Origin of the sequence: Candidatus Salinivivens marinus (genome assembly GCF_965655845.1) — a bacterium.
In the GTDB taxonomy this organism is placed as follows: Bacteria; Pseudomonadota; Alphaproteobacteria; order Rhodobacterales; family Rhodobacteraceae; genus Salinivivens; species Salinivivens marinus.
The window spans coordinates 1-43,932 of record NZ_CBFHHX010000013.1 but is presented as its reverse complement, the minus strand read 5'-3'; the positions used below and the strand labels follow the sequence as shown (position 1 = coordinate 43,932).

Sequence of the window (43,932 nt, the reverse complement as noted above, 5' to 3'; positions counted from 1 at the left end):
AAACGCGTGAAATAACTTGCTATAATGATATTAAAAAAAGGAATTATTAGAAGAGCGTTTTTCACATCTGTAGTTGTTGGATCGGTTTTATTACTTATAAATCACGGTGATACGATGAAAACCCAAGAATATCCTGCGTTATGGAAGGTCGGTTTGACTTATCTAGTACCATTCCTCGTCACCATCTGGGGGTCAATTAGTGTAGGAGGTAAATAGGGATATAGTAAAAGCTTAAAAAAGACATATATATATTTTTCGCATAATATATATTATGTTAACAAATATAATTATGGTTAATCCTATTTTAATATTAATAATATATACTTAACAACTAATATTAACCAACAAAGTCGGTTAATAAACTACCAAGTAGCTATCTATCCACTTAACTGTCTTGCAGTTGCTCTAACCCTGAGCGGCCTTTGCAACTTCTGCAGCAAAGTCTTCCTCGACCTTCTCGATGCCTTCGCCGACGGCCATTCGTACATAAGAAACGATTTCAACTCCAGCTTCCTGTGCGGCAGCTTCAACTGTAAGATCTGGATTAATTACAAAATCTTGACCAAGCAGTGTAACTTCCGCCAAAAACTTCTTCATTCGACCTTGTATCATCTTTTCAATTACTTGCTCGGGCTTTCCGGATTCCCTAGCCTGCTCCGTAAGAATATTTTTCTCACGCTCAACAATTGACTGATCAAGTTCTGCAGCGCTCAATGCCTGTGGATTAGCTGCTGCGACGTGCATAGCTACCTGGCGAGCAAACTCTGTATTTTCTCCATTTATTGCAACCAAGACTCCAATTTGTCCCATATCCTGGGTCGCAGAGTTATGAACATACGTAACAACTCGTTCAGCTTCGATACTCTGCATACGTCTGAGGGTCATATTTTCACCGATTTTGGCAATGTTATCAGTGAGCGTGTCGGCTACTGTCTTTCCAGCTATTGAAGTACTCGCCAATTCGTCTGTATTGGATACGTTCAACGCCGCAGTAGCTATTGCTTTTACCATTTCTTGAAAATCAGAATTTTTGGCAACAAAGTCTGTTTCTGAATTTACTTCAACTGCAACACCTTTTCCGTCGCTTGTAGCCACCGCTACAAGTCCCTCTGCTGCTACTCTACTAGATTTTTTTGCCGCTTTAGCCAATCCTTTGGTTCTAAGCCAATCAATTGCAGCCTCAAAATCTCCATCTGTTTCAGTCAGAGCTTTTTTAGCGTCCATCATGCCTGCGCCAGTTGTTTCCCGCAGTTCCTTTACCATAGAAGCCGTTATTGCCATGATACTTCCTATCCTATCTTAATTTCTTTAATTATTAACCACTAGTCAGACGTTTATGGTTGTTATTTTTTAGCAGCTTCCGCCTTTGGTTTCTTTTTGGCTTTTTTAGCGTCTTTATCCTCATTTTCCACCTCTACTGAGGCTTCATCGGAAACTGACTTTTCTTTTTTTGTTTTAGCTGCTGATTTCGACTTAGGTTTAGTATCTTCTTCAGAACTTGTGGATACTTCCTTCTTTGTTGAGGCCTTCTTTATAGTTACTGCCTTTTCTTTTTTAGGCTTCTCTTCTTCAGTCGCTGCAGTATCTGCTGCAATCGCTTCAGCGACCAAAGGTTCATCTAGGATGGGCTCACTCTCAGGTTTTTCTTCTTCAGTCGCTACAGTATCTGCTGCAACCGCTTCAGTAATTTCTTCTTTGACCGTATCATTCCCAAGCTCAGGTTCTAAAGGTACATTTTCCATTTCCCCGAGATCAACGCCAGCTGCACCCATTTGCTCGGTCATTCCGTCTAAGGCGGAACGAGCTATTAAGTCACAATATAATGATATAGCTCTGGCTGCGTCATCATTGCCGGGTATTATATAATCTACTCCAGATGGAGAGCAGTTGGTGTCTACTACTGCTATAACTGGAATACCAAGCTTATTAGCTTCAGCGACGGCAAGCGCCTCTTTTTTAACGTCTATAACAAACAAAAGATCTGGAACTCCGCCCATTTGGGTAATTCCACCAAGAGAAGCCTGCAGTTTGGACTGCTCACGCTCCATACCCAACCGCTCTTTTTTTGTTAAACCCTCAGACCCTGTGGCCATCTTCTCATCTAATGCTTTCAATCTATTAATAGACTGAGAAACGGTTTGCCAATTTGTAAGAGTACCACCTAACCACCTATGGTTCATATAGTACTGGGCACAGTTTTCTGCTGCTTCCGCAATAGCTGTGGAGGCTTGTCGCTTTGTTCCGACGAAAAGAATTCTTCCACCTTTAGCGACGGTTTCTCTTGCAACATTCAATGCGGCATCAAGCATCGGAACAGTTTGAGTTAAATCCATAATGTGAATGCCGTTTCGTTCACCATAAATGAACTCCTCCATTCTTGGATTCCATCTTTGCGTTTGGTGGCCGAAGTGTACGCCAGCTTCAAGCAATTGGCGCAATGTAAACTCTGGTAGAGCCATTTAATTTCCTTTCCCGGTTTGTATCTCAGCAGCAAATCAGAGCAAGGCTCCAACCGGCTGGTTAAATAAAAATTTCTCTTCTATCTAACCGAAAACTGCCTACGAATTTTAATTGGTGGTCATCTAGACTATATTCTTTACGGTAACAACCCCATTTGCTAATTTTTTCTGATTAAATAATGCGTTCAAAAAACCAATAGGATCCGATCAAGCCTACGATACCTGATATTGGTAGGGTTATAAATTTTCGGTACCAATTTTTTTTGTTAAACCAATAACCAATTGCAATGAATAGAATAAAAACAACACTAAGCTGACCCAGTTCCACTCCTAAGTTGAAACCTATTAAGGCTGGAATGAATTGGTGGATATGTAAACCAAATTCTGACAAAACGGATGCAAAGCCTAGTCCATGAAGCAAGCCGAATATGAAAACTACTAATGATCTCCTTAAATTTATGGCTTTTGAATAGAAATTTTCGATCGCAACATAAACAATTGAGGCAGCAATTAATGGCTCAACGAGCGAAGGACTGATATTAACTAGACCTAGAGACGCCATTGCTAACGTAACGCTGTGAGCCAACGTAAAAATTGTAATTTGTAAAAACAAAGAACTCAATTTAATAGATAAGAAAAATATGCCTACTATAAAAAGTATATGGTCTAAGCCTTTTGGAATTATGTGAGTGAATCCCACAGGTATATATTCGAGAAATACTTCTGAAAAATTGGAGGAATCTTTTTCACCAATACTTATCTCAGCGCTTTTTTCCCCTGGTTGAAGATATTGTGTAAAGCTATTATTACCACCCTGCTCTCTTAGCACTATTTCTCCAAACGATTTTGACCATTGAAAGCTAAATGGTCTAAGAGGATCTAACTTTACGGAGCAAATTACTGTTGTGAATCTTGGATACTCAAAATTTTTCTGATCTTCGACCAAAATATTTTGTAGTTTTAGATCCACTAATTCCTTACCTTGTTTTACTTGAATTTCATTTTTAAAATTTGGCCATAGTTCTGAAAAATTTGATTTTAGATCGACTGCAGACATACCTCTATAGAAATCGTATTCGGCAGATTGCGTTGCCTCATCTGTATTGGAAATATCCGACAAATCGATGCCAGAAAGTAACGCCTCTAAGTTAAGCCTAATTTCTAATTGAATGCCGTCTTGTTTATGAAATATATCTCCTATTGCTGGCGTGACCTCATGTGAATGCACACTAGTAGCGAGACTTAAAAATAATATCTTTATTAATAGCAGGACATTAAATATGAAGTTGAATATGTACCGGCAATTATTTTTAAAAATCATATTTCTTTTTTTTCCATTTACATTAATGGGTCACGAGCTCTGGATTGATACATCAGATTTTAAAGTAGAAAAAGGCGCTAAATTAGATTTTGATTTACGAAATGGAGAAAATTTTGACGGATTTTCTCTAGGCTATTTCGATCGATCGGTCGAAAAGCTTTATTGGAGACAGAATGGAGAACGGTTCGATAATGCCTCTCGTCAAGGTGACATTCCTGCTCTTCAAATAGAACCTGATAAAAATGGTTTAATTTCAGCAATTTATGTCTCCAAACCAAGTGTGATCAAGTATAAAGAGTTTAAAAAGTTTCACAGTTTTGCATTAGAAAAAGATGCGAAAGATGCAATTGATCTTCATTTAAGTCAGAGTTTTCCTATGGAAAATTTTTCTGAAATTTATACGCGATATAGTAAAGCGCTTGTGGGCGTAGGTAGCTCAATAGGTTCAGATCAAGCGAATAATCTTGAACTTGAATTAATTGCTAAAGAGAATCCTTATACAGATGACATGTCTGATGGTATAGAAATACTTCTACTCTATAATGGACAGCCTCATGCATTTGCGACCCTGAACGTCTTTGAGCGTTCGACCATTGATTTAGATGTCAATACTTTTGCCGTTCAAACCAATGAAAAAGGAATGGCAACGGTAAAAGTGAAAAATGACAGAACATATTTAATTGATAATGTAATACTGAGACCGGCTAGTGAGAAATTATCTAAAGATAAGGGCGTTATTTGGGAAAGTTTGTGGGCGGCTCTTACATTTGGCGTTATAAAAGCCAATGGATTATGAAATAGATGCCATATGTGTAGGGAGCGTTCTTTGGGATGTAATTGGACGTACTGATAAGCCGATAAGTAGAGGTGATGATGTTGGAGGTTACATTAAACGAATACCGGGTGGTGTTGCTTTCAATATTGCACAAAATCTTGTCAATCTTGAACTAAATCCTTGCCTACTCGGATTTCTGGGAAATGACAGTGAGGGTGACGAGCTTTTTTCCTATTGTCAAAATGAAGGAATAAATGCTGATTACATTTATCGGTCTGACAATTTTAGAACAGACAATTATGTAGCAATAGAGGATCATGGTGGTGTAGTTGCAGCAATAGCTGATGCCCACTCTTTGGAAGCAGTTGGATATGAAATTTTAAAGCCGTTGAAAAACGAACACTTCAAAGGTCATATAAAATCAAGTCAAGTACCGCTGATAGTTGATGGTAATTTAAAGCCAGCTTTACTAAAACATCTTTCCTCAGACCATTATTATGAAAAATTTGATGTTAAGGTTGTTCCAGCGTCACCTGGCAAGGCCAGTCGTCTGGCGCCTTTTTTAAGTAAAGAAAAATTTACTCTTTACTTAAATTTAGTTGAGGCTCAAAATTTATGTGGAATTCAGTTTTCCGATACAGCTATCGCCGCAAATGAATTAATCAGCCAAGGAGTAGGAAAAGTAATTATAACAAACGGCCAAGATAAAGTATCTATGGCTAGCAGCTCTAGTGGAGTGGTGTCCGTGAAACCTCCAAGAATAAAGGTTAAAAGGTTAACTGGTGCCGGTGACGCGTTTTTGGCTGCTCATATAAAGGCTGAGATGCTTAACTATAATCCGGAGCAATGTTTGGAATTTGCAGTTGAGAAGTCAGCAAAATATATTTCTGAGTTAAAATGATAAAAAGACAAATAAATCCTGAGGTTGAAAATGCGTTGCGTAACAACGTTCCAGTCGTGGCGCTTGAAAGTACGATAATCACCCATGGCATGCCCTACCCTGATAATCTTAATATGGTGCATGATGTAGAAAAAATTATTAGAGCAAATAACGCTGTTCCAGCTACTATAGCAATCCTTAACGGTGTGATAAAAATTGGTCTAACTAAAAACGAGGTAAAAAGCCTGTCTGAAACGAAAGATGTGCTTAAAATATCTCGCAGTGATTTAGCTGCTGCCCTTACATGTGGCAAAACTGGAGCAACAACCGTATCTGCAACAATGATTTTGGCAGCAAATGCAAATTTAAAAGTATTTGCTACAGGCGGTGTAGGTGGTGTTCATCTTGATGCAGAAAAGACTTTTGATATTTCCGCGGATTTGCAAGAACTGGCTCAAACTCCAGTTACTGTTATATCAGCAGGCCCTAAAGCAATTCTGGATTTGCCGAAGACATTAGAGGTGCTTGAAACTCTCGGGGTCCCAGTGATTACTTACGATCAAGACGAGTTGCCTGCTTTTTGGTCGCGCTCTAGTGGATTAAAATCACCAATCAGAATGAATAGTGCTCAAGAAATTGCAAGATCACATTTAATTAGAGAAGCATTAGAAATCCCTGGTGGGCAGCTTGTAGCAAACCCAATACCGCGTAATGCCGAAATTTCATTTCAGGAAATATTGCCTATTATCAAAAAAGCTAATTTAGAAGCAAAAAAAGAAATGGTTTCTGATAAAAATTTGACACCATTCCTACTTGATAAGATTTATAACTTAACCAAAGGAGAGTCACTAAAAGCTAACATAGAGTTAGTTAAAAATAATGCAGATCTTGCCTGTAAAATTGCTTCGTGTTTAATTGAAGAGGCCAAAAAGATTTGAAATTTCCCTTTACGTAACTTATTCATTTTATTAGTGTTCTTGCATGTCAGATAAGCAATTTGAAGATCCAGGAAATTTAATTAAACCTCAATCAGGTCTTCTGGCTGGGCTTCGGAATTCTTTTCTTACTGGTCTAGTAGTCATTGCACCGGTTGCATTAACAATTTGGCTTATTTGGAGCGTTATTGGGTGGATAGATGGCTTCGTATTGCCATTTATTCCAAGCCCATACCATCCAGATAACATTTTAAATACGATATTTGGTCAAGATGTAGCCATCAATATAAGAGGTTTAGGTGTAGTTGTTTTCCTACTCTTCACTACCTTTGTTGGCTGGATTGCTAAGGGATTTCTTGGCAGATCTTTAATTCGCATTGGTGAAAACCTTGTTCGCAGGATGCCTGTGGTAAGATCAATATATTCTGGTGTTAAGCAGATTGCCGAAACTGTTTTTGCACAATCGGACCGCTCTTTTGAAAAGGCTTGTTTGATTGAGTATCCAAGAAAAGGCATTTGGGCTATTGGATTTATTTCCACTAATGCAAAAGGTGAAGTTAAACATAAAGTCAAAACTAAAAGTGACGATTTATTATCAGTTTTTGTGCCAACGACACCAAACCCCACTTCTGGATTTATGTTATTTTTCCCTAGGAGCGATGTTATTGAACTAGATATGTCCATAGAAGATGCGGCAAAACTAGTAATATCTGCAGGTTTGGTATACCCACCTTATAAGAATTCTAAATAATTTAGTTAGTAAGGCGTGAAATATTTTGAATACTCAGTCTAAATCTCAAATTCCTGTTATGCCGGATGCTCAGACAGTAACCTCAGTGAAGCACTGGACAGATAGGTTGTTTTCTTTTCGAGTTACTAGGCCAAAATCTTTAAGATTTCGATCTGGAGAATTTGTAATGATCGGGCTTCTTAAAGATGATGGTAAGCCTCTGCTTAGAGCGTATTCTATAGCATCACCGTCATGGGATGATGAATTGGAGTTTTATTCAATAAAAGTTCAGGATGGCCCTCTGACCTCACGCCTTCAGCATTTAAAAGTTAATGACCAAATTATTTTGAGACCCAAACCGGTTGGTACTTTAGTGCATGACGCACTGTTACCTGGTCGCAGACTGTGGTTATTTGCGACAGGTACAGGCATTGCTCCCTTCGCTTCTTTAATTCGTGATCCTCAGACCTTTGAAGATTATGATCAAGTTATTTTAACGCATACATGTAGAGAATTAGCAGAGTTAGAGTATGGCCGTCTGTTGGTAGAAGGTCTTAGCAAAGATGAACTGATGATAGAATTATTAGGAAAAAATAACATAAAGAAATTAAATTACTATCCCACTACTACGCGGGAAAACTCTTCTTGTATGGGACGTATCACCGAAAAATTAAAAAATAATAAATTGTTCAACGATCTGAATATAAATGATTTTTCTCCACTGAGTGACAGAGCAATGGTTTGCGGTTCAATTGGATTAAATTTAGAAATAAAAAGTATCTTAGACGACCTTGGATTTAAAGAGGGCGCTAATTCTGAACCAGCGCAATATGTCGTTGAAAAGGCTTTTGTTGGCTAGATTCAATCTTTAATTTTATTTCGCTTCAATAATTCTATAAAAAGTGCAGAGTGATCTTTCTCTAAATTTTGCGAATTATCAGCTAGTGTCAAATAGCGCTTTGTGACATCATTTAGCATGGGTAAATCTAGATCTAACATTTTTGCTACTTTTTGAATATTATTAAGATCCTTTAATTGCGTCTTTACACTGCCGCCAGGCTCAAAATTACGTTTTGACATTCTCGCGCCATGTTGTTGTAGGATCGTGCTGTCAGCAAACCCTCCAGAGAGCGCATCTCTAACTGCGTCGACGTCTGCTCCCCCTCTTTCTAACAAAAGCACTGCCTCTGCAACCGCACCGATGGTGATGCCCACAATAGCTTGATTAGCTAATTTTGCTAACTGGCCTGTTCCGATTGGACCAACTAGAACTGGTCTACCCAACGGATAAAAAATCTCCTTGGTCTTATGAAATATGTTTTCCTCGCCTCCCACCATAATTGCTAAATTTCCGTTCTTCGCAGCAACCGTTCCACCTGAAACAGGAGAGTCGAGGTATTCGATACTATTTTTTTTTAAGTAAGAGGCCTGATCAATTGCTTCTTGCGGCAACACTGAAGCCATTTCGATCCATGTTTTAACCGAAGACAATGACGTATCGCTTAACCTACTAATGACTTCTTTGGTAGCCGACCCATCGCTCAGCATCGAAATAACAATACCTGCGCCAGAAATCGCCGTATTTAGATCGCTATTTCCCTCTAGTAAAGGAGGCAGATGCTCAAGTTTTGCCGGCGTTCTGTTCCAACAAGTGACCTTGTAACCGGCGTTAGCTAGATTATTGGCCATCGGGAGACCCATTTTACCAATTCCTAAAAATGTGATAAAATTCATCCTCTCATATCCTTAAAACTATTTTTAAAATTTATTCAACTTCACTCAATGCCTGTAATACTATTTCTGGACCAGAACTGTGTGCATTTTCTGATAATACCTTGCGCCAAACTTTTGCACCTGGTCGACCTGAAAACAAACCAAGCATGTGCCTTGTTATTTTACTAACTTTATTTCCATTTTTATATTGATTTTCTATATAGGGGATCATCTGTTTAACTATTTCTTTTTCACTAACTTGTCGGTTAGGTAGGTTATAAATAAGCCTATTTACGTCTAGTAAAACCTCACCAGGTTTTTGATACGCCGCTCTACCTATCATTATACCATCAATCCCATTTTCGAGGTGTAACTGCGCTTGGTTTAATGATTGAATGCCGCCGTTTAAAGAAATATGCAAATTTGGGAATTGTTCCTTCATCTTATAAACTAGTTCATAATTTAAAGGTGGAACATTGCGATTTTGTTTTGGGCTTAATCCCGATAGAATTGCTTTTCTTGCATGAATTATAACACGCGTAACACCTACTTTGGATATGCACTCAAGAAATTTTGGTAATGTTTCATTAGGATCCTGTTGGTCAACCCCAATCCTACATTTGACAGTAACTTCTATGTCAACAGCATCGATCATTTCCTTGCAACAGTTAGCAACAATTTCTGGAGTTTTCATTAATATCGCACCAAAAATACCCGACTGCACTCTATCTGACGGACAGCCAACGTTTAGATTAATTTCATCGTAACCGAGTGAAGCTCCTATGACTGCAGCTCTTGCTAGTTCAGTTGGATCGGAACCACCGAGTTGCAAAGCTAAAGGATTTTCCGATTTGTCAAATTCTAATAGATAAGTTGCATTTCCCTGTACTAAAGCAGGAGAAGTAACCATTTCAGTATATAGCAAGATACTTTTAGAAAATGTGCGATGAAAGTAACGACAGTGTCGATCCGTCCAATCCATCATAGGAGCAATGCTTAGCCTAGCAGAGTTACGTATTTTGGAAAAGTTACTCATTTTATCGTAATAAAAATCTTAAATAATAAATTAAACGGGATAGACTGACAAAAGTGGTTTAACCGCCTTTGAGTTTTTGCATAATATAAATTTCCGCTTCATCTGGTATAGATTCATTTGAATTGGGATTTGATAGCTCTCCATTTATAGCAAAGGAAATACCACTATCCAAGAATGGCTTTAAACCAGGGAAGTCTCTCCTCAAAACACTAATTAATTCACCGATGGTTGTTGCTTCAATCGTCAATATATCTTTATCATTTGTAAATTTTTTGAGGCTTGCCCATAGGTAAACATTAACAGCCATCATTACCAGTCTTTAAGGCTTTCAATACTTTTGTTGGAGACATCGGTAATGATCGTAACCTTATCTTAGTTGCTGCTGCTACAGCATTTGCAAGTGCTGGTAATGGTGGAGCGATACCGGTCTCACCAACACCACGCACGCCAAATGGGTGATCCGGATTGGGGACTTCAACGATAATTGTATCAATATTAGGTAAATCACTAGCAACAGGTATTCTGTAATCAAGAAAGGCTGCATTCTGTAGGCACCCATCTTCCCCGTATACATACTCTTCGTTCAGTGCCCACCCTATTCCCTGAACAGCGCCACCTTGAAATTGACCTTCTACATAAGACGGGTGTACTGCCCGTCCAGCATCCTGCGCCACAAGATATCTTAGTACGGTGACTCTTCCGGTTTCAGGATCAACTTCAACGTCAGCAATATGAACACCAAAGCTGTGACCAACCCCGCGAATTGATGCTTCGTGATGCCCTGCTATTGGTCCCCCGGTTTTATCCATTTCGGAAGCGATTTGTTTTATTGAAATAGGACTAAAATCTCCCGCATTTGGTCCTGCTGGTTTTGCATATCCGTTTTCCCAATAAACAGCTTCAGGATCAATTTGCCACTTTTTTGCTACACGCCTGCACATTTCAGCAATTGTTTGATTAGCTGCTTCGTAAACAGCCTTACCAGACGCAAGCGTAGCCCTACTTCCATGGGTTGGCTCATTAAACCCAAGAGCACCCGTCTCTAATATATTTACACGAACACTATCATACGGAATTCCATAAGTTTCTGCTGTCATTAGAGCTATTGATGCCCTACTCCCACCTATATCTGGAGTACCAACAGAGACATTGACGCTACCATCCTCAGCTAAAGAAACCGAAACAGAGGTTTCTCCTCCATGGTTCATCCAATATCCAGCAGCGACACCCCTACCTTGATTAACCCCTAGTTCGATAGAATAATTCGGGTGCTCTTTAGTAGCTTCTAGTGTTTCGATCAAACCAATCTTTTTAAACTTTGGTCCATAACTTGACTTGCTACCCTCAGCGACAGCATTCTTTAATCTGACATCAATTGGGTCGAGGTTTAAGTCCGTACACATTTCATCTATTAAACTTTCAACTGCAAACGCCGCCATCGGTGATCCTGGGGCACGGTAGGCAGCCGCCCTCGGCCGATTGGCTAGGACATCAAAACCAATATGATGTACAGCTTCCATGTTATAAGATGCAAATGCACATTGAAGTGCCTCACTGACTGGCGAACCGCCGAAAGCACCGCCTTGCATTCTGAACTCAACACAACCTGCAGTTAAATATCCATCTTTTGTCATACCTATTTTCACATCCATTGATGCTGACGCAGTTGGTCCTGTAGCACGCAAAACCTCGGAACGGCTCATAACTATTTTTACAGGACGTCCGCCAGATTTCTTGCTCAATGCTAAAGCTAATGGCTCAATAAAGATCGTTGTTTTCCCGCCAAATCCACCACCTATTTCAGACGGAGTTACGCATAATTTACTAGCCTCTAGGCCCAATACTTCTGAGCACATCTGGCGAATATACCAGTGACCCTGAGTACAAACCCACATCTCCCCCTGCCCGTTGTGGTCTAACTGAGCCATACAAGCATGTGGCTCAATATAACCCTGGTGGGCTGCTTCTGTTTTGAAAAGACCGGACTTGACGATATCTGCCTTATCAAACCCGATAGCTATATCACCGCGGCCAAACTCAATATAGCTTGCTACATTCGGAGAGCTTCCTTCTGGTACGGAAAAATCCCCAGCATTTTCGCGAACTATTGGAGCATTGGGCTTCATAGCATCATCCACATCAATTACATGGGGTAAAACTTCATATTCTACCTCTATCTCTTTTAGGGCTTCCTTTGCTGTAAATACTGATGTCGCAGCGACTGCTGCTATTGCGTGACCATCATAATAAGCAATCTCTCCTGCGATTGTATTTTCTAAAAGTTTTAGAGGTTCTCCCTCCCTGTCTTTTGGAAAGTCATCTCGGGTAATAATAGCTTTTACGCCATCAAGTTTTGCAGCTTTTTCAAAATTAATGCTCTTTATTCGGGCATGGGCATAAGGAGATCGAAGTACTGCTCCGTGAAGCATACCGACTGCTGAAATGTCTGCGCCATATTTTGCTCTACCGGTGACCTTTTCAAACCCATCGGGACGATTAGGTCGGGTTCCAATAAATTTAAAACTTTTCGTTATATCGTCTTTAGCCATTAAGCTGTCTCCCGAATTTCTTTCGCCGTTTCCATAACAGCCTTAATTATTTTATCGTATCCAGTACAACGGCATAAATTACCGGCCAGCCAATATCTAACTTCGGTTTCCGTTGGATTGTTATTCTTCTCAAGTAGCGCTTTTGCAGCAACTAATATGCCCGGCGTGCAAAAGCCACATTGTAGTGCGGCCATCTCAATAAATTTTTTCTGAAGCGGGTGAAGTTCTTCTCGTCCAGCCATACCCTCTATAGTCTCTATCGATTTACCCTCAGCTTCCACACCAAGAACCAAACAAGAGCTGACAAGATCACCATCAAAAATACAGGAACAGGCACCACAATCACCGGTTCCACATCCTTCTTTAGAACCGGTTAATCCAACATGATCCCGCAAGCAGTCCAATAAAGTTTCTCGGGGATCAGCGAGAAATTCCACCTGATCACCATTTATATTCGTCTTCACGTGAATTTTATTCATATCATTTATTTCCTAGCGCTCTATCGTAAGCTTTTTTTGCAGCGCGTTTTGCGATAACGCCGATTACCTCTTTCCGAAACTCCTCCGAGCCCCTTTTATCCGATATTGGCTTTGCAAGTTCACTGCATTTATCGGAAAATATGGATAATATATCTTCGTCTAATTTTTCACCAAGCAGGCACTCTGCAGCAGGAGTAGCTACTTCAACTTTCGGACCTACTGCGCCCAAAACAACCTTTGCAGACCTAATCACTCCATTTTCTAACGATAGATTAACTGCGCAACCTACTACAGCTATATCCATCTCAGTTCTTGGTATAAATCTTAGGTACGCATCTCCTTCATGCTTGTTTCTCTTTGGAAGATTTACAGCCGTTATTATTTCTCCAGTTCCAAGATTTGTTAAGCCCGGGCCAACCGGTATATCCTCAACTCGAATTTCCGCTGTGCCAGAAGAACTTACGACTGAGACAGTTGCTCCAGCAGTTATCATACCCGGAACGCTATCGGCCGCAGGAGAACCATTGCACAAGTTACCTACCAACGTAGCTCTGCTTTGGATCTGGGCAGAACCTACAAGCTCCATTCCTTCTACTAAACCAGGCCATTCCCTTGATAACTTGCTATGATTAGTAAGCTGTACGCCTGAAACTGCTGCGCCGATTGTCCATCCTCCGTCTTCACGCAATGCAATTTCTTTTACACCAGGTATTTTTTTGATATCAATTAAATGGTCTGGAGACTTAGTACCAATTTTCAGCTGCACAAGGACATCTGTACCGCCTGCTAGGTATTTAACTAGTCCATCAGCTGAATTCGAAATATTTACCGCCTCACTGAAGCTAGATGGCGTGTGATACTGCATAATTTTTACCTATCCATTTATTATAAAATAAATCTTTCGTATGAATTTTACATTAGTTTACAAAATCTTCTATTTTTAAAAAGTTGAAAAGATTACTGCACCTAAGTCATCATTTTTAAGCAAAAACTAAATAAAATCAATTTATATATGGACAATAAATAATTAAAATTATTTGATCATCAGTAGCGTAATATAGAGTATTAATTCTTGCCTGGTCCTGCAGTAAAAGCGGCATTATATATGATAGGTGCAATTGCTTCATTTTCTGCAATGGCTATCGCCGGCAGAGAATTAGGTAAAACCATACCAACCTTCGAAATTATGATGTATCGAAGTATTATTGGATTGTTAATAATAGTTGTAATAGGACTATACTATAAAAGCTTAAGTGGCATAAAATTCACAAACATTTCATTTCATTTGGGAAGAAATATAGCCCATTTTACGGGACAGAATTTGTGGTTTTTCGCTATTACTGTAGCTCCCTTAGCTCAAGTTATTGCATTAGAATTTACATTTCCTCTGTGGGTAATAATTCTATCTCCCATGTTTCTTGGGGAAACTCTTACTAAACTGCGTTTAATTACGGGAATAGTTGGTTTTTCCGGGGTTCTTATAATTACTGCACCCTGGTCAAAAGATTTAAGTTTTGGAATCGTTGCTGCAGGGCTCTCTGCAATTGGATTTGCTGGTTCAGTGCTGTTTACAAAGCACTTAACCAAATTGGAGTCTACAATTCATATTCTTTTGTTTATGACTGTAATTCAAACAGTTTTTGGCTTTGTTTGTAGCGTTTATGACGGAAAAATTACTGTATTTTCACTATCAGAAATTCCGTTAGTTGCCATAATTGGTATTTCAGGACTATTTGCTCATTACTGTTTAACTACTGCTTTAACATTAATACCTGCGGCCGTCGTTTCACCACTTGAATTCGTCCGGTTACCTATAATCGCATTATTGGGTTTTCTACTGTATAACGAACCGATAGAGCTAACTTTAATAATTGGAGCTTCATTAATTTTTATTTCAAATTATACGAATATTATTTCGGAAGCCAGAAGTTCAGAGCTTGATAGGTAGTAATCACATAGATTAAATCAACGTTATTTTTATATTTGGGCCAATTCATCTTAATTCTGGCTTGATAAACTCGTAGTATAATTTAATTGGGTTTTTGTATGCTTAAAATAATGGAGCAAATAATTGGGGAATTCGGACATCGCTGCTTGGATAGGAACTACAAACACTACGTCAGGTAAAATTGATTTAATAACTGCGGAGCTTATAAATTCAACTATCGGAAAGGACTCTGATGGGCAGCTGAAAGAACATGGTGCACTACCGGCTTTATGGCATTGGTTTGCATTTCCCTCCCCCACACACTTAAGTCAACTGGGAGAAGATGGTCACCCAAAGCACGTTGGATATATTCCACCAAAAAATTTGACGCGCCGAATGTGGGCAAGTGGCTCATTAAATTTTCACTCTGATTTAAAAATTGGAGAAGAGATAATAAAAGAAACAACACTCGTTGATATTAAAGAAAAGAAATCTCAATCAGGCGAAATGGTGTTTATTACTTATGAACACAAGTTGAAAACTTCAAATAATTTAGCAATAACAGAAACACAAAATATTGTTTATTTAGAAGCTTCTGATTCATTCAATCCCCCCAAAAAAAGAGAGCTTCCCCAACCTGATTACCCAAAAGAAAAAATTTCCATATCAAATCCACTTCTCTTCAGATTTTCTGCATTAACATATAATGCGCATAGAATTCACTATGATTTAAAATATGCTCAAGAGGTTGAAAAATATCCTCATTTAATCGTGCATGGGCCTCTACAGGCACTATTTCTTATGCAATATGCAACTAGTTTAAAAAATTCTGCCCCAAGTAAGTTTTCATTTAGAGGGGTACACCCAGCATTTGCGAATAATTCAATGGAGCTAGTTGCGAAGGAAAATAAAAGTGGTCTTAGTTTGTACACAGCGTCTAATGACCACCAGTGTATGGAGGCAACAGCCTTATGGGAGGAAGACAGTGAATAATATACTATCTGGTTTGCGGGTGATCGAAAGCTCTGCTTTTGTCGCAGTACCGATGGCCGGTATGACACTTTCGCAAATGGGAGCGGAGGTTATAAGGCTTGACAGGCTCGAAGGAGGTCTCGACGCTCGACGCATGCCGTACTCGCCAAGTGGTAGTAGTTTGTTTTGGTCTGGAATGAATAAGGGTAAGAAATCTATTGCAGTCGACATGAAAAACCCGGAGGGAAAGGAATTAATCACTAACTTAATTACCGCTCCTGGGAAAGACGCTGGCCTATTTTTAACTAATTTAAAGGTTAAAGGCTGGTTGGATTATGAAACTTTATCTAAATTGAGAAGTGACATAATAATTGTCACTTTAAAAGGCGACCGGCAAGGAAGACCTCAAGTTGATTACACAGTTAATCCAGCATTAGGAATCCCAGAGATTACGGGTCATGAGGGAAGCACTGAACCAGTGGCGAATGCAATCCCAGCCTGGGATATGATTGCAGGTAATATGTGTGTTTCATCTTTACTAGCTGCTGAACGTTATCGGTTAAGACATGGGGTTGGTCAAGATGTTGAGATAGCTTTGAAAGACGTCGCGGCAGCGGCTATTGGCCACCTGGGAATGATCGCTGATTCAACTTTAAACACTGATGACAGGTCTAAAGCTGGTAATGCGCTTTATGGAGCTTATGGTAAGGATTTTTTATGCGCAGATGGTAATAGAGTGATGATAATTGGTCTAACAAGCAGACAATGGTCAGGAATTTTAAAAGCGACTGATACCACAGAGCAATTTAAGAATTTGGAAAACGAAAAAAATATTAATCTAAAGGATGAAGCTATTAGGTGGAAGTGGCGTCATGAAATTACAGCAATATTAGAACCATGGTTTAAAACCAGAGCGGTGGAAGACTTTGCTCGCGATTTTGATAATACAGGCCTCACCTGGTCAGTTTTTCGCTCGGTGAAAGAAGCTCTGGAATTTGATCCAGATTTAAGTGAGGACAATCCCCTTTTTAAAAAAGTAAAGCAGCTGGACGCTGGTGAGTTTTTAGTTCCGAGGCATCCAGCTAATTTTTCGAAAGTAGATAAAACTGAAGCAAAAGGAGCCCCTACCCTTGGTGAACATACTGAAGAAATATTGGGAGATATATTGCGTCTATCCGATATTGAGATATCAAATTTGTTTGATCAGGGCGTTGTTGCAAGTCCGAATTACAATAAAAATTAATGAGTACAAAATTTAAAATAGGTGAGTTTGTTTTGGTAAACGGTTTATCATCTAAATCATTATATAAATCTTATGACGGCACCGTTGCATTAAAAAAAATAACTAGGATCATTTATGGGTATTGATCCTAGCTCGACGAGCGATATACCAATGCTGATAGCACTAATCATTCTTTTTATAGGGCTCTACTTTCGCGGTCTTATTCTTTGGATTTCGTTAGCATTGGCTTTGCTATATCTATATATCTTTGATAGAGAAAGTATAGTAACTCTTGTGATTTATGGATTTACTGCGAGTCTACTAATTGCTGGGTACCTTAGAATAAAAAAAGGTCTAAATCTTACTAAACCCCGCGAAAATAAAGATGAATTTGATCTGGTTTTAGACGCAAATAATTTAATTGGCACTGCTAATTGGGATCTAAATATTTTTGTAAATTTTATCAATGAACTAGAGCAAGATGGGTTCAAGACTCACTTATTTTTTGATCACAGTATTATTCGGTTGTTGCGGGAGCAAAACTTAATACTCGAAGGAGAAACCGTTCCAATGACGATTTGTAGAGTATTAAACAGAAATCGCCACAATGTTACCGTTTCAAAAAAAGGTCACAAGGCGGATGGATTATTAATTAAGTATGCAGATAGAAATAAAATAACGGTTTTAAGCAACGATAAATTCAATAAGCTTGAGGATCGTTTTTATATTCAGTCGGCTGCAAGATTAAAAAACAATGGGTTAATAAAAAGAGTCTCTCTTATAGATGGAGCTCTTACAATAATGTGAGCAAACGAAATTAAATTAATTTAAAGGAAGACGTTGTTCAGCCAAGTTAGCAAACCAACTGCAACCAAACGGCAATGCCTCATTATTAAAATCATATGAGGGGTTATGCCAACTCGCCGACTGCCCATTACCTAAAAAGATAAAAGCACCAGGGCATTTAGATAGCATTTCAGAAAAATCCTCACCAGCCATTATTGGCTCAATGTCAGTTCTAATATTACTAGTCCCTACAACTTCTTCAGCTGCAGCAATGGCAAACTCAGTATTTTTAACATAGTTATCAGTTACACCGACACCAAACCCATACTGTATATTTGCAGAGCACCCGTATGCTTCTGCAGTAGATTCCACCGTTTTTTTAATTCGTTCAGGCATTTTTTGCCTTTCGTTTTCATTTAGAAACCTTGTAGTTCCAGTAATTCTTACGGTGTCTGGAGTAACATTGTGCGCCATCGTGTCAGTACTTAAACCAGTAACCGACAAAACTACCGATTGAAGCGCCGATATTCGCCGAGAGACTATTTGTTGCAAAGCTAAAACAATTGCAGAACTAGCCAAGGTAGTATCGTTTGAAAAGTGGGGAAGCGCCGCATGCCCGCCCTTACCCTCTACTACAATTTCAAAAAAATCTGAAGCGGCCATTAGGGGGCCCGGCTTAATAGCAAATTCTCCCACAGGTAAGTTAGGTAGATTATGCAGGCCATAAATTTCGCTAATATCCCAATTCGAAATGAGATTATCATCAACCATTGCTTTGGCTCCACCGCCGCCCTCCTCTGCCGGTTGAAATACTAAAACTACTTTTCCGTTGAAATTACGAGTCTCACAAAGATATTTTGCAGCTCCCAAAAGAATAGTTGTATGACCATCATGCCCACAAGCATGCATCTTGTTCTCAATTTTCGATTTATGAGAGAAATTATTCATTTCTGAGACAGGTAAAGCGTCCATATCTGCCCGAAATCCAATGGCTTTACCAGAGTCAATTTTCTGTCCATGTATTTCTGCTACAATACCACTTTTGCCCACTTCACTTTTAATTGAATCGACTCCAAAACCTTTCAAAAGTTCAGTAATTTTTTTTGTAGTCCGCGGTAGATCAAACTGTAACTCTGGATATTCATGAAAATCGTGTCTCCAGCTGACCATCTCATTTTGTAGATCGGCAAATCGGTTCTTAATAGGCATTAATTGATCCGCAATAGATTATTTCATTGTTTATGTTAAACAGAGATAACTAATTTAATTTAATACAAGTTATACCTAATTTTGAATTTGTACAGTAAAGACATAATTTAATGACATTACATATTGAAACACCGCTCGTGAGATCTGATATTTTAAGCGATTTAGTGAACAAAGATATTAGGCTTAAGTTAGATGCGCTCCAGCCATCAGGATCTTTCAAGATCAGAGGTATTGGTTACGCTTGCGAGCACCATGCTGGAAGAGGAGCTAAAGCATTTTTATCTTCTTCGGGAGGAAATGCCGGAATGGCGGTGGCCTATGCAGGAAAAAAACTTGGCATTCCGGTTAAGGTCGTCGTCCCCGAAACAACTACTCCAAGATCTATTGGATTACTTGAAGAAGATAATGCTGAAGTCATTATACATGGTAGCTCTTGGTTGGAGGCTAACATATTAGCTCAGTCTATTATGACAGATGAAACTGCATTTGTTCACCCTTTTGACGATGAGCTATTGTGGCTAGGGCATTCGAGTATGATTGATGAAATCCATACCACAGAATTTAAACCGGATTTGATAATTTTGTCTGTAGGTGGTGGTGGTCTGTTAGCTGGCGTTATTCAGGGTTTAATGAAAAATAACTGGGAAGATATTCCTATTATGACAGTAGAAACTGCCGGAGCAGCATCGCTGAACCAGTCATTAAAAAAAGGAAAAACCGTAGAATTAAAAAAAATTTCCAGTTTAGCGACATCTTTAGGTGCAAAAAAAGTAAGCGAAGGTGCATTCCAACTCGCTAAAGGTCATAAAATTACGAGTACTTTGGTCTCTGACTTAGATACTTTGATAGCGTGTGAAAGATTTCTTTCGGACCATAAAATTTTAGTTGAACCGGCATGTGGGGCAGCTTTATCGCCAGTTTACAATAAGATGCACGACCTACGGGACTTCAATAAAATTTTGGTAATTGTTTGTGGCGGCTCAACCACCTCTATTGATGATATTAGAAATGGCATAAAGACATTAACGAATTAATGCTATTAAGTCGCTAACCCAAATATAAAAATATTGTTGACCTATGCCCCAAGGCAATCAGTAATTTAACTTTTCTATTTTTCATCTGATAAATCAATCAAACTCGAGATTTTGCTCTCAATATCACAATAAATAATTTCATCTAGTCTTGATAGCTCTAATTCTACACGTTGCAAAAAAGTTTTTGAATACCATTTCAATAATTCAAGCTCTTTAGACGAGAGACTGTAAGGATCGTTTGAAAACCTCAATAGGACAGGCTTAATAATTGCTTGAAAAAAAAGTTCAGAATCCGCCAACATAATTATATAAACGGCACATTAAAATTATCTTTAGTAAGAAACAATTTGCATAAAAAAGTTTATTTTAGTTCGTCCCTTAGTATTAAATTTGTTTAATTTGTAGATGGTTGCGCAAACATTTTAAAGTTTGCGCTAACAATTAAATCTAGCTGTTTTCATATTAAATTTCTTGCGTTAAAGACCAAATATAGCGATGCGAATGGGGCAAAAAATGAGTAAAGCGATTGGTTTGTACAACCCCAATTTTAGCCTAGATCATCAAGGCATAAAAGAATACCAACGTGCATTTTACAATTTGAACGAGAGTGAGCTTCTCGACGCGTCACTGGAGCGCTCAGAGGGTACAGAAGGCTTAGGAGGAACACTACTCGTAACAACTGGCAAGTTCACAGGAAGATCACCCAAGGATAAGTATATAGTTCTTTCAAAGTCCAATGAAAGCGAGATTTGGTGGGAAAATAACTCTAAAATGGAAGCAGACTTTTTTGTTAACCTGTATAGAGATATGTTGGAGTTTATTGCCGATAAAGACTTATTTATACAAGATCTATATGCAGGTGCAGATCCTAAAAATAGAATAAACGTTCGAGTAATTTCGGAACTAGTTTGGCATAATTTATTTATAAGACACCTATTGATTAAGCCAGAGGTGCCAAAGCTAGAAAACTTTGTGAGTGATTTTACAATTATAAATATTCCAAGTTTCCAGGCAATTCCCAAAAAACACGGTTGTGGGACCGAAACCGTAATTGCAATAAACTTAGAGGAAAAACTAGTGCTAATTGGGGGTACGGAATACGCTGGGGAAAACAAAAAAGCAGTCTTTACTATATTAAATTATCTCTTGCCCAAAAAAGGCATTTTGCCAATGCATTGTGCAGCCAATAGAGTATCCGATCAATTCTCCGATTCAGCGATATTTTTTGGCCTTTCAGGTACAGGAAAAACGACATTATCAACCGATGGTAAAAGAGTGCTCATAGGTGACGATGAGCACGGATGGTCTGAAAGTGGAATTTTTAATTTCGAAGGCGGTTGCTACGCAAAAACATTAGGATTGACCGAGCAAACCGAACCGGAAATTCTTGCTACCACTACCAAGTTTTCAACAGTGATTGAGAACATGGTTTACGATGAGCAAACTAAAGAATTAGATTTTTTCGACAGTAAACTTACTGTTAATATGCGTGCAGCTTATCCTATGCGATATATCTCAAAATCCGCTGATGATGGTTTAGGAATGCATCCTAAGCACTTAATCATGCTTACTTGCGATACCTTTGGTGTGCTACCTCCGGTAGCCCGTCTTTCACCGGAGCAGACAATATATCACTTTTTATCCGGCTTTACATCGAAAGCAGTTGGCACAGAACGCGGGGTGAAAGTTCCAGAGCCAACATTTTCATCTTGTTTTGGTGCTCCCTTTCTTCCGTTGAAGCCAGGAATCTATGGGTCAATTCTAAAACAAAAGATAATTGCGACTGGCACTAGCTGTTGGCTTATCAACACTGGATGGACGGGTGGCTCGTATGGAATTGGCACCCGAATGCCCATAAAAGCGACAAGAGCAATTTTGGATGCATTATTGACCGGTAAACTTGATGACGCAGAGTTCCGCAGAGATGACAATTTTAATTTTTTGGTTCCTGTATTCATTAACGGTGTAGAGCGCTCCTTGTTGAACCCACGGGAGAATTGGGAAAATTCACTTGAGTATGATCAAGCAGCGGAAAAGCTCGTTAAACTTTTTGAAGAAAATTTCAAAAAGCACCTATTATCTAGTGAAAAGACAAATCCAGAGCTATTAACCGTTTAATTATTCTTAATCCCTTTTTGCAACTTAAATGCGTATGGCGCTGCCATTGGCTTTGTGTTTAAAGAGTGTATGGAAAGGTTCGAAGAAAACTCTTACTCAGGTGCTAAATTAAGTTTTTACAGAAATGTGCCTAAATCCGCACCAAAGGCAATAGTTCATATTAGCCATGGTATGGCTGAACATGCTGGAAGGTATAAATGGTTCATGCAAACCTTGATGGAAGCAGGGTATGCGGTCTACGCTCATGATATCCGAGGGCATGGCTATACTTATGCATCCGATTCATTTAAGGGACACTTTTCTGATAAACATGGATTAGATAAATTACTGCATGACTTAGATTTCTCAATCCATCTAATAAAAAAGAACCATCCAAATGTACCAATATTTTGTTTTGGACATTCACTTGGTTCTATTCTTTTGCTGAGATATGCAACGAGCATGTACCATAGGATTAATGGTATCGCATGTTGGAATAGTGGGATAGAAACAAATATCTTGGCTGTAGTTGGAAAAATCATTCTTTCAATCGAACGAAAATTCCGATCTCCCAGGGCGGAAAGCTATTTCGCCTGGAAGTTAACCTTTGATGCCTGGGGCAACAAAATATCTAATAAGCGTACAAATTTTGACTGGCTTTCGAACGATAGCTTTCAAGTTGATAGGTACATTCAAGATAAATTATGCGGATTTGATATCTCGCTTCAATCGTGGTTAGAGGTTGCAGAGGCGGTTTTTTATTCGAGTCAAAATCTTTCAATGATCCCTTCTAGCTTTCCAATTTGTCTGCTGGGTGGCGATCAGGATCCTTGCACTAACTACGGTAAAGATATGACTAAACTTGCCGCTAAGCTAAAACGAATAGGTCATGTTAATATTACTCATGAAACTATTAAAGGATGCAGGCATGAAACGTTAAATGAAATAAACCGAGAGGTTTACGTCGAAGTATTTTTAAATTGGTTACGAGACCAGACTAAAAAAAATTAATTATTTAATACTTATTTCAGTAAAATTAAACTTTATTCCTGGACCATGTAAATTAAACAAGCGGGTCCCGCGAGTAAAATGAAAGCCCAGAGAGAAAGATTTTTTACTTTTTTTTCTGATTTCAGATTTTTACTTAATAACCTAACCGAGCCAAATAGAAGATTTGGCAAAGTTCGAAGCGATAACTTACTGAATAAAATATTACGTTGTTTGTTCATGAATACTGTCCCTATGTATCATAAAATAGCGTAGCACGGTTTTGCCAGAAATTTAAATATTTTTTCAAAATTCAAATAGAATTTATCAAAATAATTATGAAGCCGAAGTTAGAAATGAATTTTTAATCCATCATAGATTAACTTTAACGATATAAGTAATAAAGCCCATGTCACAATTTTAAAAAAGATATTTTCGGGTATAATTTTAATTATTTTTACTCCGATAAATACTGCAATGGCTGCTGGAAGCATAAGATACAGTGACATTTTTAAAGTAACTAATGTCATTTGATTTAACATAAAGTAAGGAATAGCTTTAATTAAATTACAATAGCTAAACGCTAGGACAGACGTGCCCACAAAAACTGATTTTGATAAACCGAGCGGTAATGTAAATATTTGCCAAGGCGGACCGCCATTATGACTGATAAAGCTTGTAAATCCCGCAATTGTGCACCAAATAATACCTACTTTTGAATTAAGATCTTTGCCAGGTTTGGCAAAATCAACCTGCTTAAAAATCTGCTTTAATGAAAAGGTTAAACCCATAAGGCCGATCATGAGTGTAACTACCCATTCTAAAACTATATGGGCTGTAAGGCCTCCCACCAAAACACCAAGTGACATTCCAATTAAACTTATTTTTAGCACCTGCCAATTGTAATCTCGTCTATATGCTCTGATCGCAAAAATGTCTGATACTATATATATTGGTAATAATAAGCCCGCGGCTGCCACAGGTGACATTATTAACGATAGACATGGCACAGCTAAACCAGCCACTACCGGAAGCCCTCCCTTTCCCATACCGACAAATATCGCAGCTAGGGTCATTAAAGGCCAGAAATATACAGAATCCATTTATGAAAACCCATGTATTTTAGTATTTTTAATAGTTACCTCTTGGGTAGTTCTCTGGATATGTTTTTTGGACCCAGCTCTGGATCTTCTCATGCTTATCTACTGCCACACAAAGACGCCTAAGTTTTGGGAAAGATGAAATCATATCTTTTGGAAATCCATCTATTACACCGGCCGTAAACCAACCTATAAGACGCCAAATAGCAATATCAGCAACACTGATTTTGCTCGAAGCTGCCCAAGTTAAGTTCTGTGAGAGACAGTTTTCGAGCATAGCTAATTTTCTGTAAAGAGCACCTTCGACCAGCTCCTTGCGCGCAGAAATTTTTTGAGTTTGATCGGAGATATTGTTTGTACTTGAAAAAAGAACATTAAGATCAGTAACAAAATCAATGAACTGATCGATCTTTGCTGCTTCAAGTGAGTTATTTTCAGGATAAAGCCCACTGAGTTTACCGCAAAACCGGGCAATCGCACCAGTTTGAGCAATTGAAACATTATCAACAATCAAACATGGTATCTGATGAAACGGTATCGACGTTCCATCTAGTAATTTACCGTTCTCTTTCAGGTATGAAAATTCGTCTCTCGTTATTCGAATATCTTCAAAGTCTATATTTCCAAAGTAGAGCGCTAATCTGCCTACTTCTGCTCTCCAGAATGGTATATCGCCATAAATGAATTTTAGTTTCATTACAAAATCCAGTCTAAAGTATTTAAAATTTTCAATTTAACTCTGTTATTATTAAACTTAGTATCAGCAAGGACTATGATAATGACAGATCAGAGTGGTAAGATAAAGACTTTGCTGAATTCTTTTTAATAGCTATTTCTTTTGGATTTTGAGCAGAAATTAAACAAAAGGTTATTTTTATACTGTAAGGAATAACTGATTTATTGGAGATAAAAAATGCCAAAGCTCGGAGTACCTTTCGTTCACAAGAATGGCCCATTTGTAGGTCCACAAACATTTATGAATGTACCATATTCTACTGACTTCAGTACCGCGGACGCAGTTGTTCTTGGTGTGCCGTTTGATGGGGGTCTACACCCCACAAGGATAGGGTCAAGAACGGGGCCTGCTTCAATTCGCGAACACTCACAACTTGTTAGGCCGTTTCAACCTCCGCATGCAACGTTCAATCCATTGCAGCTATTGCAAGTTGTTGATTGTGGCGATGCTGATACAACACCAAGCATCATTGAGGAAAGTTTTATTGAAATTGAGGAAGCAGCATCAGAAATTTATAGCGGTAAGGCAGTGCCACTTGCTTTAGGTGGAGACGGAAATATCACCCTTCCGCTTCTTAGAGCCGCCAGCAAAGCTCATTCGGACCTTGTTGTAGTACATATTGATGCTCATACAGACACTTATAGAGGAGATGGAAATCAAGACTATATGCGATTTAATGTAGCCACTACATTTACACGAGCAGCAGAAGAGGCTCTTATTGATGTTGAATCGTCTATACATGTTGGGGCACGTGGCCCTACTAATGACAGCGGTGTATTTAATCATACCCGGGATGTTGGGTATGGATTAATAGATGGCACAGAGTTATTTAATGTTGGCTTAAGAAATACAGCAAAAAATATAGTCGAGTCACTTAAAGGACGATCAGTATATCTATGTTTTGATATGGATTTTTTTGATCCGTCATGTGCTCCAGGAGTGTGCACACCAACATGGGGAGGCGCAACCTCAAGGGAAGGACTCGATTTCCTTCAAAATCTTTCTGGCTTAAATTTAGTTGGTGCGGATATTAATACGGTATCTCCACCTCACGATATCTCCGGAATGACGGCATTTTTGGCCGCAACTGTAGGATTGGAAATCTTATCACTTATCTGTCATTCCAAAGGTTTAGTTGAGTAAAAATGCAAAATTTTATTTGGAGAGTTAACACAGAATGGAAATTTTTTATACGTCGTTAGCAGATATAAAGTGGGAAAAGTCAACGAAAGCTCGTGTCGCATCAGGTGCTAATCCAAAAACAGAATGGAAGCACTTAATTGATAATAAGATTTGTGGCAGTGAGGGTGTAAGTGTCGGCTATGGTAAAATACCTATTGGAGAATACCTACCTCTCCATACACATGCGCCGCAAGAAATATACTTTGTTACTAAAGGAACTGGCATGTTAACTATGGATGGAGACAAAACACAAAATTTGGGCTCTGGGGATACAGTTTATATTCCAGGTAAAAAACGCCATGGCATTACAAATACTGGAAATGTTGATTTTGAATATCTTTTTATCTTCATGATCAATAACTGGAGCGACGTAAAATATGATTTTCAATAAGTTATTTCAGTATTAATTTAGATTAAGTCTTTTACCTAAGCTTGATAGACCTTTATATAAACTATCTTCAACGCCTTCATCTCTCATGTGATTTCGTAATTGAGAGTTCAGACCTCCTTTAGTAGACAGGGAGTTTAACTCTTCGGCTATTCTGTTTAGTCCATCCTTTTTAATCCCAGAGTAAGTACCTGCCATCAAACTGACCAGGTAGCTTTCAGCTACCTCCGACGAGTCCAAATGTTTCTGAAGCCACATCTTGCCTATTTCTAATTGGGCGAGTGAAGTCGAAAGAATAGCAGTTGCCGCAAAAAATGGTAATAATTCTGCCTCAGACGATAACTCCATAATGAAATTTTCTTTACCAAATAACTGAGAAAGTGCTTTATTTCTTGGATATATGGGCAATGGACAGTTACCCTGCTCTATCATTGGCAACGGGATTGTAATGGCAATATCATGAGCTGGTGCACAAAGCGTTTGTAACCTCTTTAAATCAACACCAAGAATGAAAGAAATGATAGTTTGATTTTTATTAAAGGTTATTGAATTCAGTATTGTCTCTGTTACGTCCTCCATAATTGCAAGAAATATAACATCCGACTCATCTATTACACCTTGCGGTGATGCAATTTTTACATCATCAAATTCTGAAGCTAACCTCGTAGAAATACTCTTATTACGTTCGGTAATTGTTATCGTGTGGCCACGTCCAACCAAGGCAATTATACAAGAATATGCTATTTTTCCAGTACCTATGAATCCAATTTTCATTTTAACAATTCCATCGTTTGTATCTGTTTTTAATATATTTTTTCTAATAAACAAATTATATAACAAAAATTTTAGCATCAATGTTAGAGGATAAACGCGAATTAATATTGCCAAAAATCATAAATAAAAAGTTCTTTTCACTTTCGCGATTTATATTAGGGTTTTACTGTGTAGCTTCGAATAAAGTCGGATATTGTATTGGATAGAATTATGGTAAATAAACCGCATAAAGGTGCTACAATTGCGATCCAGCCTCGTATCCGAAAGGGTGCATTTTTTGATGCAGCCTGGAGACATGGATGCAGAAAATTTTCGGTATATAATAGAACTTATATTTCGAGTACTTTCTCCAATCCGACTGACGAATATTGGAACGTCACAAAAAATGTAGCAATTTGGCCAGTAATGGGTGAGCGGCAAGTGGAGATTTCCGGTAGCGATGCTGCAGAATTTGTTCAGTTATTAACGTCGAGAAATATGTCTACCTGTTCAGTTAACCAATGTAAGTATGCGCTAATTACTGACGAGTCAGGCGGAATAGTTTGCGATCCCATCATTTTAAAATTATCAAATGATCGCTTTTGGCTATCTACATCTGATTGTGATCTTGAGCTTTGGGCTAAGGGGGTCGCTGTTCATGCTCGTTTGAAAGATATTAAGATATCTGATGCAAATGTTTCTGTGGTTCAAATTCAGGGGCCTAAATCACCTAACGTAATTTGTGATATGTTTGGAGAAGAAGTTTTAGATTTAAGATATTACTGGCATCGCACAGTAAATTTTCAAGGTAATGAGCTCAGAATCTCACGGACCGGTTGGAGCGGTGAATTCGGCTACGAGTTGTACTTGGAAAATTATGAACAAGGTGACGCTTTATTTGATGCATTAATAGACATCGGTAAACCCTACGGCGCAGCTCCAGGAGCAGTAAATCAAACCCGAAGAATAGAAAGTGGTATCCTTTCCTGGGGTGTAGATATGGGAGTAGAAGAAAACCCATATGAAGTAGGTCTTGGACGACTTGTAGAGCTTGAAAATGACAATAACTTTATCGGTCGAGCTGAACTTGAAAAAATAAGGAAGCAGCCGCTAGAAAAAACTTTGGTCGGACTTATAATTGAAGGTTCTCCGATTGAGGCAAATGAGACACCTTGGGATTTATTATCCAAAGGGGAGAAAATAGGCAGGCTTACGAGCCTATCTTACTCCCCCCGATTAGACAAAAATATTGCGTTAGGTCTCGTGCGAAATGAATATTCAACAGTTGGAACTGAATTAAGTGTTTTTACTTGGGAGGGTGAAAAGCCTCTCTATGTTTCTAATCTGCCATTTCTTCCAAAATTGCAAACTGGAGATGCACGGGCACTTTTAAATAATCCTAAAATATAAACTTTGTTGGGGAAATATTATGGCTAAAGTAAAATCAATAAATCACATTGCATTTGCGGTAAAAGACTTCAATGCAGCATTGGAAAATGCGATTGAAGTACTGGGCGGCGAAATGATGATGGAATTTGAATCTATCGAAGATAGGTACAAAGGCGCGTGCGTTCGCTTTGGGGATAGTATTATGAGTTTCATTTCCAGCGATGATTCAGAAAGCTTTATAAGCAAGCATGTCGAGAAATATGGGAACAGTATTCAGCATATCGGTTTAGAAATTGACGATATAGAGGAGTACGTCGCCAATTTGGAGAAAAAAGGCGTTAGAGTTGACAAGTCAGAGATGAGTGATGTTGATTATCAAGAAGCTTTGGTTGGACCCAAAGTTGGAAACGGGGTAGTCCTACAATTAACGGGCTGGAAAGCTGGACCGTTTGATGCTACGTATGAAGGCTGTGATCGCCTTTGTAAAAAGTACTCTCAAAATCCTAAATTAAATCTTTTGGCTGGCAACCAACTTCCAAAACCATGAAATTATTTAGGTAACTTGAAATGCAAAGTAGACATTATGGAGTTTGGCCTCAGAACTTACCATACAGTTTACCTTCAGTAGCAAGTTCTGTTTATGAAAACCTTACCAGTTCTTCAAAGAATTCTCCCTTTTCAATTGCAATAAAATTTTATGGCAAAGGACTGACATACTTCGAGCTGTATAAAGAAGTTAAGTTGATCGCAGGATATCTCTCTGCTTTTGCAAATGTTCGACAAAACGATCGGGTTGCATTGTATATGCAAAATTCACCCCAATTTATAATTGCTTATTATGCTATTTTAGCCGCGAATGCCGTAGTTGTACCGGTTAACCCAATGTGCAAAAGTGCCGAATTGGCACATATATTTCAAGACTCTCAATCCAAAGCAATCGTTTTTGGACAAGAACTCTACAACGAAATTGAAAGTGCCAACCTCAATATCAAAGAAAGCCAATTACTCGCAGTAACATACTCAGATTATATTGGAGAAAACGCTAATATTGATATACCTCCCAGCGTGAAGGCTAAAGGAACCAACCCGCCCTGCCCAACCTGGAGTAACGCTCTAGAAATGAATTTCTCAGCCCCTAATCATGATCGAAAACCTGAAGATTGGTGTATTATTCCGTATAGTTCAGGAACAACTGGGCAGCCTAAGGGCTGTTTACATACTCATAAAAGTGCAAATGCTACGATTCATGCATATCCACTTTGGGTAGGAGTGAAAAATGGCTCCCAAGTGTTAGCAACACTACCGCTGTGCCATGTCACTGGAATGCAGCATTCAATGAACTTACCCATACTTACTGGGTCTACAATTCATTTAATGGCGCGGTGGAATCCTAAAGTAGCTGCAGAAATTATAGAAAAAGAAAGAATTCAACATTGGAGATCAATCACAACCACAATGATTGATTTTCTATCATTGGAGAACATTGAAAAATACGACCTATCATCGCTTGAGGCTATTGGAGGTGGAGGAGCACAAATGCCAGAAAGTGTTGCTGAGAGAATGGAGAAACTTATTGGGCTTGATTACATTGAAGCATATGGCCTGACTGAAACAATGGCCCCCATACATATTAATCCAATTAACTCTCCCAGAAAGCAATGCTTAGGAATTCCAATCTTTGATGTTGACACCCGTATCATCGATCCTCAGCACTTAGAAGAATTAGGCCCAAATCAGATCGGTGAAATTGTGGCAAACGCACCGCAGGTTTTTGCTGGATATTGGCAAAACGAAGACGCCACCGCAGACGCATTTATTATTATAGATGGGAAAGATTTTTTTCGAACTGGTGATATAGGATACTATGATGAAGATGGTTACTTTTATTTTGTCGATCGTTTGAAAAGAATGATTAATGTATCTGGACTCAAAGTCTGGCCGGCCGAGGTTGAAGCAATCCTTCATTCACATCCCGCCATTTTGGAAGCCTGCGTCGTTGGAGATTACGACCCGCGCACCGGAGAAAGGGTAAGAGCGGTAGTAGTTCTCAATGGCAAGGCAAAAAAGCTATCAAAAGATTCATTTATTGAGTGGTGTGGAAAGAATATGGCTCATTACAAAGTCCCCAAAAGTCTTGAAATCCGAACGAATTTGCCACGTGGTTCAGCTGGTAAAGTTTTGTGGAAAGACTTGTAATTGTTCCAATTTGCTCAGTAAATCTTAAAAAAACATCTTTATATTATAAAATTTGACACAGTAACGAAGAGGATAAAATGCAGGATAAAAAAATTAGTCGATTTCCTATTCCAAAATTAGGCGAATTGCCAGATGATATTAAAAACCAGTTCATCTCAGTGCAAGAAAAGATTGGATTTGTTCCAAATGTATTTTTAACGCTTGCATATAGACCGGACGAATTTAGAGCTTTTATTGCATACCACGACGCACTAATGGAGCGCAAAAGCGGTCTTTCTAAAGCTGAAAAAGAAATGATTGTGGTTGCGACATCAAATGATAATGGCTGTCAATATTGCGTGATAGCCCACGGTGCTATTCTTAGGATCCGCGCCAAGGATCCGTTAATAGCTGATCAAATTGCCATAAATTACAAGAAAGCAGACATATCTGAACGACAAAAAGAAATGTTAAAGTTTGCCCTTAAAGTCTCAAATGACTCTAGATCTATATCTGCCAGTGATTTTTCTAATTTAACAAAGTATGGTTTTAGCAATGACGATATATGGGATATTGCCGGTATAACTGCCTTTTTTGGCCTCTCAAATCGTATGGCAAACTTTACCTCGATGCAGCCAAATCTAGAGTTTTATAAAATGGGAAGAGACATTTAAAAACTTGCGAAACTATTAATTAACATCACCCGCAAGTCTTCTGTTCGGATTTTTTCTTCTTTTTTAAGGATTTAATAGATCTATTTTTTACCTCAATTACAGTATTTAAAGCATTATTTTCACTATTTATTTTTTCTTCCATATAATCATAAAGTGATGCGAACCCCAATTTCTTGGCCTTCTTTTCCTCATACCCTAATCGACCCTTAAGATTTGAAATTCTCTCTAATACTATATCGTTCTCCATGAGGCGTCTTCTTACTGAGCCGCTTGCCCTGTATTTTGTCAAGCTCTGCCAGAGCGATACCAGAACTACCAGTTTTTTTCAATGCCTTCATATAGACCCTTTTAACAGAGATTGGGCTCCATGGCATGTCTGCATCACGTACCCAACGACGCAAAAGTGGTGGAAGGCAATCAAATTCATGCATAGGATCGCCTTTCTTACGCTTTTTTTTAAGTTTAGTTTGCCCCAAGTTATCCATAGCAGAAATTACGAAAGCAACTACTCCTTACGGTAAAAACTACGAACTATCTTAGACAGTTTACTAGCGAAGTAGCCATGCCTTTTATTAGTTTAGTATATAAAGACACTCCAGGCTCAATTCCAAACCCCAATGGATCAATCACCTCAGTTTTGGCTTCAGTTCCTGCCATTACAGTATCAACCATGTTTGCATTAAATTGTGGCTCAGATAAAACGCATTGAATATTTTCGCTGTGAATTCTGTCGGCTATTTCTGCTATCCTTGCAGCGCCAGGATCTGATGCGTCACTCATAGAGATGGCTCCAGAAGCCGGAAAATCGTACACAGTCTCAAAGTATTGATATGCGTCGTGGAAGACAATAAATTTTCCACCTCGCACTGTATCCAACATCTCATTTACCTCTTTGTCGAGTGCATCAAGTTCTGTAATAGCCTCACTTGCATTGGCAAAATAACCACCTGCGTTAGCCGGATCAATTGATGAAAGTTTAGCTGCAATTACGTTCAGCCAGATTCTTGCATTATCCGTAGATAGCCAAGCGTGAGGATCAAATTCTCCGTGATCATGATCTGCATGGTCATCATGCCCGTGGTCGTCATGATCGTCGTGGTCGTCATGTTCTTTATCATGCCCGTGGTCGTCGTGATCATCATGGTCATCATGTTCTTTATCACGATCGTCATGATCGTTGTGGTCATGAGCGTCGAAAAGCGCACCTTCTCTGAATGGGAGCGTATTTGTCTCATCTAAGGCAAGAAGCTCTATAACAGTTGCATCGCCACTAAGCGAGTCAAGCGCCCGCTCCATCCACGGAGTGAGCCCCTCTCCCATCCAGAAAACCAAACCGGCATTTTCCAAAGCCTCAGCATCGGTTGGCCTTAATCGATAATCATGAGGTGAAGTTTCGTTTGGAACAATTATATCTGGCTTACCAATTCCATCCATAACCCTAGAAACTAAAGAATGAACCGGAGCAATATCTGCAACGACTTTTGGAGCATCTGCAAGTGCAGCGGTCCCGGTAAGTAATGTAATTGCAGAAACAGTAGTAAATAACCTAGACATCTAAAACCTCATGATATAATATAACATTACATACCAATTAACGGTCTCTTAGGATTATTGCAACTAGGAAATGTCTGTTGACTGTAAAAAATGTATCTGCAAAGAAATACTTAGTGATCACTAAAGTGTAAAAACATAATTATGAAAAATATCGAAGAATATTGTAAAGATAAAAACATTAAATTGACCCCAGTTCGACATAAAGTTCTTGAATTATTGCAGAATGAGAAAAGTGGACTAGGTGCTTATCGTATTCTTGATCTACTAAGAGAAGCTGGTTTTAACTCACAGCCTCCAGTAGCATATCGTGCCCTAGATTTTTTAGTTGAACATGGCTTCGTCCATAAAATAGAGAGCCAAAACTCATTTGTTGCCTGTACTGATCCGGGGGTACATCATTCACCTGTATTCATGATCTGTAAAAAATGCGAAAGCGTTTCTGAGGCACCTACCTTCGAAACCGCGTCAAATATATCCGATGCATTGATGGCTACTGGATTTAATGTAGAGCAAACAATTATTGAGGCTGAAGGTGTGTGCAGCACCTGTTCGGAACAGTAATCAACGTGACCTTAATAGCTACTAAAGACTTAACAGTAAAATACGGTCAAAACATTGTACTAAAAAATATTTCGCTTGAAGTGCAGGCTGGAGAAATTGTTACTATCGTAGGCCCAAATGGATCAGGGAAAACTAGTTTAGTAAAAACTATTATTGGCGCCCTGACACCAGATAGTGGGTCTCTACACATCAAAAAAAATTTACGAATTGGTTATGTACCTCAGCGTCTTAATATTGACCATACTTTACCTATGACTGTTCAACGCTTTTTAAATTTAACTCAGGTTTTAGATAATCAGCAGTGCTTAGATGCTTTAGATGTTGCGGGAGCGCCTGGTCTTCTGAACGCACAAATGAGTAATCTTTCAGGCGGTCAGTTCCAAAAAGTATTACTCGCCAGAGCGCTTCAAGGAGAGCCCGAGATATTGATAATGGATGAAGCAACTCAGAGCCTGGACCAAGCAGGCTCTGCAGATTTTTATAAACAAATTGAAACGGTACGAGACAAAAAAGGTTGTGCAGTACTTATGATTAGCCATGAGCTCCATGTTGTTATGAGCGCGTCAGACAAGGTCATTTGTTTGAATGGTCATATTTGCTGTTCCGGTGCCCCTGAAGCAGTAGCAATTATGCCGGAATATCATAATCTGTTTGGTACAGGGACAGATGGCACCTTAGCACTGTACCGCCATAACCATGATCATAGGCACGACGAACACGTCCACTCAGCTGAGGAAACTCCTTAATGCTGCCTGACTTTTTGATCCGGGCCACAATTGCTGGCTTGGGAGTTGCAATTATTGCAGCACCTTTGGGATGCTTCGTAGTATGGCGAAGAATGGCCTACTTTGGTGAGGCAACTGCGCACGCCGCCCTATTGGGTATTGCGCTTTCTTTAGCAATTGAAATGCCTATTTTTACGGGAACTTTATTAGCAGCCCTTTTGATGGCTTTTACCGTATCTCAACTTTCAGGCCGTGGTTTAGCATCGGATACCTTATTAGGAGTATCTGCGCATGCAGGTCTCGCTCTTGGATTAGTCGTTGCATCGTTTCTCTCAGGTGTTCGCATAGATTTAATGGCCTATCTATTTGGAGATATACTAGCTGTCTCAATAAATGATCTTTACACGATATGGATTGGAGCAATTTTCGTGCTGTTATTGGTTTATTGGAGGTGGTCGCCAATGCTCGTTTCAACTTTAAACGAAGAGCTCGCCTATTCTAACGGGATTAATCCAAAGAGAGAAAAGCTGATACTTACCGTCGCCCTTGCTATTACGGTTGCTGTATCTATAAAAGTGGTTGGCTTGTTATTAATATCTGCACTTTTAATTATTCCAGCAGCAGCTGCTAGAAATATCTCAAGCACACCAGAATTTATGGTAATTGGTACTGCTGTAGTGGGGATAGTTTCTGCTATTACTGGGCTGCAATTTTCATATTTTTTTAATACCCCACCGGGACCATCAATTGTCTGCGTCAGTCTGACTTTTTTCTTAATACTTAGTACTAAAAAATTATGGACGATTGGCCATTAATTTATAGTTGCAATTTTCTTGTCGACAGCGAGACTCTATAAATACACACTGAAAATTAGATACAACAAACCTGTAAATTAAGAACCTTCAGTTTTTATACCTTTTACTGCGTTCGCAAATGCATAAGTAATTATGTTATTATCGGCATCCCGCTCTAAAGAAGTATTTAGTTTCAATTTAATCTCATTCACAGTCTCAGAGCTTAAGGATTTCAGCGTTCCTGACACCGAGGGGCCTACTGAATATATATTCCAGTAGTCATCAAAGTTTTTGAATGAGCGTTTTACATAAAAAGTTGTTGTCTCTACCTCAGACATTCCCAAATCAGTCCAAATTTCTTTCATGTTTCTTTTTTGGGACGCATGCACGCTAGGAGGTAAAGGATACTCGATTCCAATCTCCCTCAGAATTTTATGCATTGGCTCCATAGGCAATCCTCCGGACATTACGTCCCAAGCGTATGCCGCCAAAGTCCCTCCCGGTTTAGTCACCCTCAGCATTTCCGCGACACCCTTTTTAGGATCTGGTACAAAAAATATAACCAATGCCATTATTGAAGCATCAAATTTATCGTCTTGAAATGGCAAGGACATTGAATCCCCAACCTCAAATTGGGATGGTACATTGACTTCCCGCCTGCTAGCATAATCAATTTGAGCACTTGAAGGATCAATGCCAGTTATGCTTGATGGATTACATAACTGATCAATTTGAACAGAAAATGCTCCGTTTCCACACCCCACATCTAAAAAATTTAGTGATTTAGAAAACTTAATCCAATCAATAAATTGGGCCCCTACTTTACGGGACCATACACCCATAAAACGTTCATAACTTTCACCATCATCAAAAATAATTTCAGGTATATTGTCAGTCATAATCAGAACCCTATTTTGGAAACTTTGAACCTCAATAAAGTTAATTTAAGAAATTTATTTATTCAATAACAAGCTAGAACGTTTTGAAAATAAAGTGTAACCAAGTGCAAATATTTATCATAAATATTTAAATTTCTAACGTGGTAATAGTAATTTGAACCCTGGCGTCGTTTTAGCACTTTTTGGTGCCTTAATTTTAACACCTGATACACTATTGATGAGGTTATCAGAACTCACTGGTGGTCAAATGGTCGCTTGGAGGGCAACCCAAGCCGGTAGTATTTTCTTTTTGATCGGGCTTATTCCATTTATTTTATCACGAAGTGGGGTAAAACCAAAAATATGGTGTAAAAGCTTTGCTGCCCTTGTCGTTGTTCAAATGGCAAATGTTTTTTGTTTTGCATATGGTATCTACCTTGCTCCTGTAGCGATTGTTTTAATCGCAGTAGCTACTGTTCCTGTTTTCTCAATTATCTTAGGTGCAGTAGTATTAAAAGAAGCGGTGGATACTAAAACTTGGGCTATAGTTCTCATAGTATTTTTTGGTGTAACTCTATCTGTCATAGGTGATATCAACTCGTATGATGTATTTAACCCATCGTCTGTATTAGGTGGTCTGTGTGGCCTTGTAGTAGCCTTTAGCCTTGCCTGTAATTTTGTAATTATAAGAAAAAATAAAGAAGTTGCATTTCCACTGGCACTTGGAACTGGTGGAATTTTGTGCGGATTATTGGCGTTTTATTTTTGGCCAAGCGCATCAGAAATTAATCTGAAAGGTATGTTTTATATATCAATCACTGGCTTATTAATTCTTCCACTATCATTCTTACTTTTATCAAAGGCCTCCAGAATGACACCGGCCTCAAATGTCAGTATTATTATGCTTTTAGAAACTATATTGGGACCGTTATGGGTGTGGACATTCACGAATGAAAGTCCCAAATTTCTTACAATTATTGGGGGTACTATTGTTATTTTTGCTCTAACTTACTTTTTCTCTATAAAGAGTTCTAAAGCAGCCCAATAAAATTTTTTTATTAAATTCACCTTTGCGGAGTACAGTAAATGTACTTGAGTGAATGCTCTGTTGCGCTCCCAATTACTACATTTAAAATAATGGAGAATCTAAATGACGGTTCGATTTACTTATGTGAATTATAAAGAAGATGTCGCCATGAGTATGATGAAAAATGGCGAAGACCGAACAGCTAGCCTGAAAACGGCTGTCGAAAGCGCTGGCGGAAAGTTTTTAGGCTTTTACGGTTTAATTGGTCAGGACTTTGAGGTCGTAGTTATAAGTGACTTTGAAAAACAAACTGATTACATGGCGCTTGTAATGTCAGCATACCTCGGGGGAGCAGTTAGTGAAATAAAAACAGTCACCTGCTGGACAGGTCCAGAGTTGGTAATTTCATCAAAAAAAATACAAGAAGTTTCGTACACTGTTCCAAAATCATAAAGAAAGTAAATAAATATGAGTGAATTTGAAATTTTAGAAAATAACAGTCTGAATTACATCAATAACGGGATGTATATGGTTGCTTTGGCTATATTAATTTTCATTGCCTTGAGGGCAGCTAGAGTTACAAATGAGTCTGGAGGAAATATAGCAGCAAAAATATTAACATCTATTTTTGGCGTGTTCGTCTCATTTTTTAGCCTTCAGCTTGCAGGATGGAGAGTTCTATTTGATACAAATACTGCGGCGAGGCTAGCAGAACTACAAGAATCGGGAGTGGAACTATCGATTCAGGGTAAAGCATGGTTAAATAATTCGGGCATTACTAGTGGTGACTATTTAATGGAACCACCCATGTTTGCGGATATTCCTTCAGTACTTCTTACCCTTGTAATACTGTTAATGATACTAGGCACTACTTGGGGTCCAAGGATTAAAATTGGTGCGGAAAACTAAAGCAATTTAACAGTAAATGTTACTTTCACATAAAATAGAGGTAGGAAGTAACAAATTTTTAAGTTGAGTATCATTAAAGTCGAAAATACATAGGCGCCTCTAGATAAATCTAGAGACGCCTATGCAAACCAATCGGGATTATCAAAACCTCAAAATAGGTTGCCCTATAAATCTGCAAATTAAATAACTTGCGTCATATAATTCGCCCAAGCCTTAGCGGAAAATGAAAGATAACTTTCAAGCCCTTGCCAGCTTATGTTTCGATTGTGGCAGTAAAATGAATTACGTTCCCCCCAACCAGCTTAAACATAATGTTGACCAAATCATTTATATATCAAAGCAAAAAAAAGTAACTAACAAGGTTATCCACAAAGAAAGCATTATTATCCACAAATAAGTGCACAAAGTTCCCGATATTACTTGATAATTTCTGGATAAATTAAGCATATTGATTCGAACTTTAAGTCTAACTTTTAATATGGTAGCAACTACAATCTGGCTAAGGAGTACCATAATGTTTGAAAGAGAAGCATGTCGCAAATTAGCAAGATTTAAAACGTTATCACCATGATTATCAATTCACACAGTTTTGTAAGGTAACCAAATCATGTCGACTATTAAGAAAGCTTTATCGGATCCTATTGAATCCTTACGGGCTAATGTGTCTTTACCTTTTGAACAAGCGCACGCAATGCCCCCAGAGGTATATACCTCAAAGTCTTTTCTTGAATCAGAGTTGCAAAATATTTTTAAAAAGGATTGGTTTTGCGTGGGTCGGGCGAGTGCACTCGCAGAACCTGGTGATTATGTTACCTGTGAGCTAGCCGATCAGCCAATCATCGTATTACGAGACCAGAAGAACTCTATACGTGCTTTTTCTAATGTCTGCCGCCATCGAATGTCTACGCTTCTTGAGGGGCGCGGTAAGACTAAAAGTATTGTCTGCCCTTACCATGCATGGACCTATAATCTTGATGGCTCTCTCAGAGGTGCTCCCGCAATGACTGGCAACACAGCTTTTTGCAAAGATCGTTATAGTTTACCAGTAATTGCCTGCGAGGAATGGCTCGGCTGGGTGTTCATTACACTTAACCCATCTCCAAGCAACATTTCAGAAGAACTCAAAGGAGTGGAGCAGTTAGTTGAAGGTTACAATATGACCGACTACTCCGAAACTTTCTTTGAGGAGCATCTCTGGGATACTAATTGGAAAGTATTGGCAGAAAACTTTATGGAAAGTTATCATCTACCTGTTTGTCATGCTGGTACGATCGGTGGCCTTTCAAAACTTGACGAAATGATATGTCCACCAGGCGAAAAAGCTTTCAATTACCATACAATCTTAAAAGATGATAGCCTGCGCATAGCCATGGCACATCCAAAAAATAATCGTCTTCACGGCGATGAACGAAGAACGACATTCCTTTTGGCCATATACCCTAGCCTATTGATCACACTCACTCCGGGCTACTTCTGGTATCTTAGCTTACATCCCAAAGGACCAGGTAAAGTCCATATCCAATTTGGTGGAGGCATGTCTGATGATTATAAGGATGATACAGACGCCCAACAGAATTTATTGCAGTTAAAGACACTTCTAGATGAGGTAAACGTAGAGGATCGCGGGTGCACCGAAAAAGTCTTTCGCGGTCTCTCAGCTGATGACGCAGAACCGGGGCATCTATCTCATCTTGAGCGCCCAAATTTTGATTTTGCTCAATATCTGATGAGCCGAATGGATCCGGATTTCCAACCGTTCACAAAAGTAGGCTAAAAATGCAAGACCTCTCCATGAAATTGCAAGAGATAGCAAAGCTTCCACCTGATCGGCCGATGAGCATGCCCGGTGCCTTTTATACATCTCAAAATCGTTTCGAGCATGAGGTGTCTACCATTCTTAACTCTGGATGGCACTGCCTTGGCCGCCAAGATGAGATCCCTAATTCAGGCGATTTTTTCACTGCAAATCTTTTGAACGAGCCTCTTCTTATTGTTCGCCAAGCGGATGGTGACATAGGTGTTCTTGCAAATGTGTGCCGCCACCGTGGTATGCCGCTTGCTGAGGGACGAGGAAACGTGCATCGCTTTGTCTGCTCTTATCACGCTTGGGCTTATGATCTTGACGGTTCTTTAATAAGAGCTGCCCGTATGAAGAACGCCAGGTTTGATTCTAAAAATTGTTATCTTCATAACCACAACGTTCAACTTTGGAATGGTTTTATTTACGTAAACCTTCGTTCAGATGCGCCGCAATTTAATTTTCCGAAGCTTGATACCCTTCTTGCGAACTACAAACCTGATTCATTCCGGCTTGTTCATGTTGCCGAAGAAGTTTGGAATACTAATTGGAAATGCCTAGTAGAGAATTTCATGGAAGGCTACCACCTTTCTGTGGTTCATCCAGAGACGCTTCATGGATACACTCCCACAGGTTTAGCCCGAAAATTATTAAGCGAGAATGGTTACACTTCTTATGCTGCTAATTACCCAAAAAATATTCCCACTCGAGGCTATGGCGCATCCGGCCTTACAGAAGACGAACGTCTACGATCTACCCTTTTTGCCCTCTTTCCAACGCAGGTAGCTAGCCTTGCGGCGAGCCTGTTAGTTTCGCTCAGTATTTTTCCTATTAGCGCAGGGCAAATTCGGGTTAAGTGGACAATGTCCACATATGGGAAAGACTTAAGCGAAGAGACTATCGCAGATCGCATTTCCCTATGGGAAGATGTCAACCGCGAGGACCGTGAGAAGTTAGAACGTATGCAAATTGGTCTTGCCTCAAAACACGCTCTTTCGGGCCCACTGGCTGAGGAAGACTATGAAGGCACAGTACGCGACTTTCAGCTTTGGCTTGCAACCCAAGACAGAAAACATTCATTTAGAGAGCGTTTCTAGCGTTTAGATAAACTTATTACATAGAAACTAAAAGTTTGTAGATGTCTTAGAGTTTATTTGAAGAAATGAGCTTTTAGTTTCAAAATAACTATTTTATTTTTAAGTGTTCTAACACTTAGGCGTTTATTTGAGCCAGATAATTTGCTAGTTGCGTAACTGTTTAATCGCCTAAAAACTTTATTTTTAATGGTGATTTAGAGTAACCATTTATCAGCCAGTTAAGCGGGGTATATTTAATAAATATGTAATATAAAATTACACAAACAGCGAAACCGGCAATCACGGTTAGTGGCAATATACTAAACTGATTTAACCCAGCGTTATAAAATACAGCAGTCATCATAGTAATCGGGATAATATGTATAATGTATATTGGATAGGAAAGCTCAACAAACCAATTAAGAAATGCACTGCCTGATTTTATAAATTTAGACGCCAAACTAATAAAAAACAAACAAAACAAAACAGAGTTCATTCCAATCATACAGGCATTGAAAAATACTAGTATTGGATCAAACTCCATTTTTGCTACGTTACTTAAATTATCAGCCTGCCCTATGGTAAGATGATCTGAATAAACGCGTACAAAAAATGAAAATATAGATAGAAAACTTAGGAGAAAAATAGTCTTTTTATTTTGTAGTTTGACGAGGATATTTTGATTTGAGTAGAGTATTACGCCTGCCAAAAAATATGAAAAATAATAGAGCATATTTCCAATCTTTAGATCAAAGTAGCCCGATGAAGCCTTCAGTGCTAATGGATGCCACCAGTTATTCAGAATATATGCGAGAGGCACAGTCGAAATTAACCATATCGCAAAAAATAACATAACTTTTGCTGATATCTTCATACATAATAAGTTCTTAATAAACCTAAACTTGTACAAGATAGAAAAGCAAAAGACGAAGATGATTAGCTCATAAAGGAACCACAAATGCATTGTAGTGTAATCAAAGCTTCCGTCTGAGATATCATAAAACGCAGAGAAGACTAAGCATGTTAAACCCACTCTTATAATGCGATCCTTTAAAAATTGCGAGATGCCATTTCTCTCTATAACTAGAATTGCAAAAAAACCTGATAGTGAGAAAAATAGTGGCATTCGCCAGCTACTTATGAAGCGGCCTAATATATTAACCCACTCTTCAGCTGGTGCTATATTATCTATACCATAGACCTTTGCGAAATCTGGCGCCCAAAATAAAAGAGGTGCATGGATGACTAAACCCATCATCATCGCGAACGCTCTTAAAAAATCTAAATTATGATGCCTTTCCATACTCACTCCATAAGGCAAACTGTTTCAGAAGCATTAAAATACTTTTTTGCCAAGAAAACAATTTTCATTATTATTTAATATAAAATTTGTTAATTTCTTAAATTTTATGCCTGCCCGGCACTACCATGGATAGGGTCTTTCTCAGGCAACTGTGCTAGGAAAGTTCCAACAGTCAAAATAGCTGCGCCCAGGGCCTGCAACCAGTTCCAATCTGATCCAAATAAATAAACAATAATCATCACGTAAAAAGGAGTTGCATTTAGATGAAAAGACGCGATGCCAATTCCAATTTCCTCAACGGCCTTTATCCAAAAAATTTGTGAGATGCCCAAAGCGAGGCAGGCATAGATAATTAAAAGACCTACGTTTGAAATCTCTAATGCTCCCACCGCTGACCAAGAGTACTGAAAAAACATAGCAACAAAGCAAGGAATTGCTACAAAGCCAAACATACCAGAAGTGGTAACTGCAGTGCGCGTCAAAGGAGACAAGCTGGGAAAAGATTTTACAGTTTCCCGCGAACCCCATGCAAAAATACCCGACGCCAATAAGCCCAACGCAAAGCCTAAGCTAATTGAGGAATCTCCCACGGTTACACCAGCGGCCAATGCACCGCCGAAAAGAACCAGAGCAACGGCTAATAAAAAACGGACACTTAACCTACGCCTATCAAGCGCCACCTCTAAACCGATGGCAAAAACTGGCATAGCAGCAGCGGCTAAAGCTGCTGTAGTTGCATCTGTCATTGCCTGCGCGATCAAAAGAAGCAGGGAACCAAAACCGAAACCTATCCCTCCAATCCAGAATCCCTTGAGCCAAGGAAGTTTGCGAAGAACAACGCTTTTCTCTAGAAAAAAAATTAAAGAGATCATTAAGATTAAAGCCAGTAAGTTCCGGAGAGCAATTAGCGTTAATATTCCCCAGGTCTGTAACAATTTGTCTGCTGCTGGAAAGCCTGTAGCAAATAGAATAATAGCTGTCGCACCAAATATATTACCGCGAATATTCAACGAAAATCACCCCTCTGGAAGCAATAGCCACACAAATGTAAATACCCAGACAGGGTCTGGGCATTCATATAATATGAATTTAGAGCAATCTTTCATTATTCCGACACTGGTGTCGCAAACCGCAGTAAAACTTGGGGGATTAAATGTTAATTAACGTAACTATTCAAACATTTGTGTTTGAAAACGAATTGGAATTAAGTGACAAGCGCTGGACGGATGTTAAAGATGAATATCAACCAACTCACAATACCCCTGCTCACTCACAAAGGCGCTTATTTGGATCAGTTCGTTTGCTATGAGTGTAGCGTCATATCTTGCATGATTTTTAGTAGTACTAAATCTGGACTATAAAGAGCGTTTCACAAATACTATCTGTTCTCAAACCATCGATTAAAAAGGACATTAATATGAGTTATGTAAGAATGAACTATTTAGAATACGTTTCAGAAAAAGCGGCTGATGAACTGGAGGCGCAGTATGTGCAAAATGCACCGATTAATTTTCCAGATGCCACCGCTCTTGTATTTTTGAGAACTGGACCAACAACAGCATCTTTAACATCTGTTTATCCTGATCAGGCCACTTTTGACAAATCTGCTGCTCAGCGCAAGAAAAGCCTTGCTGGTATTGCAGACAAAATCAAAGATGTTCGCTCAGAAGAAGGGCAAGCGGCTTTAGCTTTGATCAAATGAAATAAGTCCTTACAAATAATTGTTAAATCATATTAAAGAAGGAAAAAGATATGATAGTTATGTTAACTCAAGATCTTTCAAAAGGCTTCGCACCTTG

General features: G+C 38.8%; 46 protein-coding genes and 1 pseudogene. 29 read left to right on the top strand and 18 right to left on the bottom strand.

What is annotated here, in order from left to right:
- Window positions 1-24 precede the first annotated feature (24 nt).
- Entirely contained in the window at window positions 25-216 is a 192-nt protein-coding gene (gene nrtS / locus ACTF5Q_RS11080; protein WP_438954667.1) for a nitrate/nitrite transporter NrtS, read from the top strand.
- Window positions 217-405: 189 nt separating this feature from the next.
- Here nrtS and tsf read toward each other — a convergent pair whose 3' ends face one another.
- From tsf to ACTF5Q_RS11065, 3 genes and pseudogenes are all read right to left on the bottom strand, one after another.
- Window positions 406-1,281, bottom strand: a complete 876-nt coding sequence (tsf, locus tag ACTF5Q_RS11075; RefSeq protein ID WP_438954666.1) for a translation elongation factor Ts — start codon at window positions 1,279-1,281, stop codon at window positions 406-408.
- A gap of 410 nt (window positions 1,282-1,691) precedes the next feature.
- A pseudogene (gene rpsB / locus ACTF5Q_RS11070) lies at window positions 1,692-2,459 on the bottom strand (30S ribosomal protein S2); the annotation flags it as partial.
- 172 nt (window positions 2,460-2,631) lie between these two features.
- On the bottom strand, window positions 2,632-3,687 hold the full coding sequence (locus tag ACTF5Q_RS11065; protein ID WP_438954665.1) for a HupE/UreJ family protein: 1,056 nt from the start codon (window positions 3,685-3,687) through the stop codon (window positions 2,632-2,634).
- 52 nt (window positions 3,688-3,739) lie between these two features.
- Here ACTF5Q_RS11065 and ACTF5Q_RS11060 point away from each other — a divergent pair, with 52 nt between their 5' ends.
- Genes ACTF5Q_RS11060 through ACTF5Q_RS11040 form a run of 5 tightly spaced genes read left to right on the top strand, consistent with a single transcriptional unit; the run spans window position 3,740 to window position 7,959 of the window.
- Window positions 3,740-4,576, top strand: coding sequence for a DUF4198 domain-containing protein (locus tag ACTF5Q_RS11060; RefSeq protein WP_438954664.1), 837 nt, complete (start codon window positions 3,740-3,742; stop codon window positions 4,574-4,576).
- A complete protein-coding gene (locus ACTF5Q_RS11055; protein WP_438954663.1) occupies window positions 4,566-5,456 on the top strand; it encodes a PfkB family carbohydrate kinase in 891 nt (296 codons plus the stop codon). The genes ACTF5Q_RS11060 and ACTF5Q_RS11055 overlap by 11 nt, the downstream gene beginning before the upstream one ends.
- Window positions 5,453-6,373, top strand: a complete 921-nt coding sequence (locus ACTF5Q_RS11050; RefSeq protein ID WP_438954662.1) for a pseudouridine-5'-phosphate glycosidase — start codon at window positions 5,453-5,455, stop codon at window positions 6,371-6,373. The genes ACTF5Q_RS11055 and ACTF5Q_RS11050 overlap by 4 nt, the downstream gene beginning before the upstream one ends.
- Window positions 6,374-6,416: 43 nt before the next feature.
- The gene (locus ACTF5Q_RS11045; protein ID WP_438954661.1) at window positions 6,417-7,121 is read left to right on the top strand and encodes a DUF502 domain-containing protein; all 705 of its coding nucleotides are present in this window, start codon (window positions 6,417-6,419) and stop codon (window positions 7,119-7,121) included.
- 58 nt (window positions 7,122-7,179) lie between these two features.
- Window positions 7,180-7,959: a ferredoxin--NADP reductase gene (locus tag ACTF5Q_RS11040; RefSeq protein ID WP_164376946.1), complete on the top strand. Its 780-nt coding sequence runs from the start codon at window positions 7,180-7,182 to the stop codon at window positions 7,957-7,959.
- A 2-nt stretch (window positions 7,960-7,961) separates the two neighbouring features.
- On the opposite strand, the gene ACTF5Q_RS11035 is transcribed toward ACTF5Q_RS11040, so the two are convergent.
- From ACTF5Q_RS11035 to ACTF5Q_RS11010, 6 genes are read right to left on the bottom strand one after another with little or no spacing between them, the layout of a single operon-like run.
- Window positions 7,962-8,834, bottom strand: a complete 873-nt coding sequence (locus ACTF5Q_RS11035; RefSeq protein ID WP_438954660.1) for an NAD(P)-dependent oxidoreductase — start codon at window positions 8,832-8,834, stop codon at window positions 7,962-7,964.
- A gap of 31 nt (window positions 8,835-8,865) precedes the next feature.
- Window positions 8,866-9,849, bottom strand: coding sequence for a tRNA dihydrouridine(20/20a) synthase DusA (gene dusA, locus ACTF5Q_RS11030; RefSeq protein WP_438954659.1), 984 nt, complete (start codon window positions 9,847-9,849; stop codon window positions 8,866-8,868).
- Between the two features lie 58 nt (window positions 9,850-9,907).
- Window positions 9,908-10,159, bottom strand: coding sequence for a MoaD/ThiS family protein (locus ACTF5Q_RS11025; protein WP_438954658.1), 252 nt, complete (start codon window positions 10,157-10,159; stop codon window positions 9,908-9,910).
- Window positions 10,146-12,398 carry a xanthine dehydrogenase family protein molybdopterin-binding subunit gene (locus tag ACTF5Q_RS11020; protein ID WP_438954657.1) on the bottom strand — a complete coding sequence of 751 codons (2,253 nt, stop codon included), beginning with the start codon at window positions 12,396-12,398 and terminating at the stop codon, window positions 10,146-10,148. The genes ACTF5Q_RS11025 and ACTF5Q_RS11020 overlap by 14 nt, the downstream gene beginning before the upstream one ends.
- Window positions 12,398-12,877 carry a (2Fe-2S)-binding protein gene (locus ACTF5Q_RS11015; RefSeq protein WP_438954656.1) on the bottom strand — a complete coding sequence of 160 codons (480 nt, stop codon included), beginning with the start codon at window positions 12,875-12,877 and terminating at the stop codon, window positions 12,398-12,400. The genes ACTF5Q_RS11020 and ACTF5Q_RS11015 overlap by 1 nt, the downstream gene beginning before the upstream one ends.
- 1 nt (window position 12,878) lies before the next feature.
- On the bottom strand, window positions 12,879-13,742 hold the full coding sequence (locus ACTF5Q_RS11010; RefSeq protein WP_438954655.1) for an FAD binding domain-containing protein: 864 nt from the start codon (window positions 13,740-13,742) through the stop codon (window positions 12,879-12,881).
- Window positions 13,743-13,949: 207 nt separating this feature from the next.
- Between ACTF5Q_RS11010 and ACTF5Q_RS11005 the strand changes: the two genes are divergently transcribed.
- The 4 genes from ACTF5Q_RS11005 (at window position 13,950) to ACTF5Q_RS10990 (ending at window position 17,805) form a co-directional block, all read left to right on the top strand.
- On the top strand, window positions 13,950-14,825 hold the full coding sequence (locus tag ACTF5Q_RS11005) for a DMT family transporter (protein WP_438954654.1): 876 nt from the start codon (window positions 13,950-13,952) through the stop codon (window positions 14,823-14,825).
- A gap of 123 nt (window positions 14,826-14,948) precedes the next feature.
- Window positions 14,949-15,797, top strand: a complete 849-nt coding sequence (locus ACTF5Q_RS11000) for an FAS1-like dehydratase domain-containing protein (protein ID WP_438954653.1) — start codon at window positions 14,949-14,951, stop codon at window positions 15,795-15,797.
- Window positions 15,790-17,019 carry a CoA transferase gene (locus ACTF5Q_RS10995; protein WP_438954652.1) on the top strand — a complete coding sequence of 410 codons (1,230 nt, stop codon included), beginning with the start codon at window positions 15,790-15,792 and terminating at the stop codon, window positions 17,017-17,019. Before ACTF5Q_RS11000 ends, ACTF5Q_RS10995 begins: the two co-directional genes overlap by 8 nt.
- Window positions 17,020-17,133: 114 nt before the next feature.
- Complete coding sequence (locus tag ACTF5Q_RS10990; RefSeq protein ID WP_438954651.1) at window positions 17,134-17,805, top strand: hypothetical protein; 672 nt, start codon at window positions 17,134-17,136, stop codon at window positions 17,803-17,805.
- Between the two features lie 15 nt (window positions 17,806-17,820).
- Here ACTF5Q_RS10990 and ACTF5Q_RS10985 read toward each other — a convergent pair whose 3' ends face one another.
- Window positions 17,821-18,993, bottom strand: a complete 1,173-nt coding sequence (locus ACTF5Q_RS10985; protein ID WP_438954650.1) for a M20 aminoacylase family protein — start codon at window positions 18,991-18,993, stop codon at window positions 17,821-17,823.
- Between the two features lie 110 nt (window positions 18,994-19,103).
- Here ACTF5Q_RS10985 and ACTF5Q_RS10980 point away from each other — a divergent pair, with 110 nt between their 5' ends.
- The 3 genes from ACTF5Q_RS10980 (at window position 19,104) to ACTF5Q_RS10970 (ending at window position 23,135) form a co-directional block, all read left to right on the top strand.
- A complete protein-coding gene (locus ACTF5Q_RS10980; RefSeq protein WP_438954649.1) occupies window positions 19,104-20,027 on the top strand; it encodes a pyridoxal-phosphate dependent enzyme in 924 nt (307 codons plus the stop codon).
- Between the two features lie 513 nt (window positions 20,028-20,540).
- Window positions 20,541-22,145: a phosphoenolpyruvate carboxykinase gene (locus ACTF5Q_RS10975; RefSeq protein ID WP_438954648.1), complete on the top strand. Its 1,605-nt coding sequence runs from the start codon at window positions 20,541-20,543 to the stop codon at window positions 22,143-22,145.
- 69 nt (window positions 22,146-22,214) lie between these two features.
- Window positions 22,215-23,135 (top strand): alpha/beta fold hydrolase, encoded by a 921-nt coding sequence (locus ACTF5Q_RS10970; protein WP_164376936.1) that lies wholly within the window; start codon window positions 22,215-22,217, stop codon window positions 23,133-23,135.
- A gap of 326 nt (window positions 23,136-23,461) precedes the next feature.
- Here the strand turns inward: ACTF5Q_RS10970 and ACTF5Q_RS10965 are convergent, their stop codons facing one another.
- Both ACTF5Q_RS10965 and ACTF5Q_RS10960 read right to left on the bottom strand, forming a co-directional pair.
- Window positions 23,462-24,214: a sulfite exporter TauE/SafE family protein gene (locus ACTF5Q_RS10965; RefSeq protein WP_164376937.1), complete on the bottom strand. Its 753-nt coding sequence runs from the start codon at window positions 24,212-24,214 to the stop codon at window positions 23,462-23,464.
- A 28-nt stretch (window positions 24,215-24,242) separates the two neighbouring features.
- Window positions 24,243-24,908: a glutathione S-transferase family protein gene (locus tag ACTF5Q_RS10960; protein WP_438954647.1), complete on the bottom strand. Its 666-nt coding sequence runs from the start codon at window positions 24,906-24,908 to the stop codon at window positions 24,243-24,245.
- 216 nt (window positions 24,909-25,124) lie between these two features.
- Between ACTF5Q_RS10960 and ACTF5Q_RS10955 the strand changes: the two genes are divergently transcribed.
- On the top strand, window positions 25,125-26,090 hold the full coding sequence (locus ACTF5Q_RS10955) for an arginase family protein (RefSeq protein WP_438954646.1): 966 nt from the start codon (window positions 25,125-25,127) through the stop codon (window positions 26,088-26,090).
- A gap of 34 nt (window positions 26,091-26,124) precedes the next feature.
- Window positions 26,125-26,520, top strand: a complete 396-nt coding sequence (locus tag ACTF5Q_RS10950) for a cupin domain-containing protein (RefSeq protein WP_164376939.1) — start codon at window positions 26,125-26,127, stop codon at window positions 26,518-26,520.
- 12 nt (window positions 26,521-26,532) lie between these two features.
- Here the strand turns inward: ACTF5Q_RS10950 and ACTF5Q_RS10945 are convergent, their stop codons facing one another.
- Window positions 26,533-27,291 carry an NAD(P)-binding domain-containing protein gene (locus ACTF5Q_RS10945; RefSeq protein ID WP_438954645.1) on the bottom strand — a complete coding sequence of 253 codons (759 nt, stop codon included), beginning with the start codon at window positions 27,289-27,291 and terminating at the stop codon, window positions 26,533-26,535.
- A 210-nt stretch (window positions 27,292-27,501) separates the two neighbouring features.
- On the opposite strand from ACTF5Q_RS10945, the gene ACTF5Q_RS10940 reads away from it, so the two are divergent.
- From ACTF5Q_RS10940 to ACTF5Q_RS10925, 4 genes are all read left to right on the top strand, one after another.
- Window positions 27,502-28,680 (top strand): glycine cleavage T C-terminal barrel domain-containing protein, encoded by a 1,179-nt coding sequence (locus tag ACTF5Q_RS10940; protein ID WP_438954644.1) that lies wholly within the window; start codon window positions 27,502-27,504, stop codon window positions 28,678-28,680.
- 19 nt (window positions 28,681-28,699) lie between these two features.
- Window positions 28,700-29,206 (top strand): VOC family protein, encoded by a 507-nt coding sequence (locus tag ACTF5Q_RS10935; RefSeq protein WP_438954643.1) that lies wholly within the window; start codon window positions 28,700-28,702, stop codon window positions 29,204-29,206.
- 20 nt (window positions 29,207-29,226) lie between these two features.
- Window positions 29,227-30,855, top strand: coding sequence for a long-chain-fatty-acid--CoA ligase (locus ACTF5Q_RS10930; protein ID WP_438954642.1), 1,629 nt, complete (start codon window positions 29,227-29,229; stop codon window positions 30,853-30,855).
- A gap of 77 nt (window positions 30,856-30,932) precedes the next feature.
- Window positions 30,933-31,508 carry a peroxidase-related enzyme gene (locus ACTF5Q_RS10925; protein WP_438954641.1) on the top strand — a complete coding sequence of 192 codons (576 nt, stop codon included), beginning with the start codon at window positions 30,933-30,935 and terminating at the stop codon, window positions 31,506-31,508.
- A gap of 206 nt (window positions 31,509-31,714) precedes the next feature.
- Here ACTF5Q_RS10925 and ACTF5Q_RS10920 read toward each other — a convergent pair whose 3' ends face one another.
- Together ACTF5Q_RS10920 and ACTF5Q_RS10915 are read right to left on the bottom strand one after the other, a co-directional pair.
- On the bottom strand, window positions 31,715-31,993 hold the full coding sequence (locus ACTF5Q_RS10920; RefSeq protein ID WP_438954640.1) for a DUF6525 family protein: 279 nt from the start codon (window positions 31,991-31,993) through the stop codon (window positions 31,715-31,717).
- A gap of 46 nt (window positions 31,994-32,039) precedes the next feature.
- A complete protein-coding gene (locus ACTF5Q_RS10915) occupies window positions 32,040-33,062 on the bottom strand; it encodes a zinc ABC transporter substrate-binding protein (protein ID WP_438954639.1) in 1,023 nt (340 codons plus the stop codon).
- Between the two features lie 141 nt (window positions 33,063-33,203).
- On the opposite strand from ACTF5Q_RS10915, the gene ACTF5Q_RS10910 reads away from it, so the two are divergent.
- Genes ACTF5Q_RS10910 through ACTF5Q_RS10900 form a run of 3 tightly spaced genes read left to right on the top strand, consistent with a single transcriptional unit; the run spans window position 33,204 to window position 35,163 of the window.
- Window positions 33,204-33,623, top strand: a complete 420-nt coding sequence (locus tag ACTF5Q_RS10910; RefSeq protein ID WP_438954638.1) for a transcriptional repressor — start codon at window positions 33,204-33,206, stop codon at window positions 33,621-33,623.
- Window positions 33,624-33,628: 5 nt separating this feature from the next.
- Window positions 33,629-34,369: an ATP-binding cassette domain-containing protein gene (locus tag ACTF5Q_RS10905; RefSeq protein ID WP_438954668.1), complete on the top strand. Its 741-nt coding sequence runs from the start codon at window positions 33,629-33,631 to the stop codon at window positions 34,367-34,369.
- Entirely contained in the window at window positions 34,369-35,163 is a 795-nt protein-coding gene (locus tag ACTF5Q_RS10900) for an iron chelate uptake ABC transporter family permease subunit (RefSeq protein WP_438954637.1), read from the top strand. Before ACTF5Q_RS10905 ends, ACTF5Q_RS10900 begins: the two co-directional genes overlap by 1 nt.
- 77 nt (window positions 35,164-35,240) lie before the next feature.
- Here the strand turns inward: ACTF5Q_RS10900 and ACTF5Q_RS10895 are convergent, their stop codons facing one another.
- On the bottom strand, window positions 35,241-36,041 hold the full coding sequence (locus ACTF5Q_RS10895) for a class I SAM-dependent methyltransferase (protein WP_438954636.1): 801 nt from the start codon (window positions 36,039-36,041) through the stop codon (window positions 35,241-35,243).
- A gap of 154 nt (window positions 36,042-36,195) precedes the next feature.
- Here ACTF5Q_RS10895 and ACTF5Q_RS10890 point away from each other — a divergent pair, with 154 nt between their 5' ends.
- The 5 genes from ACTF5Q_RS10890 (at window position 36,196) to ACTF5Q_RS10870 (ending at window position 40,851) form a co-directional block, all read left to right on the top strand.
- Window positions 36,196-37,068 carry a DMT family transporter gene (locus tag ACTF5Q_RS10890; protein ID WP_438954635.1) on the top strand — a complete coding sequence of 291 codons (873 nt, stop codon included), beginning with the start codon at window positions 36,196-36,198 and terminating at the stop codon, window positions 37,066-37,068.
- Between the two features lie 102 nt (window positions 37,069-37,170).
- The gene (locus tag ACTF5Q_RS10885) at window positions 37,171-37,500 is read left to right on the top strand and encodes a GYD domain-containing protein (RefSeq protein ID WP_438954634.1); all 330 of its coding nucleotides are present in this window, start codon (window positions 37,171-37,173) and stop codon (window positions 37,498-37,500) included.
- A 15-nt stretch (window positions 37,501-37,515) separates the two neighbouring features.
- Complete coding sequence (locus ACTF5Q_RS10880; protein WP_153693722.1) at window positions 37,516-37,956, top strand: hypothetical protein; 441 nt, start codon at window positions 37,516-37,518, stop codon at window positions 37,954-37,956.
- 607 nt (window positions 37,957-38,563) lie between these two features.
- Entirely contained in the window at window positions 38,564-39,730 is a 1,167-nt protein-coding gene (locus ACTF5Q_RS10875) for an aromatic ring-hydroxylating oxygenase subunit alpha (protein WP_438954633.1), read from the top strand.
- 2 nt (window positions 39,731-39,732) lie between these two features.
- A complete protein-coding gene (locus ACTF5Q_RS10870; protein ID WP_438954632.1) occupies window positions 39,733-40,851 on the top strand; it encodes an aromatic ring-hydroxylating oxygenase subunit alpha in 1,119 nt (372 codons plus the stop codon).
- A 160-nt stretch (window positions 40,852-41,011) separates the two neighbouring features.
- Here ACTF5Q_RS10870 and ACTF5Q_RS10865 read toward each other — a convergent pair whose 3' ends face one another.
- On the bottom strand, window positions 41,012-42,133 hold the full coding sequence (locus tag ACTF5Q_RS10865; protein WP_438954631.1) for an acyltransferase family protein: 1,122 nt from the start codon (window positions 42,131-42,133) through the stop codon (window positions 41,012-41,014).
- Window positions 42,134-42,237: 104 nt separating this feature from the next.
- Window positions 42,238-43,143, bottom strand: a complete 906-nt coding sequence (locus tag ACTF5Q_RS10860) for a DMT family transporter (RefSeq protein ID WP_438954630.1) — start codon at window positions 43,141-43,143, stop codon at window positions 42,238-42,240.
- A 143-nt stretch (window positions 43,144-43,286) separates the two neighbouring features.
- Between ACTF5Q_RS10860 and ACTF5Q_RS10855 the strand changes: the two genes are divergently transcribed.
- Window positions 43,287-43,442, top strand: a complete 156-nt coding sequence (locus ACTF5Q_RS10855; protein ID WP_438954629.1) for a hypothetical protein — start codon at window positions 43,287-43,289, stop codon at window positions 43,440-43,442.
- 108 nt (window positions 43,443-43,550) lie between these two features.
- Window positions 43,551-43,835 carry a hypothetical protein gene (locus ACTF5Q_RS10850; protein ID WP_438954628.1) on the top strand — a complete coding sequence of 95 codons (285 nt, stop codon included), beginning with the start codon at window positions 43,551-43,553 and terminating at the stop codon, window positions 43,833-43,835.
- Window positions 43,836-43,932: the final 97 nt, after the last annotated feature.

Coding starts and splice junctions, on each gene's coding strand:
- ACTF5Q_RS10940 (WP_438954644.1), top strand. CDS start 27,502: ATGGTAAATAAACCGCATAAAGGTGCTACAATTGCGATCCAGCCTCGT.
- ACTF5Q_RS10950 (WP_164376939.1), top strand. CDS start 26,125: ATGGAAATTTTTTATACGTCGTTAGCAGATATAAAGTGGGAAAAGTCA.
- dusA (WP_438954659.1), bottom strand. CDS start 9,849: ATGAGTAACTTTTCCAAAATACGTAACTCTGCTAGGCTAAGCATTGCT.
- ACTF5Q_RS11020 (WP_438954657.1), bottom strand. CDS start 12,398: ATGGCTAAAGACGATATAACGAAAAGTTTTAAATTTATTGGAACCCGA.
- ACTF5Q_RS10885 (WP_438954634.1), top strand. CDS start 37,171: ATGACGGTTCGATTTACTTATGTGAATTATAAAGAAGATGTCGCCATG.
- ACTF5Q_RS10915 (WP_438954639.1), bottom strand. CDS start 33,062: ATGTCTAGGTTATTTACTACTGTTTCTGCAATTACATTACTTACCGGG.
- ACTF5Q_RS10930 (WP_438954642.1), top strand. CDS start 29,227: ATGCAAAGTAGACATTATGGAGTTTGGCCTCAGAACTTACCATACAGT.
- ACTF5Q_RS10865 (WP_438954631.1), bottom strand. CDS start 42,133: ATGGAAAGGCATCATAATTTAGATTTTTTAAGAGCGTTCGCGATGATG.
- ACTF5Q_RS10925 (WP_438954641.1), top strand. CDS start 30,933: ATGCAGGATAAAAAAATTAGTCGATTTCCTATTCCAAAATTAGGCGAA.
- ACTF5Q_RS11040 (WP_164376946.1), top strand. CDS start 7,180: ATGCCGGATGCTCAGACAGTAACCTCAGTGAAGCACTGGACAGATAGG.
- ACTF5Q_RS10875 (WP_438954633.1), top strand. CDS start 38,564: ATGTCGACTATTAAGAAAGCTTTATCGGATCCTATTGAATCCTTACGG.
- ACTF5Q_RS11060 (WP_438954664.1), top strand. CDS start 3,740: ATGAAGTTGAATATGTACCGGCAATTATTTTTAAAAATCATATTTCTT.
- ACTF5Q_RS10960 (WP_438954647.1), bottom strand. CDS start 24,908: ATGAAACTAAAATTCATTTATGGCGATATACCATTCTGGAGAGCAGAA.
- ACTF5Q_RS10895 (WP_438954636.1), bottom strand. CDS start 36,041: ATGACTGACAATATACCTGAAATTATTTTTGATGATGGTGAAAGTTAT.
- ACTF5Q_RS11055 (WP_438954663.1), top strand. CDS start 4,566: ATGGATTATGAAATAGATGCCATATGTGTAGGGAGCGTTCTTTGGGAT.
- ACTF5Q_RS10965 (WP_164376937.1), bottom strand. CDS start 24,214: ATGGATTCTGTATATTTCTGGCCTTTAATGACCCTAGCTGCGATATTT.
- ACTF5Q_RS11025 (WP_438954658.1), bottom strand. CDS start 10,159: ATGATGGCTGTTAATGTTTACCTATGGGCAAGCCTCAAAAAATTTACA.
- ACTF5Q_RS11010 (WP_438954655.1), bottom strand. CDS start 13,742: ATGCAGTATCACACGCCATCTAGCTTCAGTGAGGCGGTAAATATTTCG.
- ACTF5Q_RS10880 (WP_153693722.1), top strand. CDS start 37,516: ATGAGTGAATTTGAAATTTTAGAAAATAACAGTCTGAATTACATCAAT.
- ACTF5Q_RS10990 (WP_438954651.1), top strand. CDS start 17,134: ATGGGTATTGATCCTAGCTCGACGAGCGATATACCAATGCTGATAGCA.
- ACTF5Q_RS10985 (WP_438954650.1), bottom strand. CDS start 18,993: ATGCCTATTAAGAACCGATTTGCCGATCTACAAAATGAGATGGTCAGC.
- ACTF5Q_RS10855 (WP_438954629.1), top strand. CDS start 43,287: ATGTTAATTAACGTAACTATTCAAACATTTGTGTTTGAAAACGAATTG.
- ACTF5Q_RS10920 (WP_438954640.1), bottom strand. CDS start 31,993: ATGGATAACTTGGGGCAAACTAAACTTAAAAAAAAGCGTAAGAAAGGC.
- ACTF5Q_RS10945 (WP_438954645.1), bottom strand. CDS start 27,291: ATGAAAATTGGATTCATAGGTACTGGAAAAATAGCATATTCTTGTATA.
- ACTF5Q_RS11045 (WP_438954661.1), top strand. CDS start 6,417: ATGTCAGATAAGCAATTTGAAGATCCAGGAAATTTAATTAAACCTCAA.
- ACTF5Q_RS10910 (WP_438954638.1), top strand. CDS start 33,204: ATGAAAAATATCGAAGAATATTGTAAAGATAAAAACATTAAATTGACC.
- nrtS (WP_438954667.1), top strand. CDS start 25: ATGATATTAAAAAAAGGAATTATTAGAAGAGCGTTTTTCACATCTGTA.
- ACTF5Q_RS10850 (WP_438954628.1), top strand. CDS start 43,551: ATGAGTTATGTAAGAATGAACTATTTAGAATACGTTTCAGAAAAAGCG.
- ACTF5Q_RS10975 (WP_438954648.1), top strand. CDS start 20,541: ATGAGTAAAGCGATTGGTTTGTACAACCCCAATTTTAGCCTAGATCAT.
- ACTF5Q_RS11050 (WP_438954662.1), top strand. CDS start 5,453: ATGATAAAAAGACAAATAAATCCTGAGGTTGAAAATGCGTTGCGTAAC.
- tsf (WP_438954666.1), bottom strand. CDS start 1,281: ATGGCAATAACGGCTTCTATGGTAAAGGAACTGCGGGAAACAACTGGC.
- ACTF5Q_RS10935 (WP_438954643.1), top strand. CDS start 28,700: ATGGCTAAAGTAAAATCAATAAATCACATTGCATTTGCGGTAAAAGAC.
- ACTF5Q_RS10980 (WP_438954649.1), top strand. CDS start 19,104: ATGACATTACATATTGAAACACCGCTCGTGAGATCTGATATTTTAAGC.
- ACTF5Q_RS10955 (WP_438954646.1), top strand. CDS start 25,125: ATGCCAAAGCTCGGAGTACCTTTCGTTCACAAGAATGGCCCATTTGTA.
- ACTF5Q_RS11015 (WP_438954656.1), bottom strand. CDS start 12,877: ATGAATAAAATTCACGTGAAGACGAATATAAATGGTGATCAGGTGGAA.
- ACTF5Q_RS10900 (WP_438954637.1), top strand. CDS start 34,369: ATGCTGCCTGACTTTTTGATCCGGGCCACAATTGCTGGCTTGGGAGTT.
- ACTF5Q_RS10870 (WP_438954632.1), top strand. CDS start 39,733: ATGCAAGACCTCTCCATGAAATTGCAAGAGATAGCAAAGCTTCCACCT.
- ACTF5Q_RS11035 (WP_438954660.1), bottom strand. CDS start 8,834: ATGAATTTTATCACATTTTTAGGAATTGGTAAAATGGGTCTCCCGATG.
- ACTF5Q_RS10970 (WP_164376936.1), top strand. CDS start 22,215: ATGGAAAGGTTCGAAGAAAACTCTTACTCAGGTGCTAAATTAAGTTTT.